The sequence below is a fragment of the Microbacterium sp. 22179 genome (assembly GCF_052045715.1).
GTDB lineage: Bacteria > Actinomycetota > Actinomycetes > Actinomycetales > Microbacteriaceae > Microbacterium > Microbacterium galbinum.
Genome location: NZ_JBQEPJ010000005.1, coordinates 112,638 through 161,911, shown reverse-complemented (window position 1 = coordinate 161,911; position 49,274 = coordinate 112,638). Strand labels below are relative to the sequence as shown.

The following is a 49,274-nucleotide window of genomic DNA, read 5'->3' as shown; positions in this document are numbered from 1 at the left end:
CGGACACGGACACTGATCCGGGGACGGACACGGACACGGACACGGGTACGGACACGGACACTGATCCGGGGACGGACACGGACACGGACACGGGTACGGACACCGACACGGGTACGGATACCGACACGGGTACGGACACGGACACGGGTACGGACACGGACACGGGTACGGATACCGACACGGGTACGGATACCGACACGGGTACGGACACGGACACGGGTACGGATACCGACACGGGTACGGACACCGACACGGGTACGGATACCGACACCGGTACGGACACGGACACCGCTACGGACACGGATCCGGGAACCGACACCGACACGGATCCGGGCGCTGACCCCGGCACCGACACGGACACGGACACCGGTACCGACACCGGAACCGACACGGGTACGGACACCGGAACCGATCCGGGTTCCGAGCTCGGGATCACGATCCTCTACCCGCAGCGCGCACAGGGCGAGTCCCAGTCCGCGACGGGAACCGGGTTCCGGCCGGGTGAGGTGGTGACGGGCGTCATGCAGTCCGCGCCGCTCGACCTCGGCACGCAGGTCGCGAACGCGGCCGGCCAGGTGACGTTCACCTGGACGATCCCGGCAACGCAGGATCTCGGCATCCACACCGTGACGCTCACCGGAGCGGAGTCCGGATCGGTCTCCATCCAGTTCCGAGTGACCCCGTCGGGTCTGGCGACCACGGGTGCGGAATCCGGACCGTCGCTGGTCTGGGGCCTGGCGTTCCTGTTGGCCGGTGCGGCCCTCGCGGCCGGCGCGCGAAGGAGGCGGATGTCGGTGACGTCGAAGACGTGACCGATCACGATCGGCGGCACCCGGGATCCCCCGGCTCGGGTGCCGCCGTACGTCTCCGCAGCAGGCCGAGCAGAGGACGCAGATGACCCACACGTCGACGAGAGCGCAGCCGATTCCGAAGGCGGCCAAAGTCGCCAGCGCGGCAGCGCTCCTCCTGGCGGCGGTGCACATCGCTCTCACCGCCGTGTTCAACGTCCCGTCGACGGAGGTCAAATACGAGGCGCTGCCGGGTCGGGCGGCGGATGCCTGGATCCGGCCCTACTTCGTGCAGGACTACCGGATCTTCGCCCCCGACCCGGCCAGCGCCGACCGCAACCTCTGGGTGCGGGCGTGGGTCGAGACGCCGGACGGCGAGCGGGTCGAGACGAAGTGGGTCGACGTCACGGCCATCGAACTCGCCGAACCGTACCGCCGCGTGCTGCGCAAGCAGCTCACGGTGATCGGTGCCGAGCAGCTCATGACCTCGTTCGGCAAGCTCACCGAGGCGCAGAAGGCGGTCGTCGAGGAGAACTTCCACACGAGCCCGGATCTGGCCGAACTGAACGAGGCTCTGCTCGCGGCCGACGACGCGAACGCGGGTGATGTGCGTTCCTTCATCCGCGCCACGAACTACACGACGTCGTACGCGACGCAGGCGGCGCGCGCACTCTGGGGCGACGACGGCGAGATCCTCGCCGTGCAGACCCGGTCGGTCTACAGTCCGGTGATCCGGTGGGACGACCGCAACGACCCGGATGCCGTTCGCCCCGACTCCTCTTATACGCAGCTGGGCTGGCGCCCCGTGCTCGATTGGTCGCAGCAGAGCGAAGACGCGTTCGCGCGTACGTTCCTTCACTGGGCCGAAGCGGCCGGCGTGACCGGCTCGCTGACCGGCGACGAGGAGGATGCCGAATGAACGCGGTCACCCGACTCGGGGACTCGTTGCTCCACTGGCTGCTCGATCGCCGCCACGCGACCTACGGCCTCGCCGTGATGCGCATCGGTTTCGCGGGACTCACGATCGTCAGCATCCTGCTCTATCTGCCGGACTACTCCTATACCTTCGGTGAAGGATCGCGCTGGGGGGAGTCGCTGTATCGGCCGAGCGGGGTGAACACCTACATCTGGCCGATCTCGATCCTGTTCTCGCGCAGCGATCCGGACTGGTTCACCTACCTCAAGCTCGCCCTGCTGCTCGCGGTCGCGGTCGCCTACCTGCTGGGCTGGCGGATGCGGATCATCGCTCCGCTCTTCGTCGTGCTGTGGCTCGGCTACGCGTCGACGAACCCGCTCGTGCTCAACACCGGCCACTACCAGACGTTCCGGGTGATGCTCCTCTTCCTCCTGCTCGCCGACACGTCGCGGCGCTGGTCGCTCGATGCGCGCCGTCGACGGATCACCCGTGACGAGCATCCGCTCTCGTTCCGCGGCCATGTGCTGCCGCGCTGGGTGCCGGTGCTGTCGAACAACGTCGCCGTCATCCTCATCGGCGCGCAGCTGTGCATCGTCTACATCACCAGCGCGCTGTGGAAGCTGCAGGGGTCGATGTGGACCGAGGGCATCGCCGCCTACTACCCGTTGCGTCTCGAGCAGTTCATCCTGTTCCCCTGGCTCAACGAGATCGCCTGGCACGTGACCCCGGCGATCTTCATCGCCTCGTGGCTGAGCGTCTACATGCAACTGCTCTTCCCGCTGACGCTCCTCAACCGCTGGACGCGCATCTTCGGACTGATCGCGATCACGGGCATGCACGCGGGCATCGGCATCCTGATGTCGCTGCCGTTCTTCTCGCTCGTGATGATCTTCAGCGACATGATCTTCGTGCGCGACGTGACCTGGCGCAAGGCGCAGCTCTGGGTCGTGCGGAGGTGGAAGCGACGCCGGACTGTGAGCAACCGACAACCCGACGCGGGCACATCCCGACAGGCCGTTGGAGAGGATGCACAGGTGACTTCGCCCGAAGTTGTCGGAGTTCTACGATAAGAGCACTCCACCTTCTTCTCCGAGAGGAATGCTCATGGTCGACGCCGCCGTCCGCACCACGAAGACCCCGATCGTCGAGGCCACCAGCCCCGCCATCGATGTCGCCCGCGTCAACGATCTCCTGCTGGGGACCTGGGGCGACACCCGCCGCGAGGCCCGCGAGATGATCAAGGACTCCGCCTTCTGGCGGCAGGACGACCTCGGCAAGGACGAGCACCGCGAGCGCGTTCTCAGCCAGCTGCACCTGCTCGTCGAGAAGAAGGCCGTGCACCGGGCGTTCCCGAAGTCGCTCGGCGGCGAGGAGAACAACGGCGCCAACATCGCGAGCTTCGAAGAGCTCGTCGTTGCCGATCCCAGCCTGCAGATCAAGTCGGGTGTGCAGTGGGGTCTCTTCGGATCGGCCGTGCTGCAGCTCGGCACGAAGGAGCACCACGAGAAGTGGCTGCCCGGCATCATGGACCTCTCGATTCCCGGCGCGTTCGCGATGACCGAGATCGGACACGGATCGGACGTCGCCGCGGTCGGCACCACCGCGACCTACGACCCCGAAACCTGCGAGTTCGTCATCCACACCCCGTTCCGCGGAGCGACGAAGGAGTACCTCGGCAACGCGGGACTGCACGGCATCGCCGCGACCGTGTTCGCGCAGCTCATCACGAACGGTGTGAACCACGGCGTGCACTGCTTCTACGTGCCGCTGCGCGGAGACGACGGCGTCGATCTCCCCGGCATCGGCCGTGAGGACGACGGACTCAAGGGCGGACTCAACGGCATCGACAACGGGCGCCTGAGCTTCGATCAGGTGCGCATCCCGCGCACCAACCTGCTCAACAAGTACGGCGACGTCGCCGTCGACGGCACCTACACCAGCGCCATCGACAGCCCCGGTCGTCGCTTCTTCACGATGCTCGGCACCCTCGTGCAGGGGCGCGTCTCGCTCGACGGTGCGGCATCCTGGGCATCCGCCCTCGGCCTGCACATCGCGATCACGTATGCGACCCAGCGTCGCCAGTTCGACGGCGTCGACGGGCAGGAGGTCGTGCTGCTCGACTACGGCAAGCACCAGCGCCGCCTGCTGCCGCGCCTGGCCACGACCTACGCGCAGATCTTCGCGCACGACGAGTTCCTGCGGAAGTTCGACGGCGTCTTCTCGGGGCGCACCGACACCCCGGACGACCGCGAAGACCTCGAGACCCTCGCCGCAGCGCTCAAGCCGCTGTCGACCTGGCATGCGCTCGACACGCTGCAGGAGGCGCGCGAGGCGTGCGGCGGTGCGGGCTTCATGTTCGAGAACCGTCTCGTCGGACTGCGCGCCGACCTCGACATCTACGTCACCTTCGAGGGCGACAACAACGTGCTCCTGCAGCTCGTCGGCAAGCGCCTGCTCACCGACTACGCGAGCCAGTTCAAGGGCAAGGATGCCGCTGCCCTCGCCAAGTACGCGGTGGGGATGACCGCCGGCAAGCTCTTCCACGGTGCGGGACTGCGCCAGTTCGGTCAGTCGGTCGCCGACCTCGGACAGGTCTCGCGGTCGGTCGAGAACGGACTGCGCGAGGAGCAGCAGCACCAGTTGCTCACCGAGCGCGTGCAGCAGATGGTCGCCGACATCGCGAACCGGCTGCGTCCCGGTGCGAAGGACAAGGCGCTCGGCGCCCGCCTGTTCAACGAGAACCAGGCCGAGCTCATCGAAGCGGCCCGCGCTCACGGCGAGCTGCTGCAGTGGGAGGCGTTCACGGATGCCGTGCACACCGTCGACGACGAGCAGACGAAGGCCGTGCTCACGTGGCTGCGCGACCTCTTCGGCCTGCAGCTCATCGAGAAGCACCTCGCCTGGCACCTGATCAACGGGCGTCTGTCGATGCAGCGCGCCGCGGCGGTGTCGAGCTACATCGACAGGCTCTGCGCGCGCCTGCGGCCGCACGCGCTCGACCTCGTGAACGCGTTCGGCTACGAGCCCGAGCACGTGCGCGCGCCGATCGCCTCGGGTGCCGAGAAGGCCCGGCAGGACGAGGCCCGCGCGTACTACGCCGACCTCGCGGCCTCCGGCGAGGCTCCGATCCAGGAGAAGGCGCTGCGCGCCGCGAAGAAGCGCTGAGTCGCGGTTCACAACTCCGGAGGAACTGCATGGAAAAGGGCCCGATCGGCGTGATCGGGCCCTTTTCGTCGATTCTCCGGAGTTATGAACGGGTCGGACCGGTGCCCGGGGCGGGCGGGTAGGTCGGAATCGCCGGGGAGTTCGCCGCAGGACCCATCCCCGTTCCCGGGAAGTACTGCGCGGGCGACGGCGGGTAGATCGGATGCTGACCCGGGAACTGCCCGGACGACGAAGCCGCGACCGGGGCTGCCGGGGTCTGCTGCGCCCGCGAGCGCACCCGTTGCAGCACGAACGAATAAGAGAGGTACAAGAAAGCCGCTGCCGTGCCGGTGCCGAAGAGCAGAAGGGCCGGGAGCGTGCTGCTGATCTCCCGCGGCAACGGGAACAGCGCAGGGAAGAACACGTCGGGGAGAAGCACGAGCGCGTTGACCACGAGAAGCGCGAGCGCGGGCAGCAGGAGCGCGAACGGCGACCAGCGCGTCACCGCGATCCCGATCACCACGAGGATCACGCCACCCAGCACGGCGGCCACGGCGAGGGGTTGCACGGCCATCTCGAAGCGCTGGTAGGCGTACAGCATCCCGGTTCCGATCCCCCAGGCGAGGAGTCCCGCGCCGAAAGCGAGCAGGACGGGGGCGAGGATGCCGCCGACGATGCCGAGGCCCGCACCCTTGGGCTCGGGGCGTCGACGCGCGAGGGCCAGGACCACCCCCATCGTTCCGAGCGCGGGGAAGAGCACGAGCGGCACGCCGTAGATGATGCCGTCGGTCCACTCGAGGGGGAGGCGAACCGCGCGCTGCGAGGTGATCAGCGCGGCCGGGAACATCGCGAAGACGATCGGTGCGAGGGAGAGCACGCCGACCGCGATGAGACCCGCCGAGCTCCAGATCCCCGTGATCACCACGGCGACGAGCAGCAGGATGCCGAGGGCCTGCAGTGCGGTCGGTCCGGCCAGCTCCGCGAGGTCGAGCTCACGGGCGTACTGGAAGACCGAGGACATCCAGACCCGGCCCCCTCCGGCGAGGAGTCCGGCGCCGACGGGCGCGAGAACCACGGCGACGATGACGGTCAGGACACGCGCGAGCGCGGACGATCGGTGCATGGGACTTCCCCTCCAGAGTCTCGTGCTCACCGTATCGACTCGGGGGCGTTGCGCGGAAGACGGGATAATCGTCGGCATGAGCTTTCTCTGGCGGTACTTCCGTCGCGAGGTCGACTATTCGTCACTCGATGACGGCACGCCCGACGACGACGCTCCGCTCCCGGCGCCGTCCCGGGCCGGGCGAGTGCTCGCCTGCACCGTGGTGATCCTGTTCGGCGCGGTCTTCCTCGTCGCCGTGGTGGCCGTCGGCATCCGAGTCGAGTGGGTGCTGACCGACACGATCCCCTGGCGCAACACCGAGATCTGGGCCTGGCCGCCCATGGTCTTCTGCGCGATCGTCGGCGTGGCCGTGACCAGCTTCGGCGTGCGTTTGCTGATGACGGCGATCCGCGGTCCGCGACTCTGAGAAGACGCGACTCTGAGAAGACGCGACTCTGAGAAGAGGGGACAGGCGGCGCGGGTAACGTCGTGTGCATGACCCGCGTGAACGCCTATGCCGCCCCCTCCGAAGCCGCGCCCCTCGAGAAGACGACGATCGAGCGGCGAGAGCTCGGCCCCCACGATGTTCTGATCGATGTCGCCTTCGCCGGCATCTGCCACTCCGACATCCACACGGTGCGGGGCGACTGGGGTGCCCGCGAGTACCCTCTCGCGCCGGGACACGAGATCACCGGCACGGTCGCGGCCATCGGTGCCGAGGTCACGAAGCACGCGGTCGGCGACCGCGTCGGTGTCGGCTGCATGGTCAACTCCTGTGGGGAGTGCGACCAGTGCCGGCGCGGCGAGGAGCAGTTCTGCCGCAACGGCGCCGTCTTCACCTACGGCAGCGTCGACCGCGACGGCACGATCACGCAGGGCGGCTACTCCGAGAAGGTCGTCGTGACGGAGGGCTTCGTCGTGAGGATCCCGGATGCGCTCGCGCTCGATGTCGTCGCGCCCCTGCTGTGCGCGGGCATCACGACCTACTCGCCCCTGCGGCACGCGGAGGTCGGGCCGGATTCGCGGGTGGCGGTCGTGGGTCTCGGCGGGCTCGGTCACATGGGTGTGCAGATCGCTCACGCGCTCGGAGCGGAGGTCACCGTTCTCTCCCAGACGCTGAGTAAGAAGGACGACGGTCTGCGCCTGGGCGCCGACCACTACTACGCGACGAGCGACGACGACACGTTCCGTTCGCTGCGCGGCTCGTTCGACATGATCCTCAATACGGTCAGCGCGCCGATCGATCTGCGGTCGTACCTGGGAATGCTCGATGTCGACGGGGCGATGGTGTGCGTGGGGATGCCGTCCGATGCGCTTCCCCTGTTCGTCGGATCGCTCATCGGCGGACGCAAGTCGATCTCCGGCTCCAACATCGGCGGCATCCGCGAGACGCAGGAGATGCTCGACTTCTGCGCCGAGAAGGGCATCGCCGCCGAGATCGAGGTGATCCCGGCATCCGACATCAACGCCGCCTACGAGCGTGTGCTCGCGTCGGACGTGCGCTACCGCTTCGTGATCGACGCCTCCACCTTCGCCGACTGAGGTCCGCGGGGTGGGCCCTTCGACAAGCTCAGGGACCCAGTGCTTTGGGTCGCTGAGCCCTCACTGGGTCGCTGAGCCTGTCGAAGCGCCCCACCGCGAGGGGCCGTGTCGGTGGCCGCCGCTAGCGTGAGGGCATGAGCTCGTTGATCACCGGTCCCGACGAACGCGCGCGCTGCGGCTGGGTGGGTGACGACGCCGAGTACCGCCGCTATCACGATGAGGAGTGGGGGACCCCGCTTCACGGCAATCGGGCGCTCTTCGAGAAGATGGCGCTCGAGGGCTTCCAGGCCGGTCTGTCGTGGATCACGATCCTGCGCAAGCGCCCGCGATTCCGCGAGGTGTTCGCGGGGTTCGACCCGGCGGTCGTCGCCGAGTTCGGCGACGACGACGTCGAGCGCCTGATGGGCGACGCCGGCATCATCCGCAACCGAGCCAAGATCCTGGCGACGATCGGCAATGCGCAGCTCGTGCGCGGCATGGCCGAGGGCGAGCTCGATGAGCTGATGTGGTCGTTCGCGCCGCCGGCATCCGACACCCGCCCGGCGTCGTTCGCCGATGTGCCGGCGGTGACCGCGGAGTCGACCGCGATGAGCAAGGAACTGCGCAAGCGGGGGTTCCGCTTCGTCGGTGCGACGACCATGTACGCGCTGATGCAGTCGGCGGGAATGGTCGACGATCACATCGAGGGATGCTGGCGCGCCTGAGCGCGTCGCCGGTCGCGGTTATACTCGTGCGCGGGGGAACCCGCGGTGCGCTCGTGCCGCGGCGCTTTCGATGCGACCCCCGTCGATGACAATTCCCGGGGGAGGGCGAGTGGCGAAGCGGATTGCCTCCACGCCTCCGGTGCTGTCGGGCTACAGCTACGTGCGCCCGCTGGGCTCCGGTGGGTTCGCCGACGTCTTCCTCTACGAGCAGGACATGCCCCGCCGCGTCGCCGCGGTGAAGGTGCTGCTGGCGGATGCCGTGAACTCCGACGTGCTGCGCGCGTTCAACGTCGAGGCCGACATCTCCGCCCGCCTCAGCGCGCATCCGTCGATCGTCACGATCTATCAGGCGTCGATCTCGTCGGACGGGCGCCCGTACTTCGCGATGGAGTACTGCCCCGACACGATGAGTGCCCGCTACAAGAAGGCACCGCTGCCGCTCGCCGAGGTGCTCGACATCGGCGTGCGCATCGCCGGCGCGCTCGAGACCGTGCACCGGGCGGGGCTGCTGCATCGCGACATCAAGCCCTCGAACGTGCTCATCAACTCGCTCGGTGCCCCGGTGCTCGCCGACTTCGGCATCGCGGCCGCGGTGCTCGACGAGGGCGACTCCGAGACCATCGCGATGTCGATCCCGTGGAGCGCCCCCGAGGTGCTGCAGGAGAAGGTGTCGGGCTCGGTGCCCAGCGAGGTCTGGAGCCTCGGGGCGACGCTGTACACCCTCCTCTCCAGCCGCAGCCCCTTCGAGCGTGACGACCGTGCGTCGAACACGCGTGAGCTGCTCACGCAGCGCATCGTGAAGGCCAAGTACACACCGCTGCCGATCGCGGGCATGCCGAAGGTCATCGACGAGATCCTCGCCACGGCGATGGAGAAGGATCCGGCGCGCCGGTTCCCGAGCATGGCGGCGTTCGCCGACCGTCTGCGTCATGCGCAGTACGAGCTCGGCATCGCGCCCACCGCCTTCGAAGCGGCATCCGCCGAGTGGGCCGCGGCCTCGCCGGTCAGTTTCTCGGATGCCGCGCCCCGCGGCCCCGTCGTCACCACCGTCGCTCCCGACTCCCGTCGCGCCGCACGCGCCGCGAAGCAGCAGGGCGCTGCCCGTGACCGCGACGACCTGCCGGTCGCGACCCGGGCCCCGTCGCGCTCTCCGCTCGTCGCCGGAGTGATCGGCGCGCTCGTGGGCGCCGTCGTGATCGCGGGCGCGGGCGTCGGCATCCTCTTCCTCACCGGGGTCCTGTGATGGCGATCGGCGACCGCGACCGCACCGCGACGAAGCCCCGCTCCCGCGGGCGCGTCATCGCCGCGATCTCGGGCGTCGCGGCTCTCGCCGTGGTCGTCACCCTCGCCGTCACGGCGCAGGGCTACCAGTCGCAGGAGGTACCTCGTCTGGAATCGGCCGTCTGGGTCATGCGCGACAGCGGCCAGTACGCACGGGTCAACACCGATCTCGCCGAGATCGACACGGTGCGCAACGTCGACGATCCCGAAGCCGTGTGGCAGAGCGGTTCCTCGGCCGTGCTCTACGCGCAGGGCAACCGCCAGCGTTGGGACCTCGATCCCGCGAGCCCCGGAGACCTGATCGCGGATGCCGGCGACGAGGGCACTCCTCTCGCCTCCGAGCCGACCCCGGCCGGAACCCGCGAGATCGTGTCGGCCGGGCCGTACGCGGCCTATCGCACCGACACCGGACAGGTCTCGGTCACCACCCTCGACGCGGGGGCGGGCACGGCTCTGGTCGACCCCTTCGCCGCGGTCGAGGTCGAGGAGGGCGAGGACCCGCCGTCGTACACGGCCGATGCGATCGGCCTCTCGCCCGAGGGCGTGCTCGCGCTCTACTCTGCCGAAGAGGGCGCGGTGCGCCGGTTCGACATCGATGAGCACCGGTTCCTCGGTGACGGTGCCGAGGTGTCCGACGCCCCCGAGGGCGGTGACGGTCTCGAGCTCACCGTGGTCGGCGATCGCTGGGCGATGCTCCAGTCCGCGGAAGGGCGACTCTGGACGTCGGGCGCCGACGCCCCGATCACGATCGACGTCGCCGAGGGCGCACGACTGCAGGCGGGCGCGGCATCCGGTGACGACGTCGTCGTCGCGGACTCCGACGGTCTCGTCTCGGTGGCGCTCGCCTCGGGCGACTCGGAGCGTATCGCCGAAGCATCCGGCGTCCCCGCGCGCCCTGTCGTCGTCGGCAAGACGACCTACGCCGCCTGGCTCGACACCGGGTCCGGCACCCTGTGGGCCGACGGCGAGACCACCTCGCTGTCCGTCCCCGACGACGCGCTCGAGTCCGCGACCATCGAACCGGTCTTCCAGGGCAACGGCGACCGCGCGGTGCTCAGCGAGATCGGCACCGGTCTGCTCTGGACCGCACCGGACGGCGTGCTCATCCCGCTCGAGCAGTGGGCGATCGAAGATGACACCGAGCAGCAGGAGGGCACGATCATCGTCGAGGACGTGGCGGAGCAGATGCCGCCCGTCGCCGTCGACGACTCGTTCGGCGTGCGGGCCGGCGAGCAGGTCATCCTGCCCGTGCTTCTCAACGACCACGATCCGAACAAGAAGGACGTCCTGACGATCGACCCCGAGTCGGTGTCGGCGGGGCTCGGCGACGACGGCTTCGGTCGGCTGTCGCTCGTGTCCGACGGACAGTCGCTCGTCGTCGACGTGACCGCGACGAGCGGGCAGACCTCCTTCACGTACGCGGTGACCGACGGGGCCGCGGTGTCGCCGCCCGCCACCGTCACGCTCACCGTCGTCGATCCCGGGGTGAATTCCGCCCCGGTCTGGTGCGGTGTCGACGCGTGCCAGCAGGAGTGGCCGACACCGCAGCTGCTCCCGGGCGGTAGCACGGTCGTCTCGGCGCTGTCGGGGTGGGTCGACCCCGAGGGCGATCCCTTCGTGCTCGTCGACGCCTACGAGACCGACTCCGCCGCCCCCGTGATGGTCGTTCCCATGGCCGACGGTCGGGTCGCGATCCGCCACACCGACCCGAACGCCTCGGATGCTGTCATCCCCGTGACCGTCGTGGTCGAAGACGTGCACGGTGCGCGCGCCGAGAAGACCCTCGACGTGCAGGTCACCGGCAGCCCCGCGCTGCTCGCCTCCCCGGTCGCGCTGACCGCGCGGGTGGGGGAGCCCCAGTCGATCCGCATCTCCGATCACCTCTCCGGGGGCTCCGGGTCGTACCGCCTGGTCGACGCCGTGCAGACGGCGGCGACGGCGGCGGGCCTCGAGGTCGCGCCGAACCTCGCCTCCGGCGACGTCGAGCTCACGGTCGCCGAGCCCGGTCAGTACGTCGTGACGTACACCGCGCAGGATGCCACGACGCAGGCCGAGCAGTCGGCCGTGATCCGCATCACGGCGGTCGACGGGGCGGCTCCCCTCGCGATGGCTCCGCTCACCGCCTTCGTGCGCGAGGGCGAGGACACCACGGTCGACGTGCTCAGCGCCGTGCAGAACACGACGGGCCGCGTGCTCATGCTCTCGGGAGCCGTGAGCTCGTCGCCGCAGTTGAGCGTGCGCGTCGTCAACAACGAGAGCATCCGCGTCAACGGCACGACCGACGATGGCGAGCCGGGTGTGATCGGCCGTGCACGCGTCACCGTCGCCGACGGCTCGGGTGCGGCCGTCGAGGGAACGGTCACCGTCTTCCTCACGCCGCCGTCGACCGTCACCCGCCCGATCGTCTTCCCCGACGCGATCACGGTGCGGGCGGGGTCGCTCACCCGCATCAACGTGACCGCCAACGATGTCGCACCGCGCGGCGAACCCCTCGTCGTGCAGCCCGAGGTGACCGGTTCGGGTGAGGCGGGAGAACTCGTCTTCGCCGACGGCAACGCGCTCCGCTATCTCGCCCCGTCGACGCCCGGCACGTACCGGCTCACGTACTCGGTGTCGCTCGAGCGCAACCCCTCCCTTTCCGACGACGGCGCGGTGACGGTGACCGTCGTGCCGCCGGGCACCAACCGTGCTCCCACGCCCACCACGCTCACTGGTCGGGTGCTGAGCGGGCAGACCGTCTCGCTGTCGGTGCCCGCCACCGGGATGGACAGCGACGGCGACCGCGTCGTGCTCGCCGGCATCGATCAACCCGGCAAGGGCGCCGGCACCGCCACGATCTCGGCGCGAGGCGACGCGATCGTCTACCGCGCACCGGCCGGAGGCGTCGACGGCGGCCAGGCGACCTTCCGCTACACCGTGCGCGATCCGCAGGGCGAGACGGGCACCGGACTCGTGCGGATCGGCGTGCTCGACGCCGACATCGACGATGCGGCGCCGGTGACCTTCAGCGACTACGTGCGCGTCGAGGCCGGGTCGTCGACGCCGATCGTGCTCGACCCCCGGGCGAACGATCTCGACCCGGCGCAGGGTGACCTCGAGATCACCGAATTGGTGCCCAACGCTCCGCCGGTCGCCGGCAACCCGCTCTACGAGCGGCTGAAGTCGCTGATCGACCCCGACACGTCGCTCGAAGACGGACGCGTCGTGCTGCGCGCGGGCGACGTGGCGGGCACGAACTCCTACTTCTACACGGTGACGTCGAGCCGCACGCAGAGCACCGCGCAGGGCCTCATCGTCGTCTCGGTGACCGATGGCGCCGTGACCGACCAGCCCACCGTCGCCGACACGGTGCTCACCGCGCGCGACCGCGATGATCTCGCCGACCGCGGCATCGACGTCGTCACCGACCGGGTCAGCTGGCCGTCGGGCGACGCGAGCTCGCTGAAGCTCAGCCTCTGGGGCGACCAGCCCGGCTTCTCGGTGCAGGGCGACCGCATCGTCGGCGCGGCCCCGGCCGAGGGCACCCTCGTGCCGTTCCAGCTCACGGGCACCGCCGCGGGCGGACGCGACGTCGTCGCCTACGGGTTCCTGCACATCCCCGCGTTCGACGACATGCAGGTGCAGATCACGCCGGGCGCGACCCCGGTCGTGGTCGACGAAGACGCCGAGGCGACGTTCACCGTGGCCGACTACCTCGACCTCGCGGCGAACGACGCGGTCGAGATCGGAACGGGCGAGTTCACCACGCAGCGCGCCGCCGCGGTCTGCCTCCCCGCAGGCGGGGGAGAGGCGACCTATCGCGCCGGCCGCGAATCGCCGTGGTCCGACACGTGCCTCGTGCCGGTGCGGCTCCAGGGCCAGGAGCGCTGGTCGTACATCGACGTGCCCATCAGCATCCGTCCCGCCGAACCGCAGCTGCTGCTCTCGTCGATCGCCCACACCGTCGCGCCGGGCGCGAGCGCGGACTTCGACCTCTACGCGAACATGGCGAGCTGGGAGGGCGGCCGCGAAGGCGACGCCCGTTCGCTCGACTTCCGCACGGTCTACAGCGGCGCTTCGTTCACGGTCACGCAGAACGGCCCGACGCTCACCGTCGAGGCGCACGCCGACGCGCGGCCCGGCAGCGCCGAAACCGTCGAGGTGACCGTCTCGCAGTACGGCGAGGCCGCGGCATCCGTGCGCCTGGTCGTCGGTGCGGCGCCGCCGGATGCTCCGCGCGGGGCTACCTTCACGAAGCAGTGCGTCGTGACCAGCCCCAGTTGCTCGATCGACGTCGTCGACATCGCCGGCGAGTACGATCCGTTCGCGGGCAAGCAGGGCTCCGGCTTGAAGCTGGTGTCGCTCGGCTCCGGCGCCCGATGCGACGTCGCGACGCTCGCCGCATCCGGAGAGCGCGCGATCACCGCGAGCTGGCCCGGCGGCGGGCAGGCGCCCGGCGGGCAATGCGTGGTGCCGTTCGTGGTGGCGGATGCTCAGGGCCGCACCGGCACGGGAACCCTGACCCTCGATCTGCAGGGCTACCCGCAGGCGCCGGCGAGCGTCACCACCGTCGGGTACACGCGCTCGACCGTCGTGCTCGAGGTGCCGCTCGGTGAGGCCGGACGCGCGCACCCCTCGGTGACCGGCGTGACGATCCAGCAGGACGGCGCGGCCGCGAACGCCTCGTGCGGGCCGGCCGGTGGCGGCCTGTACCGCTGCACGGTGAACGGCCTGGTCAACGGCGAACCGCATGCGTTCACGGCATCCGCGGTCAACTCCGTCGGCGCATCCGCCCCGACCTCGGCGCACACGAGCTGGGCGTACGCGGCGCCGACGGTGTCGAACGCGACGGCTGCGCCGGTGTATGTCGCCGGGACCACAGATCGCAACCGCGCCGCCGTGAGGCTGTCGATCGATGCGCCCGACGATGCGCGCTCCTTCCGCGTCGAGGAGACGGGGCAGGTCATCGACCGGACCGGCGGCACGACGACGGCGCAGCTCACTCTCGCGCCAGGTCCGCAGACCCTCACGATCGTGCCGATCAGTCAGTTCCAGCCGCCCACGGGCGACGGGGGCAACGAGGGTGGGGCGTTCCGCACCCAGGTGACCGCGGCGGGCACGGTGTACTTCGAGCCGTCGAACACGAGCGCGGGCGCATCGTCGAACACGTCGATCAGCATCTCCTCGCCCGGCGCCGGGGCTGCGCAGGCAAACGGCAGCGACCGCGGCGTGGACATCAGGTACGTCGCCTGGCGCTCGGGCAGTGTGTCGTGCACGGCCGGGCCGAACGGCGAACTCCAGGTATCCGGAGGCGAGAAGCAGTCCTCCTCGCCGACGATCGACGGCCTGATCGAGTATCAGATGTACAACGTCAAGGCGTGCGCCTCGAACGGCTACGGCGTCAGCGAGAGCTCGACCACCCAGGTCTTCACGTTCACCTCGGTCGAGGGGCCTGACGGCGACGCGAGCTACAAGGTCGCCACTACGCCGAGCGTCAGCGGCAACGCGTACTCCTACCCGCTCGAGCGCGGACCCTCGATTTCGGTGCGCAACGGATTCGTGGTCTGGTACGACATGTACGGCACCAGGCGGCAGGACTTCACCCTCAGCCGCGACAACGCGCCGGGCCAGATCACGGCGCAGGGGTGCCACTCCGTCGTCCCCGGTTACTGCTCGGCGGCGGTGCAGATCTCCGCCCAGACCGCCCCCACCATCGTCGATGCGACCTTCGGTGAATGCCTTCCCGACAACGTCGGCGATGTCGTCAACGTCTCGGGCGCTGCTCGCGGCTCCTACATCCTCGGCACCCCGGTGGAGATCCCGGGCCCGACCGCTGCGGACCCGCCCTCCTACGACGTCACCCTCACGTGGACAGGGGCGTACTCCTCTCTCGCCCCGATCACACATCGCGTCCCCGCCGCCTGCACCCCGACCCCCTGACCCGTCCGAGACCATCGAGAAGAATACTGTTGCTCCTATGCCTGCTTCCTCCGCTGCACCCGTGACCATCGCCCCCGAACAGGCCGCCTGGTTCGCCGAGACGTTCTCGATCCTCACCGGCAACGTCGAGCAGGTCGTGCTCGGCAAGCGCCACATCGTCGAGCTGGTGCTCGCGGCCGGTATCAGCGGGGGGCACGTGCTGCTCGAGGACTACCCGGGCACCGGCAAGACCGCGCTCGCCCGCGCGATCGGCCAGACCATCTCGGGCACGAGCACGCGCATCCAGTTCACCCCCGACCTGCTCCCCGGCGACGTCACGGGCATCACCGTGTACGACCAGAAGGAGGGCACGTTCGAGTTCCACGCGGGTCCGGTGTTCGCGAACATCGTGCTCGCCGACGAGATCAACCGCGCGAGCCCCAAGACGCAGTCCGCGCTGCTCGAGGTCATGGAGGAGGGCACCGTCACGGTCGACGGCGTCACCCGCCCGGTCGGCTCGCCGTTCCTCGTGATGGCGACGCAGAACCCCATCGAGCAGGGCGGCACGTACCGTCTGCCCGAGGCGCAGCTCGACCGCTTCATGATCAAGACGTCGATCGGCTACCCCGACGACGCGGCGACCATGCGCATCCTGCAGGGTGCGGCGCAGCCGACCCGCGTGCTCGACGGCATCGTCGGCACCGACACCATCCTGACGATGACCGAGATGGCGCGCGGCGTGTACGTGAACCCGCTCGTCTCGGACTACATCATGCGCATCGTCGACGCCACCCGCCGGGCATCCGAGGTGCGTCTGGGAGCCAGCGTGCGCGGCGCGATCGCGCTCTCGCGGCTCGTGATGACCTGGGCCGCGAAGAACGGTCGCACCTACGCCACCCCCGACGACGTGCGCGAGCTCGCCGTCGTCGCTCTGGCGCACCGCCTCGTGCTCGAGCCCGAGGCCGAGTTCGACGGCGTGACCGCGGTGGCCGTGGTCGGCCAGATCCTGCTCGACGTCGAACCCCCGCGCGAGAACGGCACTGCGTGAGCTTCAACACCGAATCGCGCCTGACCCGCACCACCGCCGGCACGTCGACCTCGACGCGCACGGCGACGGTGACGCGGTACTCGCGTACGCGCCGCGGCCCCGTGCGGGGAGCGGTGTTCGGCATGCGCCGAGCGGCTCGCACCGTGACGCGCGCCGGTCGCCGCACGGCCGGCTGGGTGCGCGAGACGGTGACGGCCGCGGGGATGCTCGTGGCCGCGGCCCTGGTGCTCGGCGTCGTCGCGGGACTGCTCTTCGGCTGGGTCGAGGCGTGGGCCGTGGCCGCGATCGCGCTGGTGCTCCTGATCGTGTGCGTGCCCTTCGTGCTGGGCGCGCACGACTACCGCATCCACCTCGCTCTCGACCGTGATCGTGTGGTCGCGGGGGCTGAGATCGGCGCGGTGCTCGACGTGCGCAACAACGGCACCCGCCTGTCGCTGCCCGGCGTGGTCGACGTCCCGGTCGGCGAGGGCCTGGTCGAAGCGCATGTGCCGCTGCTGCGCCCCGACGGGCACCATCGCGAAGAGCTCACGATCGCGGCGCACCGTCGCGGCGTGATCGACGTCGGGCCGATGACGATCACGCGCGGCGATCCGATCGGCATCCTCCGCCGCGAGATGCGCTGGCCCGAGGTGCAGCGCATCCACGTGCACCCCGTCACCGTGCGCATCCCGAGCACCAGTGCGGGGCTCATCCGCGACCTCGACGGCACCCCCAGCACGACGCTCGTCGACGCCGACCTGTCGTTCCACGCCGTGCGCGAATACGTCGTGGGCGACTCGCAGCGCCACGTGCACTGGAAGTCGACCGCCAAGACCGGCACGCTCATGGTGCGGCAGTACGAGGAGTCCCGGCACGCCCGCATCGCGATCATCCTCGACCTCGACGCCGAGTCGTACGACAGCGACGACGAGTTCGAGAACACGGTGAGCGCCGCGGCATCCCTCGCGCTGCAGGGTGTGCGCGACGGCCGCGACGTGCTGTTCTCGGTGAGCAACGAGATCCCCGAGCACAGTCGCACCGAGGTGCTGTCGATCCGCACCCTTCCGACCGTCACCCCGAAGGCGATGCTCGACGCGACCTCGACCCTCGACGCGTCCGACCGGGTCATGCGCCTCGAGGCCGTGGCAGCGCTGACGGTGCAGTCGTACCCCGACCTCTCGATCGGCTTCCTGCTCACCGGATCGCGCACGCCGCTCGAGCGACTGCGGCACGCCGCGGTGAAACTCCCCGCCCAGGTCGACGCCGTCGCCGTGCGCAGCGAGCTCGGCGAGCAGCCCACGATGCGCGCGGCCCGCGAGCTGTCGGTCATGACCCTCGGAGCGCTCGGCGATCTGCCGCAGATGCTGGCCCGAGGAGCGCTCCGATGAGCGGCACGCGCACGCCCCTCCGGGGTGCGAACGGCCCCGCACTCCGGTTCTCGGCCCTCACGTTCTGGGCGCTCGGTTTCGTGGCGGTCGGCGTCGCGCTCGCGACGGCCGCCGCCTGGCCGGTGTACGAGTCGCCGCGCGCGCTCGTCGTCGGTGTCGCCGGCGGCCTGCTCGGGATGGGGGTGGCGGTCCTCGCGCGGATGCTGCGCTGGGGCGCTCCGCTCGCCGCGCTCGCGGCCGTGGCGATGTACCTGATCGTCGCCGTCCCCCTGGCGATCCCCTCGGCGCTGTCGTCGGTGCCCGCGTTCCTCGGCGGCCTGCGCGACGCCGTGTTCGGCGTCGTGCTGGGCTGGAAGCAGATGCTGACCCTGGCGCCGCCGCTCGGCGAGTACCAGGCGGTGCTCATCCCGTTCCTCGTCGTGATGCTGTTCGGCGGATTCCTCGCGACCTTCCTCGCCCTCCATCCCGGGCGTCGTGCCCTGGCGGCGGTCCCGGTCGTCGCCGCGATGAGCGTCTTCGGCGTGGCCTTCGGGTTGAGCGCGACGAGTTCGCCGGTCGTCGTCTTCGGCATCGAGGTGCCCGCTCCGCGCGAGTGGCTCATCGGGGTGGGGGTGTTCGCCGCCGCCCTGGTCTGGGTGATCGGCCGGGCGCGCATCGAGCGGGCGCAGGCGCTGCGCATCGTCGCGGCGACCGGCGTCTCGCGCCGGGCGGCACCGGTGTGGCTCAGCATCCGCCGGCACCTGCTCGCGGGCGCGCTCGTGGTCGTCGCGCTCGTCGCCGGCGTCGCGGCGGCCCCGGTCGCCGCCGGTTGGAGCGACCGGTCGGTGCTGCGCGACGAGGTCGAGCCGATGATCGTCGTGCAGCAGCAGACCAGCCCGCTCGGCTCCTACCGCGCGTGGTTCGCGGGGGATCGCCTCGACGAGACCGTGTTCGGCGTGCAGGGCGACCCCGGAGCCGTCGATCGCGTCCGTCTCGTCACGCTCGACGCATACGACGGCAACGACTTCCACATCGCCGAGGACGACCGGTTCAGCCGGCTCCCGCGCACCGCCGGCCCTGGTGAGGGTCGTGTCGCACTCGACATCACGGTGGGCGATGCCTACCGCGGCATCTGGGTTCCGACCCCCGCCGGACTCGCCGAGGCGCCGGCGTTCACTGGATCACGGGCGGATGCTCTCGCCGACGGGTTCCACATCGACGCCGACGGCGACACGGCCATCACGATCGCGGATGCTCCGGGCGGGGGGAGCGGACTGGTTCCGGGCGACCGGTACTCGGTGCTCGTCGACCCTCCGGCCACCGGGGACGGGATCGCGTCGCTGCAGGGCGGCGACTCGACGCTCGACGCCGACGCGTTCCCCGCGCTGGTCGAGTGGGCCGAGATGCAGGAGCAGCCGCGCACCGGCGCCGGCTACGTCGAACTGATCGACCGACTGCGCTCGCGCGGCTACCTCAGCCACGCGGTGCTCGACGACGCCGCGGCGGCCGGGTGGATCGCCGCGCTCGACGGGGCCGAGGGCTACGGCTTCGCCTCGAGCTACGCCGGCCACTCGGCGGCGCGCATCGAAGAGGTCTTCACCGCGATGGTCGAGCAGGAGCGGCGGGCCGGGTCGGATGCCGCGCCCGAGCTGCTCGTGTCGGCGATCGGAGACGACGAGCAGTTCTCGACGGCCGCCGCGCTGCTCGCCGAGCACTGGGGGCTCGAGTCGCGGGTGGTCATCGGTGCGCGTCTCGCGGGCGCCGAGGAGGTGCCCGGCATCCCGGCCTGTACCGAGGTCTGCACGGGCGAGAGCATGAGCGCCTGGGTCGAGGTGCGGTCCACCGGCGGCGAATGGATGCCGATCGACGTCACGCCGCAGTACGCGATGCTGCCGAGTGCGATCACCGAGGGCGAGCAGCTGCCCGAGCATCCGACCGTTCCGGAGCAGCCGCGCTCGGAGGCGCTCGACCCGCCGCAGGCGCAGAGCGACTCGAACGATGACGCTCCGCCGCTGGAGGCCCCCGAATCGGAGTTCCTGGCCGTTCTGCTGCCGATCCTGCGCGCCGTCGGTCTCGGCGTCCTCGCGCTCGTGCTCCTGACGCTTCCCCTGCTGGTGCTGTTGATCGCGAAGGGCCGCCGGGCACGCGCACGGCGCGACGCCGGTGATCCCGAGGTGCGGCTCGCGGGCGCCTGGGAAGAGCTCGTCGACCTGTACACCGATCACGACGTCGCCCTGCAGACCCAGGGCACGCGTGTGCAGCGCGCCCGATCGACGGATCGCTCGGCCGCCGTGCGACTCGCGGTGCTCGTCGACCGCGGCATCTTCGCGGGGCATCCGCCCACCGATGCGGATGCCGCCGCCGCCTGGCAGATCGTCGACGACGAACGAGCCGCGCTGTCGACGGCCGACAGCCGGTGGCGGCGGCTGGTCGCGCGGGTGCGCCTCACCTCGTTGCTGAGCCGGGCGAGGCCGACGAGCGGTCCTCGTTTCGCGGGTCGCCGTCCGGTGATCGGTACGCTCGCAGTAGCCGGTTCGCCCCACGACCGGCAGAAGGAGACCCCATGACACCGTCAGCAGAGTCCGGACTGCTCTCGATGCTCCTCATCGGATGGGGTGTCGGCCTGCTCCTCGGCCTCGGCATCTACGTCTGGTACGCGGTGGCGCTGTCGCGCCTGTTCCCGCGGCTCGGGGGAGAGGCGTGGAAGGGCTGGGTGCCCATCCTCAACGAGGCCGAGATCCTCGCGCGCGGAGGCGTCGCCGCCTGGAAGGTCGTGTTCTTCCTGATCCCGATCGTGCAGATCTACGGTATCTATCTCAAGGTGATCGCGACGCATCGGATCAACCAGCAGTTCGGTCGCGGCGCCGGGTCGACGGTGCTCGCGATCCTGCTGCCGCCCGTGTGGGCGACGATCCTCGCCGCCGGGGCACCGCCGTACCCGGAGGGCGACCGCCTCGCGGCCCTGCAGCCGGGGCCGCGCCGCACGCCCCAGCCGCTGCTCGAACCGACCACCGGAGACACCCGCGACTACGCACTCCCGGCCTTCGCGCCGCAGCGCCCCGCTTCGGCACACGCCGGAGCGGCTCCGTCGGGGGGATTCATCCCGGCCCCGCGCTCGACGAACGCCGGGTCGGAGGCATCCGCCCCGCCCGCCGGGAACGCCGGGATCCCGGCGGAGTGGCAGGCGTTCGCCCCTGCCCCGCAGGCTCCCGCGTCTGCGCCGCAGCCCCCGGTTCCGCAGTCTTCCGCGCCCGCCACTTCCGAGGCCGCGCCTTCCGAGGCCGCGCCGCAGCCGCCTGCCCCCGCCCCGCAGCCGCCGGCTCCGTCGTTCGCCCCGCCCACGGCACCCGCTCCGCAGCCGCCGGTCGCCTCCGCTCCGGCCGCGCCGCCTGCCCCGGCCGCCGCCCCGGTTCCGCCCGCCGCTCCGGCCGCACCCGCGGCTCCCGCCGAGGAGTTCCCGCTGCCGCCCGCCTTCGCCCCGACCCCGCCCGTCTTCACGCCCCCGGCCGCTCCGGCCGCGACGGTGCCGCCCGTGACGGAGACCCCGGCACCCGGCATCCGTCCCGTCCCCCTGATCGCCACGCCTCCGGCCGCTCCCGCCGCGCCGACCGAGACGTCAGCGGCGGAGGCTCCGCTCGCGCACGACGCCGAGTCCGACGACCTGCTCGCCGACGACCTCGCGCAGACGATCATCAAGCCCCGCCAGGTCGCCGTCGACGACGACCTCGAGGCGACCGTCGTCGTGGCACGCAAGCGCGGAGTGCGTCGCTCACTCGTGCTCGACGACGGCCGCAGCTTCGCGCTCTCGGGCGCGAGCGTCGTGATCGGGCGCAACCCGGTGGGCGACCCGGGCGAGCAGCGTCTGTCGATCACCGATGCGACCCGTACCCTCTCGAAGACCCACGCGCGTCTCGTCGTCACCGATGACGAGTGGCGGCTGACCGACCTGCACGCGACCAACGGCGTCGTCGTGGTGGCCGAGGACGGCACCGAGGTGCTGCTCGACCCGGGCGAGAGCGTGGTCGGAACGGGACGCTTCATCCTCGGCGAGGTCGGAATGCACGTGATCGCGGAGCGCGATTCGTGACCGTCGAACAGGTCGTCCTCAACGTCGCGTCACTGACCGACACCGGTCTCAAGCGCGCCGCGAACGAGGACTCCCTGCTCACCGCGGCCCCCGTGTTCCTCGTGGCCGACGGCATGGGCGGGCACGAGGCCGGCGATCGGGCGAGCGCCGCGGTGGTCGCCGCCTTCGAGCCGCTCCGGGGCACCGCCGTCACGATCGACGACGTGCGTCTGGCGTTGGGACGCGCGACCGCCGTGGTCGAGTCGATCGCCGCCGCGCACAAGCAGGGAGCCGGCAGCACGGTCTCGGGCGTGGCCCTGGTCGAGCACGAAGGGCTGCCGCACTGGCTCGTCTTCAACGTCGGCGACTCGCGGGTCTACCGCCATCACGCCAACGATCTCGTGCAGTTGACGATCGATCACTCGCTCGGCCAGGAGATGGTCGACGCGGGCGAGATGCGTCCCGAAGACCTCGCGACCTTCGCGCAGCGCAACATCATCACCCGCGCGATCGGCGCGGCCGACAGCGAGGCCGACAGCTGGCTCCTCCCGGTGATCGACGGCGAGCGCCTGCTGCTGTGCTCCGACGGTCTCAGCGGCGAGGTGAGCGACGAGGCGATCCGCGCCACCCTCACGATGTGCGGACGCCCGGAGACCGCGGCATCCGCTCTGGTGCGCCGGGCGCTGCAGGCGGGCGGACGCGACAACGTCTCGGTCGTCGTGATCGACGTCGTCGCCGGCGGCCTGCGCGCCGGCCGTGACGACGACACGGCCGGCCGGTTGGCGGTGTCGGTCGGCACCGATTCGATGCTCGAGGGCACGACGATCCCGGTGCGCGCGCGATGACCGACGAGAGCATCGACGAGGAGACCGTCATCGTCACGCGACGCGACCGTCGTCGCGCGGTCGAGCAGGCGGAGTCGGTGCAGGCGGATGCCGTGGAGGGGGATGCCGAGTCGCAGCCGGCGTCGTCGCAGACGGATGCCGACGCCCACGTCGAGGACGACGAGGCGCACCAGGAAGACAACGAGGCGACCGTGGTCGTCGGGCGCGCCCGCCCCGCGGCATCCGACCTCGACGAGGCGACCATCGTCGTCGACCGCACCCACGGCGCAACGTCGGACGACGACCACGAGGCGACCGTCGTGGTCGACCGCGCCCGCCCGGCATCGTTCGACCTGGACGAGTCGACGGTCGTCGTCGATCGCTCGGACGGCGGTGCCGTCGCGCCGTCGGGTCTCGAGGAGACGATCGTGCGTCCCCGGCGTGGCCTGCGTCGCCGGCGGACCACGGTGTTCGATGATCCGTCCGACCTCGATGCGACGATCCCTCGGGGACCGGTCTCGTTCGAGCGCCCCACCGAGCCCGAGCCGCCGGCGATCTACAAGCCCCGCCCGGCTCCCCTCGTGCCGAAGGCCCCGCCCGCGGTCGGCGGCGGTCCGGCACCGACCCGCATCGAGGACCCGGCGCTCCCGTCCGTGGCGCGGCAGGGAGTGCGCCGCAGTCGCACGGCGCTCCTCGCCTTCGTCGGTGCGTGCGCGGTGTCGGTCGCGGGTCTCGTGACGCTCGGGTTCGTCGTCTTCGCCTGACGCCGCGACTCATCGCCTGACACGTACCGAACTGCATGGGGAACTCTCCCCATGCAGTGGCATTCCAGCACGCGGTTAGGATGATCAGGTGCGCCGAGCGGCCCGAGGCCGTTCGGCCCCAGTCGAGCACGGACCTGTGGGGGGAACACGGAATGAAGGCGCTGTCCTGGATGCGCGCGCGACCGAAGACGCTGGCGTCCGCCGCCGGCGTCACCGTCGGTGTGATCGCGATCACCACCATGGCCTTCACCTACGAAGGCTTCCCGACCACCAAGGTCGACCTGAACGACGGCGGTGTCTGGATCACCAAGACGTCGAGCCTGCTGGTCGGCCACTTCAACCACGAGTCCACGGTGCTCGACGGCGGGCTGCGCACGACGGGTGAGAACTACGACATCCTGCAGGATGCCACGAACATCCTCGTCGTCGACGAGAGCGCCTCCACGATGACCGCGGTCGATCCCGCCCGCGTCGCCCTCGGCGATTCGGCCGCAATCCCCGCCGCCTCCAAGGTCGCCCTCGGCAACCGCACCACCGCGATCCTCGATCAGAAGACCGGCGAGCTGTGGGTCGTCCCCGTGCAGGGCGTGCCCGGGTTCGAACCCGAGGTGCAGGACCCGGTGGCCGAGCTCGGCGCCGACGCCGACGTCGTGGTCGGTACCGACGGCACCGTCTACGGTCTCTCGGCCGAGCGGGGCGAGGTCGTCACGGTCCCCGTCGACGCCGAGGGCGAGGCGGGCGACCCCTCGGCCGCCTCCGTCGGCGAGATCGACACCTCCGCACGGCCCACCATCACCGTGGTCGGCACGACCCCGGTCGTGCTCGACGCCGCAGCCGGCATCGTCACCTCTCCCGGCGGCTTCCGCGCCGAACTCCCCGGGGCGAACGAGGCGGTTCTGCAGCAGGCATCCGCAGAGACGGATGCCGTCGCGATCGCCACCCCGGATGCCTTGGTGCGCCTGCCCTTCGACGGCAGCGAGCCGAGCACGACCCAGGCCGGGGGCACCGGAACGCCCACCGCGCCGGTCTGGCTGCGCGGCTGCACGTACGGCGCCTGGGCGGGGACGGCGACGTTCATCCGCGAATGCCCCGGCAGCACGAACGACGTCAACGCGACGGTCGAGGGCGCCGAGGAGTCGCAGAGCCTGGTGTTCCGCGTCAACCGCGACGTCATCATCCTCAACGACGCCGTCGGCGGTGCGGCCTGGCTGGCCGACGAGAGCCTGCAGCGCGTCGACAACTGGAACGACCTCACCCCGCCCGAGGGCGAGACCGAGAACGAGGACGACTCCACCGAAGAGACCGTCGAGACGACTCTGCCCGAGCGCAAGGAGGAGAACACCCCTCCGATCGCCGAGGACGACTCGTTCGGCGTGCGCCCCGGCGTGACGACCATGCTCCCGGTGCTCGACAACGACAACGACCCCGACGGCGACGTGCTGGTCGCGACCCTGGCCGAGGCGCAGCCGTCGATCGGCGAGATCCAGCAGGTGCAGAACGGCGGTTCGCTGCAGATCGCCGTCGCGAAGGACGCGAAGGGCTCGACGACCTTCACCTATGAGGCCGACGACGGCCGCGGTGGCAAGGACACGGCGACCGTCACGCTCACGGTGTACGACGAGAGCATCAACACCGCTCCGGTACCCAAGCGCAAGACGAGCCTCACGATCGAGACCGGCGGCACGGTCTCGTACAACATCCTCCCGGACTGGATCGATCCGGAAGGCGACGACGTCTACCTGAAGGACGTCGTTCCCGCGCCCGGTGACGAGGTCGATTTCAGCACCGACGGGCAGATCACCTACAAGGCCACCGCGAGCCTGCAGGGCCGCAAGGAGGTGCAGGTCACGGTCGCCGACGGCTACGGCGAGAGCGCGACGGCATCCCTCACCCTCGACGTGCGCCCCGAGGGGTCGACGAAACCGAAGACCAACGCCGATCACGTCGTCACCCGCGTCGGCGAGCAGGTCACGGTCGCCCCGCTCGCGAACGACACCAGTTCGGGGCGCGAACCGCTGCGCCTGGGCCGGGTGAGCGAGGTGCCCGGCGCGACCGTGCTGCCCGACGCCCCGAACAAGACGTTCACGTTCACCGCCGACAACCCGGGCACCTACTACGTGCTGTACCTCGCGACGGCCGGTCCCGAGAACGGCGAGGGCATCGTGCGCGTCGACGTGCTCGAGGCGACCGAGACCGATCTGCCCCCGGTCGCCGTGCGTGACGTCGCACTTCTGCCCACCGGTGGCGACGTGCTCGTGGGCGTGCTCGCGAACGACGTCGATCCCGCGGGCGGCATCCTCGTCGTGCAGTCGGTGTCGATCGAGGAGGACTCCGGCATCTCGGTGTCGGTCATCAACCACGAGACGCTGCGCATCACCGACCAGGGTGCGCTGACCGATCAGGCGCGCATCACGTACCGCATCTCGAACGGCTCGAAGTCGGCCGAGGGCGAGGTCGTGGTCATCCCGATCCCGGCGCCCGACAAACTGCTCCAGCCCGTCGTGAACGACGACACCGCGACCGTGCGCGCGGGTGACGTCGTCACGATCCCGGTGCTCGACAACGACACCCACCCGAACGACGACGTGCTGCACGTCGTGCCCGAGCTCGTGGAGCCGCTCGTCGACCCCGAGGACGGCGAGGCCTTCGTGTCGCAGGACACGGTGCGCTTCAAGGCCGGCCCGGTCGCGAAAACGGTCTACCTGACCTACGAAGCCGTCGATTCGCGTCAACAGAAGGATGCCGGGTACGTCACCATCCAGATCCTGCCGGTCGACGAGGAGACGAACGCCGCTCCGCGCCCGCAGGACCTCGTCGCGCGGGTGCTCGCCGGGTCGACCGCCAACATCGCGGTGCCGCTCGACGGCATCGACGCCGACGGCGACTCGGTCGAGCTGATCGACATCGCCTCGAACCCGACCAAGGGCCGCATCACCGAGACCGCGCAGAACTACTTCACCTACGAGGCCTTCGACGGCTCGGCCGGTGTCGACGTGTTCAAGTACCGCGTGCGCGATCGCCTCGGCAAGGAGGGCATCGCGACGATCCGTGTCGGCATCGCTCCCGCCGAGAAGGTGAACCAGGCACCGTATGCGGTGAAGGATGCCGTCGTCGTGCGACCCGGTCGTGAGATCGCCGTGCCTGTGATGGAGAACGACTCCGACCCCGAGGGCGACAAGATCGTGCTGGTCGAAGACGGCCTCGAGGTGCCCACCGAGACGGGCATCGAGGCGCGCGTCTCGGGCGACCGCGTGCTCGTGCAGGCGCCGGATCGTCCGCTCGAGACCTCGCTGCAGTACACGATCCGCGACACCCGCGGCGCGACCGCGACCGCCGCGCTGCAGATCACGGTCGACGACGACGTGCCGCTGCAGGCGCCGATCGCCCGCGACGACCGCGTGCGGCCCACCGACCTCACCGAGGGGACGATGGATGCCGACATCGACATCCTCGCGAACGACGAAGACCCCGACGGCACCACCGACCGGCTCGAGGTGACCCTCGGCGAGGGCGCGACGCAGCTGGAGAACGGGATGGTGCGTGTCACCGTCACGGAAGCGCTCCAGCTCATCCGCTATACCCTCACCGACCAGGACGGCCTCGAGGCATCCGCGTTCATCTTCGTACCGGCCGAGTCCGACCTGCGCCCGATCCTCGACTCCACCGAGCCGCTCGAGGTCATGAGCGGCGAGACCAAGGAAGTGCCGCTCGCCGACTACGTCACGGTCGCCGGCGGCGGCACGGCCCGCATCACCGAGCACGCCCGCGTGAGCGCCGTGCACGCGAACGGCGCCGACCTCGTTCAGGACGAGACGACGCTGGTCTACACCTCGGCCGACGGCTACTTCGGGCAGGACGCGCTCACCTTCGAGGTCACCGACGGCACCGGGCCCGACGACCCCGAGGGGCGCAAGGCCACGCTGAGCATCCCGATCAACGTGCTGCCGCCCGACAACCAGCAGCCCGAGTTCATCGGCACCGAGATGGTCGTCGCCGCGGGCGAGGACCCCGTGAGCCTCGATCTCGTGCCGCTGACGACCGACCCCGATCCCGAAGACGCCGGCGTGCACACGTACAAGTACGTCGGCGGCGCGGGCGACGGCATCAGCGCGCGGATCGACGGACAGGAGCTGCTCGTCGAGGCGGGCTCGGACGTCGCGAAGGGCACGGTCGCCTCGCTCAAGCTCGAGATCTCCGACGGCACGACCGACCCCGTCGAGGGCACGGTGACGGTGCGCGTCGGGGCGTCGACGCGTCCGCTGCCGGCCGCCAACACCGACACGATCTCGGAGGCCGACCAGGGCAAGAGCATCACGGTGCCCGTGCTCGCGAACGACTTCAACCCGTTCCCCGAGACGCCGCTCAAGCTCATGAACGCGTCGACCGAGTCGGGGTCGGGCGGTGCCGAGGTGCAGGGCGACGAGGTCGTGGTGACTCCCGCCGCGGACTTCGTCGGCACCATGGTCGTGCGCTACCGCATCCAGGACGCCACGAAGGACCCCGACCGCGAGGCCAACGGCCAGATCATCGTGACCGTGCAGGGTGTGCCGGATGCCCCGGGCACCCCCACCGTGTCGAGCGTGCAGGACCGCACGGTCGTCGTCTCGTACGGCGCACCCTCGAACAACGGCGCCGAGATCACGAAGTACACGGTGCGCTCGGTGACCGGCAATCCGTACTCGAAGGAGTGCGGCTCGACCACCTGCACCCTCGACGGCCTCACCAACAACGTCGAGTACTCGTTCCAGGTCACGGCCACCAACCGCGTCGGCGAGTCCGAGCCCTCGGGCGGCTCGGCGATCGCGCGGCCGGACGCGCGCCCCGACACCCCGAACCCGCCGACTCTGAAGTTCGGCGACAAGTCGCTCGACGTGAGCTGGCAGACGCCCACCACCCCGGGTTCGCCGGTCGAGAGCTACACCCTCGAGATCTCGCCCGCGCCGCCGTCCGGCGTGACGCAGAAGCAGGTCACGGGCAACTCCATGACCTGGGAGGGCCTCGAGAACGGCGGCAACTACCAGGTGCGCGTTCAGGCCCACAACCGCGCGCCCGAGCCGTCGAGCTGGAGCGGATGGTCGGCATCCGAGATCCCGGCAGGGCCCCCGATGCCCGCCGCCGCGCCCACGACCGCCGAGATCCAGGGCGTCGGCAACCAGGCGCAGATGCAGGTCTCGTGGGAGCCCGGCAGCGCCAACGGTGACGCGATCGACTCCTTCCAGCTCGAGGTGTGGGAGGGCAACACCCTCCGCAACACCCTCACTCCGAATGCCGGAGCGCGCACGCAGGCTGTCACCGTCGCGACGTCGGAGACGCCGTACACCTACCGCATCCGCGCGATCAACAAGGCGGGCTGGGGTGAGTGGAGCCCGATGTCGGCGCCGCGCCGTGGCGTCAACAAGCCCAGTGCGCCGTCGTTCTCGTCGGTCACCGACGGCGACCGGGCACTCACGCTCTCGTGGACGCCGGGTGCGCTCAACGGCGCGAAGAGCAGCGAGGTCCAGCACCAGTACTCGCTCAACGGCGGGGGGAGCTGGGCAGGCATCCCGGGCAACAACGTGATCTCGGGCCTCACCAACGGCACGACCTACAACGTGGTGCTGCGCTCGGTCTCGACCGTCGACGGCACGACCTACGCCAGCGACGGGTCTGCCACGCGGTCGGGACGTCCCTACGGGCCGCTCAGTCAACCCGGCCTCTCGACGCAGCAGAACGCCACCAGCGTGACGTTCTCGTGGAACGGCAACCAGTCGATGAACGGCCGCGAGCTGAGCTCGGTGCAGATCCGGATCGACGGCGGCGGATGGGAGGGCGTCGGCGCGACCGGTTCGCGCACGGTCGGCAACGGCTACAGCCAGCAGCATTCCATCACGGTTCGTGTAACGGACTCGGCCGGTCAGACGATCGAACGATCCGCCAGCGAGACCTCCGGCTCGAAGCCGCCGCCCAAGGCCTGGGTGACCTCGAGCGGCAACGCGAACGGTCAGCCCAACTGCAACGACGGCACCTGCGCATACTTCTACGTCACGATGCGCGACTTCCCGCCCAACAAGACGATGTACCTGCAGTGCGCGAGCAACGCTCCCGCACCCTACGGCGGCACGTTCGGCGGACGCAACGTGACGACCGATGGCAACGGCAACTACGAGCAGCAGATCGGCTGCTACCTCGGCATGCGCCGCGGAACCATCGAGGCCTGGGTCGTCATCGACGGCACGGCCTACGAGCACAGGGTCTGGCAGTGATGCCGCACCGCACCCCCGCACACGAAGACACCCCACGAGAACAGGGAACGACACACTCATGACCATGACTCCCGAGCAGGCCACCTGGTTCCAGGGCACCTTCCACCGTCTCGTCGAGAACGTCGACAAGGCGGTGCAGGGCAAGCAGGAGATCGTGGGCCTGGTGATCTCCGCGATGCTCGCCGAGGGGCACGTGCTGCTCGAGGATGCACCGGGGACGGGCAAGACGAGCCTCGCGAAGGCTCTCGCCGCCACCGTCCAGGGCACCAGCGCGCGCATCCAGTTCACCCCCGACCTGCTGCCGTCCGACGTGACGGGCGTCACGATCTACGACCAGCAGCAGCACCGGTTCGAGTTCCACAAGGGGCCGATCTTCGCGTCGATCGTGCTCGCCGACGAGATCAACCGCGCCTCGCCGAAGACGCAGTCCGCACTCCTCGAGGTCATGGAGGAGTCGCGCGTCACCGTCGACGGTGTCACGCACGAGACCGGGCGCCCGTTCCTCGTCATCGCGACGCAGAACCCCATCGAGCAGGCCGGAACCTACAAGCTCCCCGAGGCCCAGCTCGACCGCTTCCTCATCAAGACGTCGATCGGCTATCCCGACCTCGCCGTCACCGAGAGCATCCTGGCCGGGGCATCCGACCGCAACCCCTCCGCCGGCCTCGGCGCGATCATCACCACCAGCGCGGTCGCCGACATGGCCGACCTCGCCGCGACCGTGCACGTCGAGCCCGCCGTGCTGCGGTACACCGCCGAGCTCGCCGAGGCGACCCGCACCGACTCGGCGACCCGCCTCGGAGTCTCGGTGCGCGGGGCGATCGCGATGATCCGCATCGCGAAGGTCTGGGCCGCCGCCCACGGTCGCCACTTCGTGCTGCCCGACGACATCAAGGTCCTCGCCCGCCCCGTCTGGCAGCACCGCATGCTGCTCGACGCCGAGGCCGAATTTGCCGGGACGTCGAGTGAGACCGTGATCGCCCGGGTTCTCGACTCCGTGGCGGCCCCGCAGGCGCGAACGGCGGCCTGATGACCACGGAGGCCCTGCAGAGCACGCACCCCACGATCGACCGCGACGCCGGCTGGCGCGACATCGCGGCGGTCGTCGGTGTGCGGATGCTCGCGCGCCTCCGTCTCATCGCGCAGGCGGTGCGCCCGCTCGCGTGGGTGCTCATGGGCCTGGCGGTCGGATTCTGGATCCTCGGGCAGGTCGCCGGGTGGGAGGAGTTCACGATCACCGCCCTCGTCATCGCGATCGTCGTGGCGCTGTGCGCTCTGTTCCTCATCGGCCGCACGGCCTACGACGTCTCACTCGACCTCGCCCGCACCCGGGTCGTGGTGGGAGAGCGGGCGATCGGCGCCCTGAAGCTCGCCAACCTCGGAACGCGCGCCATCCTGCCCTCGCGCGTGGTGCTGCCGGTGGGATCGGGACGAGGAGAGTTCGGCATCCAGCGCCTCGCCCCGGGAGCCGAGGCCGAGGAGCTCTTCGCGATCCCGACGCAGAAGCGCGGCGTCGTGAAGGTCGGTCCGGTGAGCGTCGTGCGCGGCGATCCGCTCGGCCTCTTCGAGCGCGCCCGCCGCAGTGACGACCCCGTCGATCTGTTCGTGCACCCGCGCACGATCCTCTTCGACGGTCAGTCGCTCGGCTTCCTGCGCGACCTTGAGGGGATGCCGGCGTCCGACCTGTCGCGCGACGACGTCTCGTTCCACGCCCTCCTCGAGTACCAGCCCGGCGACGACCTGCGTCACGTGCACTGGAAGTCGACCGCCCGCACCGGCACCATGATGGTGCGGCAGTACGAGGAGACCCGTCGTTCGCACTTCGTGATCGGCCTCTCGCGCTCGACCGGCGACTACGCCCGTGACGAGGACTTCGAGCTCGCGATCTCGGCCGCCGGATCGATCGGCCTGCGCGCGCTGCGCGATTCGCAGCGCGTCGACATGCGGGTGCAGGGCAGGGAGCTGCCGTCGAGCACCGGCAAGCAGTTGCTCGACTCGCTCTCGGCCGTCGAGAACTCCAAGCCCCGCGAGGGCGGCATCGCCGAGCTCGCCGGCGTGCTCGCCGCGAGCATGCCGCTCGCCAGCATCGTCGTACTGGTGTGCGGGTCGAAGGTGCGCACCGAAGATCTGCGGCTCGCGTGCGCGCGCCTGCCCTTCGGCGCGCGCGTGCTCGCGATCGTCACCGACTCCACGCTCTCCTCACCCGAGCTGCGGCGCATCGGCGACGCCGACGTCGTCACGATCGGCGCGCTCGAGCAGATCCCCCTCGCCCTGCAGAAGGTGCTCGCATGACCGCGTCCGCGATCCCGGCCGCGCCGACCGCCCTTCCGCTGCGCCGCTGGATCCTCGATCTCGGCGCCACCGCCCTGCTCGTCGGCGCCATACTCCTCGGCTTCTGGCCCACCTTCGCCGGCGGGTCGTTCCTGCCCGCGGCGATCGGCGGACTCCTCCTCGGCCTGGCGGTCGCCGGCGTCTCGGCCTGGCGTCGCTGGGGCATCCTGATCATCACCGGTCTCACGATCGCCGTGTACTTCGTCTTCGGCGGAGCGCTCGCGTTGCCCGGCACGACCATCGCCGGTTTCGTGCCCACCCTCGAGACGCTCCAGAAGCTCGCGCTCGGCGTGGTGACGTCGTGGAAGCAGATGCTCACGACCGTCGCCCCGGTCTCGGCCGCCGACGGCCACCTGCTCGTGCCGTTCCTGCTGGCCCTCGTGGCGTCGACCGTCACGGCCTCGCTCGCTCTTCGGCTGTCGAACGTGGCCTGGGCGCTGATCCCTGCGGGCACGCTGCTCGTGCTGGTGATCGCGCTCGGCACTCCCGAGGCGGCGTTCCCGCTCGTGCAGGGACTCGTGTTCGCGGTCGTGGCCATCGCCTGGATGGCACTGCGTCAGCTGTGGGCCCCGCAGAACTCGGCCGTCTCGGTGAGCGAGGTCGACCCCTCGCGTGCCGCCCACATGCGCCTGCGCCGGTTGCTGGCCGGAGCGGCCGTGCTCGCGATCGCCGCGGGAGCGGGCATCGCCTCGTCGGCCATCGCCGCTCCCGCCGAGACCCGCCACGTGTTCCGCGACGTGATCATCCCGCCGTTCGACATCCGCGACTACCCGAGCCCGCTGCAGGCGTTCCGCAAGAACGTGCGCGACGAGAAGGTCAAGACGCTCTTCACCGTGCGGGGCCTGCCCGAGAAGGCGCGCATCCGCATCGCGGTCATGGACCAGTTCGACGGCATGGTCTACAACGTCACCGATGGGGGACCGGGGTCGTCGAGCGCGTTCACTCCGCTGCGCTCCGACATGTCGCCCGAGGCCGAGGGGATCCCGGTCACGCTGCAGGTCGAGATCGCCGAGTACGGCGGCGTGTGGGTTCCGGATGCCGGTGCGGTCTCCGAGATCGAGTACACGGGCGACCGTGCCGAAGAGCTGCGCCGCGGCACGTTCTACAACACCGAGACCGGCACCGCGGTGGCGACGCCCCGGCTCACGGCGGGCGACACCTACACGGTCGACACCGTCATCCCGAACGAGATCGACGACGACCGGCTCGCCGAGGTCGAGTTCGGCAACGTCACCCAGCCCAAGCAGAGCAACGTGCCCGAGGAGCTCACCTCGCTCGCGGCCGAGACGGTCGCGGATGCCGAGTCCCCGATCGAGCAGGTGCGGGCGCTCGAGACGATGCTGGCCGACGGCGGGTTCTTCAGCCACGGCCTGGAGGGCGAGGTCATCTCGCGCGCCGGCCACACGGCCGAGCGCATCTCGACCCTCGTGGGCGGCGACCAGATGATCGGCGACGACGAGCAGTACGCCGTCGCGATGGCGCTGCTCGCCCGCGAGGTCGGCATCCCCGCACGCGTCGTGATGGGGTACTACCCCGACGAGGAAGACGCGAAGGCCGCCGAGTTCGCCGCCACCGGCGACGACGTGCACGCCTGGGTCGAGGTGAACTTCGAGGGCGTGGGCTGGCTGCCGTTCAACCCGACTCCTCCCGAGGACCAGGTGCCGAACGACCAGAACACCAAGCCGCGCGTCGATCCGAAGCCGCAGGTGCTGCAGCCGCCGCCCCCGCCGCAGGAGCCGGTCGATCTGCCCCCGACGCTGCCCGATGACCGCAAGTCCGAGGACGAGACGCTCAACATCCTCGGCATCCTGGGCGCGATCCTCGCGATCGGCGGCATCACGCTCGCGATCCTCGCCATCCTCGCCTCGCCCTTCATCGTGATCGGCGCGTGGAAGGCGGCCAAGCGCCGTGCGCGTCGCACCGCCGCGCGCACCTCCGACCGCATCAGCGGCGGCTGGGACGAGCTCACCGATCGTGCGACCGACTACGGCGCGCGGATCGCTCCGGGAGGCACGCGCGTCGAGGACGCCGCGACCGTCGTCGCCACGCTCGATGTGCCGAAGGCGGCCGCGCTGGCGCAGCGGGCGGATGCCGAGATCTTCGGCCCGACCGATCCGACGCCCGCCGATGTCGAGGCGTTCTGGAGCGAGGTCGACGACATCGTCGGCGGCCTGGGCAAGGAGGCCGGCTTCTGGCGGCGCTGGAAGGCGCGAGCGAATCTGCGCTCGCTCCTCGGCGGAACGGCTCTCTCGCACGGCTTCCAGAACCTGAAGGATGCTGCGGCAGCCCGCATCGCCGACTCCGCGGACGCGCGCGCACGCCGCGAACCTGGCACCATCGAGAACAACGACCGCACCACCGCCCCCGAGAGCGAGAACCCATGACCCAGCTCCCCTTCGGTCAGATCGCCCCGATCTCCCGACGCGCGGTCGCGTACCTCATCGACGCGTTGATCGCCGGCGGTCTGGCCATCGTGCTCAGCGTGGTGCTCGGCATCGCCACAGCGCTCTCGGGTGGGCTCGAGGCGTCGTTGCTCACGGTGACCATCGGCGGGCCGCTCGTCGGTCTCGTGCTGCTGGGCTGGTTCGTGGTCTACACGAACATGCAGGCCGGTGCGGGCTCCATCGGCATGCGCGCACAGGGCCTGCGCCTCGTGTCGGAGACCGACGGGTCGTCGATCGGCTTCGGCCGCGCCCTGCTGCGTAACATCATCTTCGGTCTCGCCGCCGGCATCGTCGTGGGGTACTTCACGCCGCTGTTCGACGGATCGGGTCGCTTCCAGGGATGGCACGACAAGGTCGGCCGCTCGCTCGTGCTCGATGCCCGCGCCGAGGGCGGGATCGTGCCGATCGCGGCGCCGGCGACCACGGCGATGCCGACCGTCGACGGTGCGTCGCCGACGTCCCCCGCGCCGACCGCTCCGTCGCAGCCGCCCGCGATCCCGGGTCTGCCCCACCCCGGATCGTACGGGGCGCCGCATGCCCCGGCTCCGCACGCATCGTCCCCGCACGCTGCGGCCTCGCCCTACGCACCGCCGGCCGCTCCCGGTCAGGCGCCCGCTGCTCCCCCCGCCGCCGCGGGGGTTCCGCAGCCTCCGCCCGCTCCCGTCGAGGCCTACGCGCCGTCGGCGCCCGTGTTCTCGGCCCCGGCGACGCCGGTGGCACCGGCCGCGCCGATCGGCGAGGGCGGCGACCTGATCGCCTTCGTCCCCGGCGTGACGCAGGATGCTCCGCCCCGCCCGCCGCAGCCCCAGGCCTCGGCCCCCGCCGAGCCCGAGCCCGTCGCCCCGGCATCCGCGCCGACGCCGACCGCGCCCCCGGCGCCGGTCGCCGCACCGGCGCCTGCCGCGCCCGCCCCGGCGGCCCCGGCCGCGCCGGCTGCGCCCGCCCCGGCACCGCTCGTCGACGACCCCGACGTCGAGTCGACCCGCATCAGCATCCCCGGGCACCGTCTCGTCTTCACGTGGGACGACGGCACCCGCGTCTCGGTCTCGCGGCGCACGGTCTTCGGCCGCAACCCCTCCCCGGAGGAGGGCGCGGCGACGGTCGCGGTGCGCGACGAGACGCTCTCGCTGTCGAAGACGCACTTCGAGGCCGCCGCCGAGACCTCGGGCGGATGGGTGCTCGATCGCCACTCGACCAACGGCACCACGATCGTGCGAGAGGGGCAGCGCATCGCCTGCCCGCCCGGTCAGCGCGTGCCGATCCGGCTCGGTGACGCGATCGAGATCGGTGACCGCATCGTCACGGTCGGGGGCTACGCATGAGGCCCGGACTGGTCGTCTCGTCGGGCGCGGCGACGCACGCGGGTCTGCGCCGACCGCTCAACGAGGACGCCTACCTCGCCACCTCGCCCGTGTTCGTCGTCGCCGACGGCATGGGCGGGCATGAGGCGGGGGAGCGTGCGAGCGCGGCCGTCATCGCCGAGTTCGCCTTCTCGATCGGGCGCGCGGCGCTCGAACTCGACGACGTGCGCCGGGCGCTGGCCACGGCCCGCGAGCGTGTCGAGGAGCTGTCGACCTCGGGCAACGGCCGTGCGGGGACGACGCTCAGCGGCGTCGTGATCGCCGATGTCGACGGTATGGGCTACTGGCTCGCGGTGAACATCGGAGACTCGCGCACCTACCGCTTCGCCGACCGCGAGCTCGAGCAGATCACCGTCGACCACTCGGTCGTGCAGGAACTCATCGAGGCGGGCGAGCTCACGCCGCTCGACGCGCTCACCGATCGTCGGCGCAACATCATCACCCGGGCGATCGGCGCCTCCAGCACCGGCGACGCGGACTACTGGATGTTCCCGGCCGAGCTGGGCGATCGGATGCTGGTGTGCTCCGACGGCCTCACCTCGGAGGTGTCGGACGAGCGCATCCGCGACATCCTTGGCACGACGCCCGACCCGCAGCGGGCTGCCGACGCGCTCATCGAGGCGGCCGTGGCCGCCGGCGGGCGCGACAACATCACCGTCGTCATCGCCGACGCCGTCTCGGTCGCCTCGCGCCCGGGCACACTGCTCGCCACCGACGACGACATCGACATGAACACGCGTCCGCGTGAAGCCGCAGCAGGAGGGGGTCGCTGATGCAGACCATCTATCGCCCGGGCCAGTGGAATCTCATCGTGATCCCCGGCGCGCTCGTCGCACTGCCGCCGGACGCCCCGACCGAGGTCGTGTCGACCCTCTGGGAGCGGCTCCCCGCGCACAAGACGCTGGCGACGGTGGTCGATGTGCTCACGACGCAGGCGGGCGGATCGTTCACCGCGCTGCCGCCGTTCGTCGCAGCGGTCGCCGAGGGCGCCGATGTGCGCATCGCGCTGCGCGGCGGGGTCGCCGCCCGAGTGACCGCGGCCGACGGTGCGCACGAACTCTCCGGCGCCGAGGTGACGACGTGGAGCGAGCGCTTCATCGGCGGAGCCACGCGCATCGAGATCACCGTCGAGACCGTCGAGGGCGACGCGGGGCTGCCGGTGCATACCGGAATCGTGCGCGCGGCCGCGGTGAGCGCCGATCTCGAATCCGACGACGCCGCTCCGCTGACGGGTGCGCTCGGGCCGGCGCCGGTCGTCGTCGCCACGCACGACGGCGCCTCGGCCACGGCGCTCGCCGCCGCCCCGGTGCCGCTCGCCCTGTTCGGAGGCGCAGCGTTCGGAGCGGATGCCGCCGTCAGCGCCCCGCTCGTCGGTGCCGTCCCGGTGTCCCCGGTCGTGTCGCCCCCGGTCGTGACGCCACCGCCCGTGCCCTCGGCCGTGACGCCTCCGGCCGCGCCTCCCGTGCCTGATGCTCCCGTGCCGGATGCTCCCGTGGCTGATGCTCCCGTGGCTGAGCCTCCGGTCGCGCCGGTGACCGAGGAGATCCCCGAGCAGTCCTCCGACTCGGCTCCTCTGCCCGTCATCGAGGACGCCACCCTGGTGCCCACCGAAGACACGATCACCCCCGACGACGACGACATCTTCGACCAGCTCTTCGGGGCGACGGTGCACACCGCACCGGCACCGGCCGATGCCCCGCCGGTGCCGCCGCTCCCCGCCCAGGGCGACCACGACGGTGCGACGATCTCGGCCGCCGAGCTGCGCGCCCTGCGGCAGCAGCCCGCCTCGGCCGACGAGACGCCGACCGCCGTGCTGCCCGTCGCGGGAGCATCCGACGGCCCGACCATCGGTCGCCTGCGGGTGTCGAGCGGACAGGTCGTCGAACTCGACCGCACCGTGATCATCGGGCGTCGTCCGCGCTCCACACGGGCCAGCGGGGCGAGCCTCCCGCACCTGATCGCGGTCGAGAGCCCGCAGCAGGACATCTCCCGCAGCCACCTCGAGGTGCGTCCCGAGGGCGACACCGTGGTCGTGATCGACCTGCACACCACGAACGGGTCGACGCTGCTGCGTCCGGGCGCCGACCCCGTGCGCCTGCACCCGGGGGAGCAGACGCTCGTGCTCACCGGCGATGTGGTGGACCTCGGCGACGGGATCACCGTCGCCTTCGAGGACCTGCCGTGAATCGTCGCCCGTCACCGCCGCCCGTCCTTCCCGGCTTCACCTACGTGGAGCCGCTGGGCACGGGCGGCTTCGCCGACGTCTTCCTCTACGAGCAGGAGATGCCGCGCCGCCGGGTCGCCGTGAAGGTGCTGCTCGCCGACCGCATCTCGAGCGGGTCCGCCCAGGAGTTCGCCGACGAGGCCAACGTCATGGCGATGCTCTCGACGCACCCCGCGATCGTCACGATCTACCAGGCCGGTGTCGCGGGCGACGGCCGCCCGTACCTCGTCATGGAGTACTGCCCGCGCCCGAACCTGCAGCTGCGCGCCCGCAAGGAGCCGTTCTCGGTCGCCGAGGCGCTGCGCGTCGGCGTGCAGGTCGCCGGCGCCGTCGAGACGGCGCATCGCGCCGGGGTGCTGCACCGCGACATCAAGCCCGCGAACATCCTCGTCACCGAGTACAACCGCCCGGCCCTCACCGACTTCGGCATCGCGTCGACCACCGGTGCGACGACCGAGGCTTCCGGCATGTCGATCCCGTGGTCGCCGCCCGAGTCGTTCGCCGAGCCGCCCACGAGCGGCCCGCGCACCGACGTCTGGGCGCTCGGAGCGACGCTGTTCACGCTGCTCGCCGGGCGCTCGCCGTTCGAGCGACCGGGTGAGCGCAACTCCAGCGCCGACCTCATCGAGCGCATCGAGCGCGCGGCCCTGCCGCACCTCGGCCGACCCGACTCCCCGGAGAGCCTCCAGCGGCTGCTCGAGCGGGCCATGGCGAAGAACCCCGACGACCGGTTCCCGAGCGCGGTCGCGTTCGCGCGGGCATTGCAGAAGGTCCAGATCGAGCTGTCGCACTCGGTCACCCCGATCGACATCGTCGACGAGCATCCCTCCGCCGAAGAGCTCGAAGACGACGACGACGGTCTGACCCGGGTGCGCGAGGTCGTCAGCATCGACCCCGACATGGCCACGTCGACGCGGCCCTCGGCCACGACGCAGCGCCACACCCCGCCGCGCACGCCGGAGGTGCCGCGCTTCGACGCACCGGTCGCGCCCTCGGCGTTCGAGCAGACCCAGCTGCGTCCCTCGGCCGTGCCGGTGCCCCCGCCCGTCCCCGACGACGAGCACACGCTGCTCCGCGCGCCGCAGGTGGTCGCGCCCGAGACCCCGGCGTTCGTCCCGGCTCCGCCGACACCCGGTTCCCCGGTGGCTCCCGCACCCGCGGCGACGGGTGCCCGGCGCTCGCGCACGGGTCTCTGGATCGGTCTCGCCGCCGCAGCGGTGGTGCTCGTGATCGGCGGAATCGTCGGACTCAATCTGCTCGTCGCGGGCCTCGAGCCCGAACCCGCCCCTCAGGCATCCGAGGACGCGCAGCCGCAGGACGTCGTGCCGGACGTGGTGCCCACGCTCGCCGCGCCGACCGGCACACGGGAGGGCTCGACCGTCACGTTCACCTGGACGAACCCCTCTCCGCAGGAGGGCGACAGCTACCTCTGGCACCAGGTGCGCCTCGACGATGTCGGCGAGCAGAAGCAGACCGCGGAGACGACGGTGCAGGTCGAGAGCCCGGCGGGCGATATCGTGTGCATCGAAGTGATGCTTCGGCGCGAGGACGGAAGAGCCTCGGAGCCGGTACGGGGGTGCGTGGAGTGAGCGGTACGACCGGAGTGACCGTCGAGTTCGCCGGGGAGTACTTCCCCATCGAGCGCGGGGGACGATTCATCGTGGGCAGGGAGGGAGATCTCGAGCTCGACGACAATCTCTTCCTGCACCGGCATTTCCTCGAGATCACGGATGCCGACGGGCTGTGGTGGTTGTCGAACGTCGGCACGCGGCTGACGGCGACCGTGACCGATTCGGCCGGCGGGGTGCAGGCCTGGCTCGCGCCTGGTGCCCGACTGCCGCTGGTGTTCGAGAAGACCACGGTGGTCTTCAGTGCGGGGCCGACGACCTACGAGCTCACCCTGCACGCCGCCGAGCCCGCGTTCCGCGCGACCCGGCGCGACCACGACGACGGCGGTGCGTCGACCATCGGGGACGTGCCCCTGACCCTCAGCCAGAAGCTGCTGATCCTCGCGCTCGCCGAGCCGCAGCTGCGCCGCGACGGCACGGGCATGAGCGACATCCCCACGTCGGTGAAGGCCGCCGAGCGCCTGGGCTGGACCGTCACCCGCTTCAACCGCAAGCTCGACAACGTGTGCGACAAGTTCGACCGCGTGGGCGTGCCCGGTATGCGCGGAGGGCAGCGCAGCTTCGCCACCAACCGCCGTGCCCGCCTCGTCGAGCACGTGATCGCCTCGCGCCTCGTCAGTCGCGAGGACCTCCCGCTGCTCGACATCTCGCACGCCGACGAGGTCGAAGGGGAGCAGGAGTGATCTGGGAGATCGACGACGGCGCGTCCGTCGTCGAGGGCCTCGACGCGCACGGACGCCCGGATCCCGCCTACGCCGCCTCGCTCGGGCTGCTGCCCGCGCGCAAGGGATCGCGCGTGCTCGCCTCGCTCCTCGAGGCGGCCGTCGCCGTGCTCCTCGCCCTGCCCGCCCTCATCGTGCTGCCTCCGATCCTCGCCGACATCGCCTCCGGCGGGTTCGACGTCGATGCGTTCTTCGCCCGGGGCGACCTGGTCTGGGTGATCGTCGCGCTGGCCGTCTCGCAGGTGCTGACCCTGGCCTACGTGATCGTGCAACTGGTGATGCACGGGCGAAAGGGTGTGACGCTGGGCAAGGCGGTGTGCGGCATCCGCTCGGTGAACGTGCGCACCCTCGAACGCCCGAAGTTCTGGCGCGGAGCGGTCGTGCGCTACCTCGTCGCCTCCGCCTCGCTCATCGTGCCCGTGATCGGCCCGGTGCTCGTGATCGCCCTGTCGCCGCTCTTCGACATCGAACGTCGCGGACGCGGGTGGCTCGACCTCGCCGCCGGCACCTGGTTCGTCGACGTGCGCCGGGGCCTCAACCCCTACGACCAGAAGCGCATGCGCATCGCCCGCAAGAGCGTCAAGATCTCGGAGCACGAGGAGAAGGCGCCGCTGCCCTCGCTCGCCACCCCGGTCGACCGTGACGCCCCCGCCGAGTACGTGCCGAGCGCGCGTCTCTCCGGCGGGGTCATCGGCGCGCATCGGTCGCAGACGCCGCAGCCGGAGAAGACGGATGCCGCCGCTCCGGGCTCGATGGTCGCGGCGGTGCCGCCGTCGCTCGCGACCGGCGCCCCTCCCGCGTTCCCGGTCGCCCCGGCCGCAGCTCCCGCTCCGGCCGTGCCCTCGCCGGCCCCGCCGGCCTCGGTGCCGGCCGGGCCCGTCGTGCCCCCGCCTCAGGCGCCGGCGGCCCCCGCTCCGGGACCCGCCGTCGCGCAGCCCGCACCCCCGGCGCAGGCCGAACCCGGCCCCGCGGTCGCGGCCCCGGCGGCGCCCGCTCCGGCAGCGCCTGCTCCGGCGGCGCCCGCTCCGGCAGCGCCTTCTCCGGCAGCGCCCGCTCCGGCATCCGCTCTTCGGGCCGACGTCGGCGAAGGGATCCGCGCCGTGCTCGTGCTCGACTCGGGCGCGCGCGTCGAGGTGCGCGGAACCACGCTGTTCGGCCGCGCGCCCGCCGCCGCGGCGGGCGAGGGGGAGGCGCAGCTGATCCCCGTTCCCGATGAGACCCGGTCGGTCTCGAAGACCCATGTGGCCGTGATGCCCGCGCGCCGCGGTGTGTTCGTGGTCGACCGTGCGTCGACGAACGGGAGCGCGATCATCCGCGACGGAGCCGAGACGCCGCTCGTCGCCGGGCACCCCGCCGAGCTGCGCACGGGCGACACCGTGCGCTTCGGCGACCGCACGATGCGGGTGGAATACGCATGACCGGGGCCGAGTGCCCCACCGCCGGAAGACGTGAGACGCGCCCCGGGCGCGGTGAGGATCGACGATGAGAGTCAAGCTGACCCTGCGCCGCCCGGCGGCGCCCCTGACCGACATCGTCGTGATGGCCGACTCGACCGCGACCGTGGCCGACGTCGCGCGCCAGATCGCATCGACCGATCCGACACGCAGCATCCCGGCCTCGCCGGCCGACGTGCTCACCCTCTCCGTCGCCCCGCCGACCAGCGAGCAGCTCACCATGCTCACCCCCGACCTCCTCGTCGGTGATGCCCCGATCGGTTCCGGCTTCCTCGCCGAGGTCGTCAATCTCGGCCCGAACCGGGCGTCGGTCGGCACCGCCGGGGCGCGCCCCGCCGCCGTGCTCACGGTGGTCGCCGGCCCCGCGCAGGGCCAGGAGTTCGCCCTGCCCCTCGGACACTTCCTCATCGGTCGCGACGCCGCGAACGACGTGACGATCGCTGATCCGCTGGTCTCGAAGCGCCACGCGCGCATCGAGGTCGCGACGACCTTCGTCGAGATCGTCGACCTGAACTCCGCCAACGGCATCCTCGTCGACGGCGGCCTCGTGCAGCGCCTGCGCGTGATCCCCGGCCAGCGCTTCACCCTCGGCGACTGCGAGTTCGTCGTGCACCTCGTGAGCGACTTCGACGGCTCGGCCGCCGGCGACCCCGTGCTCGAGCGCGGGGGCGCGCTGCTCTTCAACCGCAGCCCGCGGGTCGAGGCGCGATTCACCGGCGAGGAGCTCGACGAGCCCCGCTACCCCCGCGACCAGGTGCAGCGGCTCTTCCCGTGGCCCATGCTCGTCGCGCCGATCCTGTTGGGAGCCGCTATCTACGCGATGAGCGGGAACCCGCGGTCGCTGCTGATCGTCTTCATGTCGCCGCTGATGATGTTCGGAAACTTCATCTCCCAGAAGACGAACCTCGGTCAGCGCCTGCGCAAGGAGGTCGAGAAGTTCGAGGAGAACTTCGAACGCCTCGAGGAGAAGCTCTACCTCGCCCAGCCGCGAGAGCGCGAGGTGCGCCAGATGGAGGTGCCCGCCGTCGCGGTCGTGTTCGACGAGGCGATGCGACTCGGCCCGCTGCTGTGGACCCGTCGACCCGAGCACTGGAACTTCCTGGCCGTGCGGTTGGGGAGCTGTACCGACGAATCGCGTACGCGCATCAAACGCGCCGACATCCCCGAAGCGCTGCCCGAGTACATCGAGCGTGTCGACCGCCTCGAGGAGCGGTACAAGATGATCGACGACGTGCCGATCCTCGAGTCGCTGCAGAGCTCGGGATCGATCGGCGTCGCCGGCCCCACCTCGCTCGCCAGCGACGCGCTGCGGGGACTCGCGGTGCAGCTGTTCGGGATGCATTCGCCCAACGAGCTCGTGGCCGTCGCCCTCACCGAGCCCGGGTGGGCGAACGAACTCGACTGGCTCAAGTGGCTCCCGCACACCTCCAGCGAGCGCAACCCGTTCAAGGACGTCGCGCTGGCCGACTCGGCCTCGACGGGCACGGCCCTGCTCAACGGCCTCGAGGAGATCGTGCTCCGCCGCTCGCGCGAGGCGAAGTCGCAGCGCCCGCCCTACGGTGACGACTGGGACCCGATGTACTACGGCACCGACGTCAAGCGCGCCGCCGAAGAAGCGACGTTCCCCGGCCAGACCGCGATCCTGGTGATCGTCACGAACGACGCGCCGGTCGACCGCGCACGCCTCACGCAGATCCTCGAGCGGGGAGCGGATGTCGGCGTCTACGGCCTCTTCGTGGCCCCGGTCGTCGAGTCGCTGCCGGCGGCGTGCCGCTCGTTCGTCGACGTCAGCGCCGGCCTCGAGCACGCGCGCGTCGGCACGGTGCGCAACGGTGTCGCCTACGAGGACGTGCGCGTCGAGGGCGTCTCGCACGCGTACATGACGATGTTCGCCAAGCGTCTCGCTCCGGTCGTCGACTCGAGCACCGTGATCGAGGACTCCTCCGACATCCCGAACTCGGTGATGTTCCTGTCGCTCGTCGGCAGCGAGCTGGCCTCCGACCCGAACGCCGTGATCGACCGCTGGCGTCAGAACAACACCATCCTCGACCGTTCGGGTGCTCCGCAGTCGCGCCTGAAGAAGGCGGGCAACCTGCGCGCCATCATCGGGCAGTCGCAGACGGATGCCATGACCCTCGACCTGCGCACGCAGGGGCCGCACGCCCTCGTCGGTGGAACCACCGGCGCCGGCAAGAGCGAGTTCCTGCAGGCCTGGGTGCTCGGCATGGCGGCGGCGCACAGCCCCGACCGGGTGACGTTCCTCTTCGTCGACTACAAGGGCGGTTCGGCGTTCGCCGACTGCGTCGATCTGCCGCACTGCGTGGGCCTGGTCACCGACCTGAGCCCGCACCTCGTGCGACGGGCGCTCACCAGCCTGCGCGCCGAGCTGCACCACCGCGAGCATCTCTTCAACCGCAAGAAGGCGAAGGACCTCCTCGAACTCGAGAAGCGCCGCGACCCCGAGACCCCGCCCGCCCTCGTGCTCGTGATCGACGAGTTCGCGGCGCTCGCCGGAGAGGTGCCCGAGTTCGTCGACGGCGTCGTCGACATCGCGCAGCGCGGTCGCTCCCTCGGCATCCACCTGATCATGGCGACCCAGCGGCCCGCGGGTGTCATCAAGGACAACCTGCGCGCCAACACCAACCTGCGCGTCGCCCTGCGCATGGCCGACGAGTCGGATTCGAAGGACGTCGTCGACGACCCGGTGGCGGCGTCGTTCCCGCCGTCGCTCCCCGGTCGCGGCATCGCGAAGACCGGCCCCGGTCGTCTCGTGCCGTTCCAGTCGGCGTACGCCGGTGGGTGGACGACCGACGAGGTGCAGCAGGCAGAGGTCAAGGTGGCCGAGCTGCGGTTCGGATCCATCCAGACGTGGGAGGCCGACCAGGCGCCCGAGTCCGACTCGCACGACGAGGACCTCGGCCCGAACGACCAGAAGCGCATCGTCTCGTCGCTCGTCGCGGCATCCTCGATCGCCGGCATCCCGGCCCCGCGCCGCCCGTGGCTCGACGACCTCGAGCGCGCGGTCGACATCCGCGACCTGCCGGTGCTCGGTGACGGGCAGATCCTGCTCGGAAAGATGGACGTGCCCTCCCGGCAGATGCAGGAGCCGGCGTACTTCGTGCCCGACAAGGACGGTTCGCTCCTCGTCTACGGCACGAGCGGCTCGGGCAAGTCGACCGTGCTGCGCACCGTCGCGATCGCGGCCGGGTTCCACGCCGGGCACTCCGACGTCGAGGTCTACGGCCTCGACTTCGGGTCCGGTGCGTTGAAGAGCCTCGAGGTCCTCCCGCACGTCGGATCGATCATCGGCGGCGACGATGCCGAGCGCGTGCAGCGCATCCTGCGCTCGCTCGCGCGGGTGCTCGACGATCGCGGCAAGCGCTTCAGCGCCGCGAACGCCTCGAGCCTCACCGAGTACCGCGAGATCACCGGGTCGCGCGAGCCGCGCATCCTGCTGCTCATCGACGGATTCCCGCAGTTCCGTAGCGAGTGGGAATCGACCACCGCGCGGATGCCGTTCTACCAGACCTTCATGCGCATCCTCGGCGAGGGGCGCCCGCTCGGCGTGCACGTGATCGCGAGCGCCGACCGCTCGGGTTCCGTGCCGACGGCGGTCAGCGCGAACGTGTCGCGCCGCGTGGTGCTGCGTCTCTCCGACGACTCCGGCTACGCGATGCTCAACGCCCCGAAGGATGTGCTCGACGAGACGTCCGCCCCGGGTCGTGCGATCGTCGACGGCCTCGAGACGCAGATCGCGACGCTCGGCGGCACCCCCAACGTGGCCGAGCAGACCAAGCTGCTCGAGCAGCTCGCGGCCCAGCTGCGCGGAGCCGGGGTGCGCGAGGTCGAGGAGATCGGCGCGCTGCCCACCCGCCTCTCGGTGCGCGATCTGCCCGATCGCCTGGGCGAGTTCCCGGTGCTGGGTGTGGCGGAGGACACGCTCGCCGCACGCGACTTCGATCCTGTCGGCACGTTCGTCGTGGCCGGTCCGCCGCAGTCGGGCAAGACCACGGCGCTCAAGGGGCTCATCACGTCGATGCGGCGGCTCGACCCGACGGTCAAGCTGTTCCACTTCGGCGGACGGCGGGCGCAGCTCAAGGGATACGCCGAGTGGACGCGCAGCGCCACCACGCCCGAAGAGGCGAAGGAGCTCGCGAAGGAACTCGTCGAGCTCGTCGCCGACGAGACGCTCGGAATGCGCATCCTCATCGTCGTGGAGGACGTGCCGCAGTTCGCCGACTCGCCCGCCGAGCGCGACATGAAGGCGCTGTTCCAGGCGATCAACCGTAGCGACCACCTGATGATCGGCGATGCCGACGTGACCCAGGTCACCAGCGGGTTCGGGTTCATCGGCGACTTCAAGGCCGGCCGCAAGGGCATCATCCTCAAGCCCGACTCGTTCGACGGCGACGCGGTGTTCAAGGTGCCGTTCCCCAAGGTCAAGCGCACCGACTTCCCCGAGGGTCGTGGCATCTTCGTGCAGGCCGGCCGCCAGGTCACGGTGCAGATGCCGCTCGTCGAGGGCGACCGGGTCGGGTGAGCTCCCGTCTGCGGCGGCATCCGGTTGGGAGAAAACCCGGAGCGGATGCCGCCGCCGCGGCGCGCCGCGCGGTGAGAGGCCGTGACACGCCGCCGGCGCAGCATCCGGTCTCCGTTTTCTCGCGTGGCCGAGCGCGGAGGCGCGCACGGCTTACGCTTTTCGCATGGGTGTGTTCGATGCGGTGGTGGAGTTCGAGCGGGGCGTGCTTGAGCGTGACGAGGCGTTGAAGGCTGTCTGGGAGCGTTTCGCGGTGTCGGGTGAGGCGCGGTTGGGGGTGTTGCGGGAGCGTGTGGGGTTTCCGTCGTGGCCGGGGGTGACGTCGGCGTCGGCGTTGAAGGCGGCGTCGGTGGAGGCGGAGGTGTTCGCGGTGCTGGCGGAGTATGCGCGGGAGGCTCGTGGGTTGGTGCGTGCGGGCGATGCGGAGCGGTGGGAGGCGCTGGTACGCGAGGCGCAGCGTCGGAGCGGTGAGGGTTTTCTGGGTGAGTTGCACGAGAGCGTCGTGGGTGCCGCGTCGTTACGGGAGCGGTTCGGATGGGCGCCCGCACGGCGCACACAGCGCGGGGGGATCCCGTGCGACTGCGGGTACGCGACGGACGGGACACGTCCATCGCGTCTCTGCGACGAGTGCGAGGATGCACTGCTGCGGCGGTGGGTCGCGGAGGAGCGGCGGATCCTCAGGGGGATGCCCGGTTACGCCCAGGAGATCGCGGCGGTGATCGCCGACACGGAGGCGAAGCAGCGCAGGATCCTGGAGAAAGGGAGCGACGAATACAGCGAGACGTTCGGTCAGCGGAAGGCCGGGGGAAGGCGTCTCGGCCGACTGCGCCGGGCGCATCGGAAGGAACTCGACGCTCAGGACCTCCGCCGATGGACGCGGCTCGGCGAGATGGTGGAGCATTCCTCCACCACCAGCATCCGCACCACCGCGGCGAAGACGCGCGGTCGGGGCCTCGGCGCCGCCGGCATCACGGAGCTGGGGATTCTGGCCGATCGCGAGAGCATCCGGGCGCTGACGAAGAAGGCCGAGAACGGCACCGCGCGCCGTGCCGCGCGGTGATCCGCAACATGGGGAGTGCTCCCCATCGTGTGAGACATCGCCGCCCACTAATGTCGTATCGTCCAGGAACTGAGGAGGGGCGATGAGCGGCCAGAGCATGATCGTGCCGATCGAGTATCTGCAGACCACGAGCGAGCAGCTCACGGCGATCGTCAGCGAGTTCGAGTCGGCGTCGGGGCGCCAGGACGACGTGGAGGCCGCCGTCGCACGGCCCTACGGCGACGGTCGACTCCAGGACCGCTGCCACGACTTCGAGGGCAGCTGGAACGACAGCCGCGACAAGCTGCTGACGAAGCTCAAAGAAGTCGCCCAGCGAGTGCAGGGGACGGTCGACGAGGTCACCAGTCTCGACTCCGAGATGGCGACGTCGATGGAGCAGTCGGGCAGCAGCGCGGGCGGATCCGGCGGTCACGCGCCGGTGGCGTACTGACACGGAGGGGCGGGAAGATGCAGACGCACAGCGGACGCGAGGTCGAGGTGGTCGCGGGGGATGCTGCGGCGATCTCCACGCGAGGGTCGCAGATCACCGAGCTCGGCGAGAGCATGGTCGAGGCGGCGAGCACGCTCGAAGGCATCAAGGACGGCACGATCGTCGGGCGCGGATATGCGATGGACAAAATCAAGGAGGTCATCGACGACGTCCACAAAGACCTCGACGAGGCCGGTCGGCGCTACACGCCGGCGGGGTCGACCCTCTCCGCCTACGCGACGGCGCTCGCTCAGGTGCAGTCGCGCATGCAGACGGTGGTCGCGGATTGCGAGTCCAGCCTCACGGCCCTGCAGACGGCGCAGTCGAACGCGGCGGATGCATCGGCCGCGCTGAGCACCCACAACACGAACACGCGTCTGAACCCGCCGGAGGAGGATGCCGCGGCGGCCAACACCGCTGCGGGGCAGGAGCTCGCTTCTGCGGCATCCGGAGCCCAAAGCGCTCTGAGCACGGCATCGAGCGATCACGATGACAACCTCGCCGCTTTCGACGCCGAGTACGACACCTGGCACGAGGCGTACGAGACGGCCGTGTCGGGCCTCACGGATGCCAACGACATCGGCAAGGACTCCACCTGGGAGGACATCGCGGGAGTCCTCGCGGTCGTCGCCGAATGGGTCAGCTGGGTCGGTCTCGCGATTGCGGTGCTCGGCCTCATCATCGGCGGCCCCTTCTTCGCGATCGCCGCCCTGGTCGTCGGCGTCATCGCGCTCGCCCTCACCGTCGCGCTCATGTTCGACGGCCGCAAGGGGTGGGGGGATCTCGCGTGGGCCATCGTCGGAGTTCTCCCGATCGGCAAACTCGGTCAGGGATTGGGCAAGTTCTTCAAGGCGATCCCGAAGCAGCTCACCGGGCCGCTCGGGCAGATTCGCAATATCCACAACATCTCCGCACTGCCGAAGAACGGCTGGCGCGCGGCGAGCAAGCTCAACTTCGCAAACTTCGTCGAGAACGTCTCGCGCACCCGGCTGACGGGGCCGTTCACGCTCGCAGGACTCGGACAGCGATTCCTCGGCGGAGCGAATCGGTCTTTCACCGTCGCGTTCCAGGAGGCCGCTGCGGTCGGTACCGGTTATGGGAACAGGCTCTACACGCAGCTGCCGCAGGCGCTGCAGCAGCTGGCCAAGTCCGATGCTCCCACGCTGTTCGAGCAGGCATGGAACGTCTACAAGTGGGCGGACAAGGGCGTAGCCATGACCAACGGTCGACCGTCCGGTGGCCTCTCGCCCGCTGGCCTGCTGAACGGGATCACCCGATGACGCCGCTTCCCGTCGAGACGGCGACCGATGCGCGATGGGACTTCGCCTACGACGACGAGTGGTTCCTCCCGCTGCCGACCGCCCGCGATCTCGCGGGCG

At 70.8% G+C, this 49,274-nt stretch carries 30 protein-coding genes and 1 pseudogene (1 of these 31 only partly in view); 30 read left to right on the top strand and 1 reads right to left on the bottom strand.

Translation table 11 applies throughout. From position 1 onward, the window contains the following. The 4 genes and pseudogenes from ACTJKK_RS12555 to ACTJKK_RS12540 form a co-directional block, all read left to right on the top strand. Positions 1 to 812, top strand: a pseudogene (locus tag ACTJKK_RS12555) (hypothetical protein); the annotation flags it as partial. A gap of 82 nt (positions 813 to 894) precedes the next feature. Next, the gene (locus tag ACTJKK_RS12550; RefSeq protein WP_247623557.1) at positions 895 to 1,707 is read left to right on the top strand and encodes a DUF5819 family protein; all 813 of its coding nucleotides are present in this window, start codon (positions 895 to 897) and stop codon (positions 1,705 to 1,707) included. Next, positions 1,704 to 2,774, top strand: a complete 1,071-nt coding sequence (locus ACTJKK_RS12545; protein ID WP_440748236.1) for an HTTM domain-containing protein — start codon at positions 1,704 to 1,706, stop codon at positions 2,772 to 2,774. The genes ACTJKK_RS12550 and ACTJKK_RS12545 overlap by 4 nt, the downstream gene beginning before the upstream one ends. Before the next feature lie 34 nt (positions 2,775 to 2,808). Continuing rightward, a complete protein-coding gene (locus tag ACTJKK_RS12540) occupies positions 2,809 to 4,869 on the top strand; it encodes an acyl-CoA dehydrogenase family protein (RefSeq protein WP_440748235.1) in 2,061 nt (686 codons plus the stop codon). 82 nt (positions 4,870 to 4,951) lie between these two features. On the opposite strand, the gene ACTJKK_RS12535 is transcribed toward ACTJKK_RS12540, so the two are convergent. Continuing rightward, the gene (locus tag ACTJKK_RS12535) at positions 4,952 to 5,971 is read right to left on the bottom strand and encodes a hypothetical protein (RefSeq protein WP_440748234.1); all 1,020 of its coding nucleotides are present in this window, start codon (positions 5,969 to 5,971) and stop codon (positions 4,952 to 4,954) included. A 76-nt stretch (positions 5,972 to 6,047) separates the two neighbouring features. Between ACTJKK_RS12535 and ACTJKK_RS12530 the strand changes: the two genes are divergently transcribed. From ACTJKK_RS12530 to ACTJKK_RS12405, 26 genes are all read left to right on the top strand, one after another. Beyond that, positions 6,048 to 6,377, top strand: coding sequence for a hypothetical protein (locus ACTJKK_RS12530; RefSeq protein ID WP_400441624.1), 330 nt, complete (start codon positions 6,048 to 6,050; stop codon positions 6,375 to 6,377). A gap of 68 nt (positions 6,378 to 6,445) precedes the next feature. Beyond that, positions 6,446 to 7,492: an NAD(P)-dependent alcohol dehydrogenase gene (locus ACTJKK_RS12525; protein ID WP_440748233.1), complete on the top strand. Its 1,047-nt coding sequence runs from the start codon at positions 6,446 to 6,448 to the stop codon at positions 7,490 to 7,492. Between the two features lie 134 nt (positions 7,493 to 7,626). Continuing rightward, positions 7,627 to 8,196 (top strand): DNA-3-methyladenine glycosylase I, encoded by a 570-nt coding sequence (locus tag ACTJKK_RS12520; RefSeq protein WP_247955499.1) that lies wholly within the window; start codon positions 7,627 to 7,629, stop codon positions 8,194 to 8,196. Positions 8,197 to 8,305: 109 nt separating this feature from the next. Next, positions 8,306 to 9,439, top strand: coding sequence for a serine/threonine-protein kinase (locus ACTJKK_RS12515; RefSeq protein ID WP_440748232.1), 1,134 nt, complete (start codon positions 8,306 to 8,308; stop codon positions 9,437 to 9,439). Further along, positions 9,439 to 15,396 (top strand): Ig-like domain-containing protein, encoded by a 5,958-nt coding sequence (locus tag ACTJKK_RS12510; RefSeq protein WP_440748231.1) that lies wholly within the window; start codon positions 9,439 to 9,441, stop codon positions 15,394 to 15,396. The genes ACTJKK_RS12515 and ACTJKK_RS12510 overlap by 1 nt, the downstream gene beginning before the upstream one ends. Before the next feature lie 37 nt (positions 15,397 to 15,433). Continuing rightward, a complete protein-coding gene (locus tag ACTJKK_RS12505; RefSeq protein WP_247632997.1) occupies positions 15,434 to 16,423 on the top strand; it encodes an AAA family ATPase in 990 nt (329 codons plus the stop codon). Then, positions 16,420 to 17,790: a DUF58 domain-containing protein gene (locus ACTJKK_RS12500; protein WP_440748230.1), complete on the top strand. Its 1,371-nt coding sequence runs from the start codon at positions 16,420 to 16,422 to the stop codon at positions 17,788 to 17,790. The genes ACTJKK_RS12505 and ACTJKK_RS12500 overlap by 4 nt, the downstream gene beginning before the upstream one ends. After that, positions 17,787 to 20,336 (top strand): transglutaminase domain-containing protein, encoded by a 2,550-nt coding sequence (locus tag ACTJKK_RS12495; protein ID WP_440748229.1) that lies wholly within the window; start codon positions 17,787 to 17,789, stop codon positions 20,334 to 20,336. The genes ACTJKK_RS12500 and ACTJKK_RS12495 overlap by 4 nt, the downstream gene beginning before the upstream one ends. Continuing rightward, complete coding sequence (locus ACTJKK_RS12490) at positions 20,333 to 21,856, top strand: DUF5684 domain-containing protein (protein ID WP_440748228.1); 1,524 nt, start codon at positions 20,333 to 20,335, stop codon at positions 21,854 to 21,856. The genes ACTJKK_RS12495 and ACTJKK_RS12490 overlap by 4 nt, the downstream gene beginning before the upstream one ends. After that, on the top strand, positions 21,853 to 22,680 hold the full coding sequence (locus tag ACTJKK_RS12485) for a PP2C family protein-serine/threonine phosphatase (RefSeq protein ID WP_247623545.1): 828 nt from the start codon (positions 21,853 to 21,855) through the stop codon (positions 22,678 to 22,680). The genes ACTJKK_RS12490 and ACTJKK_RS12485 overlap by 4 nt, the downstream gene beginning before the upstream one ends. After that, entirely contained in the window at positions 22,677 to 23,423 is a 747-nt protein-coding gene (locus ACTJKK_RS12480) for a hypothetical protein (protein ID WP_440748227.1), read from the top strand. Before ACTJKK_RS12485 ends, ACTJKK_RS12480 begins: the two co-directional genes overlap by 4 nt. 152 nt (positions 23,424 to 23,575) lie before the next feature. Further along, positions 23,576 to 29,665, top strand: coding sequence for an Ig-like domain-containing protein (locus ACTJKK_RS12475; protein ID WP_440748226.1), 6,090 nt, complete (start codon positions 23,576 to 23,578; stop codon positions 29,663 to 29,665). 58 nt (positions 29,666 to 29,723) lie between these two features. Next, positions 29,724 to 30,695: an AAA family ATPase gene (locus ACTJKK_RS12470; protein ID WP_247623542.1), complete on the top strand. Its 972-nt coding sequence runs from the start codon at positions 29,724 to 29,726 to the stop codon at positions 30,693 to 30,695. Next, complete coding sequence (locus ACTJKK_RS12465) at positions 30,695 to 31,957, top strand: DUF58 domain-containing protein (RefSeq protein ID WP_440748225.1); 1,263 nt, start codon at positions 30,695 to 30,697, stop codon at positions 31,955 to 31,957. Before ACTJKK_RS12470 ends, ACTJKK_RS12465 begins: the two co-directional genes overlap by 1 nt. Further along, positions 31,954 to 34,380 (top strand): transglutaminase family protein, encoded by a 2,427-nt coding sequence (locus tag ACTJKK_RS12460; protein WP_440748224.1) that lies wholly within the window; start codon positions 31,954 to 31,956, stop codon positions 34,378 to 34,380. Before ACTJKK_RS12465 ends, ACTJKK_RS12460 begins: the two co-directional genes overlap by 4 nt. Then, the gene (locus tag ACTJKK_RS12455; RefSeq protein ID WP_440748223.1) at positions 34,377 to 35,762 is read left to right on the top strand and encodes an RDD family protein; all 1,386 of its coding nucleotides are present in this window, start codon (positions 34,377 to 34,379) and stop codon (positions 35,760 to 35,762) included. Before ACTJKK_RS12460 ends, ACTJKK_RS12455 begins: the two co-directional genes overlap by 4 nt. Next, entirely contained in the window at positions 35,759 to 36,574 is an 816-nt protein-coding gene (locus ACTJKK_RS12450) for a PP2C family protein-serine/threonine phosphatase (RefSeq protein WP_247623538.1), read from the top strand. Before ACTJKK_RS12455 ends, ACTJKK_RS12450 begins: the two co-directional genes overlap by 4 nt. Continuing rightward, positions 36,574 to 37,986, top strand: a complete 1,413-nt coding sequence (locus ACTJKK_RS12445) for an FHA domain-containing protein (RefSeq protein ID WP_440748222.1) — start codon at positions 36,574 to 36,576, stop codon at positions 37,984 to 37,986. The genes ACTJKK_RS12450 and ACTJKK_RS12445 overlap by 1 nt, the downstream gene beginning before the upstream one ends. Further along, a complete protein-coding gene (locus ACTJKK_RS12440) occupies positions 37,983 to 39,614 on the top strand; it encodes a protein kinase domain-containing protein (RefSeq protein ID WP_440748221.1) in 1,632 nt (543 codons plus the stop codon). The genes ACTJKK_RS12445 and ACTJKK_RS12440 overlap by 4 nt, the downstream gene beginning before the upstream one ends. After that, a complete protein-coding gene (locus ACTJKK_RS12435) occupies positions 39,611 to 40,336 on the top strand; it encodes a hypothetical protein (RefSeq protein ID WP_372491565.1) in 726 nt (241 codons plus the stop codon). Before ACTJKK_RS12440 ends, ACTJKK_RS12435 begins: the two co-directional genes overlap by 4 nt. Beyond that, the gene (locus tag ACTJKK_RS12430) at positions 40,333 to 41,793 is read left to right on the top strand and encodes an RDD family protein (protein ID WP_440748220.1); all 1,461 of its coding nucleotides are present in this window, start codon (positions 40,333 to 40,335) and stop codon (positions 41,791 to 41,793) included. The genes ACTJKK_RS12435 and ACTJKK_RS12430 overlap by 4 nt, the downstream gene beginning before the upstream one ends. Before the next feature lie 64 nt (positions 41,794 to 41,857). Continuing rightward, positions 41,858 to 46,369, top strand: coding sequence for an FtsK/SpoIIIE domain-containing protein (locus ACTJKK_RS12425; RefSeq protein ID WP_440748219.1), 4,512 nt, complete (start codon positions 41,858 to 41,860; stop codon positions 46,367 to 46,369). A gap of 163 nt (positions 46,370 to 46,532) precedes the next feature. Further along, entirely contained in the window at positions 46,533 to 47,426 is an 894-nt protein-coding gene (locus tag ACTJKK_RS12420; protein WP_440748218.1) for a hypothetical protein, read from the top strand. An 82-nt stretch (positions 47,427 to 47,508) separates the two neighbouring features. Further along, positions 47,509 to 47,856, top strand: a complete 348-nt coding sequence (locus ACTJKK_RS12415) for a hypothetical protein (protein WP_247623530.1) — start codon at positions 47,509 to 47,511, stop codon at positions 47,854 to 47,856. Between the two features lie 17 nt (positions 47,857 to 47,873). After that, positions 47,874 to 49,175, top strand: coding sequence for a hypothetical protein (locus tag ACTJKK_RS12410; protein WP_440748217.1), 1,302 nt, complete (start codon positions 47,874 to 47,876; stop codon positions 49,173 to 49,175). Next, on the top strand, positions 49,172 to 49,274 hold the 5' end (the start) of the coding sequence (locus tag ACTJKK_RS12405; protein WP_440748216.1) for a hypothetical protein. The gene runs 491 nt beyond the window's last position; the window shows 103 of its 594 coding nt (coding positions 1-103); the start codon lies at positions 49,172 to 49,174; the stop codon falls past the right edge of the window. The genes ACTJKK_RS12410 and ACTJKK_RS12405 overlap by 4 nt, the downstream gene beginning before the upstream one ends.

What these genes read in the sequence shown, in the direction of transcription:
- ACTJKK_RS12460 (WP_440748224.1), top strand. Translation starts at nt 31,954, where the DNA reads ATGACCGCGTCCGCGATCCCGGCCGCGCCGACCGCCCTTCCGCTGCGC.
- ACTJKK_RS12490 (WP_440748228.1), top strand. Translation starts at nt 20,333, where the DNA reads ATGACACCGTCAGCAGAGTCCGGACTGCTCTCGATGCTCCTCATCGGA.
- ACTJKK_RS12425 (WP_440748219.1), top strand. Translation starts at nt 41,858, where the DNA reads ATGAGAGTCAAGCTGACCCTGCGCCGCCCGGCGGCGCCCCTGACCGAC.
- ACTJKK_RS12470 (WP_247623542.1), top strand. Translation starts at nt 29,724, where the DNA reads ATGACCATGACTCCCGAGCAGGCCACCTGGTTCCAGGGCACCTTCCAC.
- ACTJKK_RS12450 (WP_247623538.1), top strand. Translation starts at nt 35,759, where the DNA reads ATGAGGCCCGGACTGGTCGTCTCGTCGGGCGCGGCGACGCACGCGGGT.
- ACTJKK_RS12505 (WP_247632997.1), top strand. Translation starts at nt 15,434, where the DNA reads ATGCCTGCTTCCTCCGCTGCACCCGTGACCATCGCCCCCGAACAGGCC.
- ACTJKK_RS12510 (WP_440748231.1), top strand. Translation starts at nt 9,439, where the DNA reads ATGGCGATCGGCGACCGCGACCGCACCGCGACGAAGCCCCGCTCCCGC.
- ACTJKK_RS12480 (WP_440748227.1), top strand. Translation starts at nt 22,677, where the DNA reads ATGACCGACGAGAGCATCGACGAGGAGACCGTCATCGTCACGCGACGC.
- ACTJKK_RS12540 (WP_440748235.1), top strand. Translation starts at nt 2,809, where the DNA reads ATGGTCGACGCCGCCGTCCGCACCACGAAGACCCCGATCGTCGAGGCC.
- ACTJKK_RS12420 (WP_440748218.1), top strand. Translation starts at nt 46,533, where the DNA reads ATGGGTGTGTTCGATGCGGTGGTGGAGTTCGAGCGGGGCGTGCTTGAG.
- ACTJKK_RS12475 (WP_440748226.1), top strand. Translation starts at nt 23,576, where the DNA reads ATGAAGGCGCTGTCCTGGATGCGCGCGCGACCGAAGACGCTGGCGTCC.
- ACTJKK_RS12525 (WP_440748233.1), top strand. Translation starts at nt 6,446, where the DNA reads ATGACCCGCGTGAACGCCTATGCCGCCCCCTCCGAAGCCGCGCCCCTC.
- ACTJKK_RS12495 (WP_440748229.1), top strand. Translation starts at nt 17,787, where the DNA reads ATGAGCGGCACGCGCACGCCCCTCCGGGGTGCGAACGGCCCCGCACTC.
- ACTJKK_RS12545 (WP_440748236.1), top strand. Translation starts at nt 1,704, where the DNA reads ATGAACGCGGTCACCCGACTCGGGGACTCGTTGCTCCACTGGCTGCTC.
- ACTJKK_RS12455 (WP_440748223.1), top strand. Translation starts at nt 34,377, where the DNA reads ATGACCCAGCTCCCCTTCGGTCAGATCGCCCCGATCTCCCGACGCGCG.
- ACTJKK_RS12530 (WP_400441624.1), top strand. Translation starts at nt 6,048, where the DNA reads ATGAGCTTTCTCTGGCGGTACTTCCGTCGCGAGGTCGACTATTCGTCA.
- ACTJKK_RS12410 (WP_440748217.1), top strand. Translation starts at nt 47,874, where the DNA reads ATGCAGACGCACAGCGGACGCGAGGTCGAGGTGGTCGCGGGGGATGCT.
- ACTJKK_RS12465 (WP_440748225.1), top strand. Translation starts at nt 30,695, where the DNA reads ATGACCACGGAGGCCCTGCAGAGCACGCACCCCACGATCGACCGCGAC.
- ACTJKK_RS12445 (WP_440748222.1), top strand. Translation starts at nt 36,574, where the DNA reads ATGCAGACCATCTATCGCCCGGGCCAGTGGAATCTCATCGTGATCCCC.
- ACTJKK_RS12520 (WP_247955499.1), top strand. Translation starts at nt 7,627, where the DNA reads ATGAGCTCGTTGATCACCGGTCCCGACGAACGCGCGCGCTGCGGCTGG.
- ACTJKK_RS12535 (WP_440748234.1), bottom strand. Translation starts at nt 5,971, where the DNA reads ATGCACCGATCGTCCGCGCTCGCGCGTGTCCTGACCGTCATCGTCGCC.
- ACTJKK_RS12550 (WP_247623557.1), top strand. Translation starts at nt 895, where the DNA reads ATGACCCACACGTCGACGAGAGCGCAGCCGATTCCGAAGGCGGCCAAA.
- ACTJKK_RS12415 (WP_247623530.1), top strand. Translation starts at nt 47,509, where the DNA reads ATGAGCGGCCAGAGCATGATCGTGCCGATCGAGTATCTGCAGACCACG.